This window comes from Variovorax sp. LjRoot175 (assembly GCF_964253805.1).
Classification (GTDB): Bacteria; Pseudomonadota; Gammaproteobacteria; order Burkholderiales; family Burkholderiaceae_C; genus Variovorax.
In genome coordinates this window covers 2,791,574-2,845,839 of the sequence record NZ_CAXURY020000001.1, presented here as the reverse complement: position 1 = coordinate 2,845,839, position 54,266 = coordinate 2,791,574, and the positions used below count along the sequence as shown (strand labels likewise).

The window sequence follows — 54,266 nt, the reverse complement described above, 5'->3', positions numbered from 1 at the left end:
GACGCAGCCATCCGCGGTTCGCCTGTTCCTCGTCGACGACCATCCGCTGGTGCGCGACGGCCTGCGCGCGCGCCTCGATCCGCTGCCGGGCATCGAGATCGTCGGCGAAGCCGGCAGCGCCGCCGAAGCCCTGGTGCTGATCGAGCGACTGCAGCCCGATCTCGTGCTGGCCGATGTCGGCATGAAGGACATGAACGGCATCGAGCTCGCGGCTTTGCTGCAGCAGCGGCAGCCCGCGGTGCGCGTGGTGATGCTCAGCATGTACGACAACCCCGAGTACGTGCAGCAGGCCCTGCAGGCCGGCGCGCGCGGCTATGTGCTGAAGGATGCACCGGCGGCCGAGATCGTCGCCGCCATCGATGCGGTCTCGGCCGGCGGCACTTTCCTGAGCCCGGCTGTTTCGCAGCGGCTGTTCCGCAACCAGGCGCCCAAGCCGTTGCTCACGCCGCGCGAGAGCGAGATCCTGTCGGCGCTGGGCCGCGGCCAGTCGAGCAAGCAGATCGCGCGCGAGCTGGGCTTGAGCGTGCGCACGATCGAGGCGCACCGCCAGAGCATCAAGCGCCGGCTCGGCATCGAGGGGCAGGCCGAGCTGATCAAGTACGCGGTGGAGCACGCACGCATCAAATAGCTCTCCCCAGGCTTGGTGTTCCTGGAACTAGGGTTTCCCATTACGCAATGCCACGTGGGCGATCCGCGCGGTGTGACGGATGCCGGCGCGGCCAAGGCTCGCCAAACTCCCGGGGTTCAAATCAAGGAGACATCCGCATGCACAGCATCCGCCGCCACCTGGTGTGGCTCGTCGTGGCCGTGATCGGCGCATTCGCGCTGGGAACCGTGGCACTGGCCCGCGGCGAGGCGATCAGCGCCTTGTGGGTCGTGATCGCAGCCATCTGCACCTACCTGATCGCGTACCGCTACTACAGCCTCTTCATCGCCGAGCGCGTGCTCCGTCTGGACGGCAATCGCAAGACGCCGGCACATCGCCACAACGACGGGCTCGACTACGTGCCGACCGACAAGAACGTGCTGTTCGGCCACCACTTCGCGGCCATCGCGGGTGCCGGTCCGCTGGTCGGGCCGGTGCTCGCCGCGCAGATGGGCTACCTGCCGGGCCTGCTGTGGATCTTGGCCGGCGTGGTGTTCGCCGGCGCGGTGCAGGACTTCATCGTGCTCTTCATCTCGACGCGGCGCGACGGCCGCTCGCTCGGAGACCTGATCAAGCAGGAGATGGGCACGGTGCCGGGCCTGATCGCGCTCTTCGGCACCTTCATGATCATGATCATCATCCTCGCGGTGCTGGCGCTGATCGTGGTCAAGGCGCTGGCCGAATCGCCGTGGGGCACCTTCACGGTGGCGGCCACGATTCCGGTCGCGGTCTTCATGGGCGTCTACCTGCGCTACATCCGGCCGGGGCGCATCGGCGAGATCTCGGTGATCGGCTTCGTGCTCTTGATGCTGGCGATCTTCGGCGGCCAGGCGGTGGCGCAGAGCGCGACCTGGGCGCCGTTCTTCACCTTCGACGGCAAGGCGCTGACCTGGATGTTGATCGGCTACGGCTTCATCGCCGCCAGCCTGCCGGTGTGGCTGCTGCTGGCGCCGCGCGACTACCTCTCGACCTTCCTGAAGATCGGCACCATCGTCGCGCTGGCGATCGGCATCGTCTTCGTCGCGCCGACGCTGCAGATGCCTGCCATCACGCAGTTCGCTCAAGGCAATGGTCCGGTGTGGTCGGGCAGCCTGTTTCCCTTCCTCTTCATCACCATCGCCTGCGGCGCGGTGTCGGGATTCCATGCGCTGATCTCCTCGGGCACCACGCCGAAGATGCTCGACAACGAGCGCCATGCACGCTTCATCGGCTATGGCGGCATGCTGGCCGAGTCCTTCGTCGCGGTGATGGCGCTGGTGGCCGCCGCCTGCATCGAGCCGGGCGTCTACTTCGCGATGAACAGCCCGGCCGCACTGGTCGGCAACACGCCGGCGGCGGTGGCGCAGACCATTTCGAGCTGGGGCTTCGTGATCACGCCCGAGATGCTGGTCCAGACCGCGAAGGACGTGGGCGAAAGCACCATCCTCGGCCGCGCCGGCGGTGCGCCGACGCTCGCGGTGGGCATGGCGCACATCCTGCACCAGGCCATCGGCGGGCCGGCCATGATGGCCTTCTGGTACCACTTCGCCATCCTGTTCGAGGCGCTGTTCATCCTGACCGCGGTGGATGCGGGCACGCGTGCCGGCCGCTTCATGCTGCAGGACCTGCTGGGCAGCTTCGTGCCGGCGTTGAAGCGCACCGACTCGATGGTCGCCAACCTGATCGCGACCTTCCTCTGCGTCGGCGCCTGGGGCTACTTCCTCTACCAAGGCGTGGTCGATCCGCTGGGCGGCATCAACACGCTGTGGCCGCTGTTCGGTATCTCCAACCAGATGCTGGCCGCGGTGGCGCTGATGCTGGGCGTGGTGGTGCTGTTCCGCATGAAGCGCGAACGCTACGCCTGGGTCGCGATCCTGCCGGCCGCCTGGCTGCTGGTGTGCACGCTGACGGCGGGCTGGCAGAAGATCTTCTCGCCGGACCCCAAGGTCGGCTTCCTGTCCCATGCCGCGAAGTACGCCGACGGGCTGGCGCAGGGCGTGCTGATCGCGCCGGCCAAAACGCCCGAGGCGATGGCGCGCATCGTCTTCAACGACCGGCTCGACGCCGGGCTGTGCGCGCTCTTCATCTTCGTGGTGCTGAGCGTGCTGTTCTACAGCGTGCGTGCCTGTCTTGCGGCGCGCGCGGCCCACAAGCCGACCGCGCGCGAGACGCCCTTCGAGCCGCTGGCGCCGTCGGCCGCCGCATGAGAACGGCGAGCGCGACCTTGCCGGAAGCCGGGCGCTATCTCGCGCGCTCGCTCGGCGCCACGCTGCGCCTGATGGTGGGCTTGCCGGACTACGACGCCTACCTGAGCCACATGGAACGCACGCATCCGGAGCAGGCGCCGATGAGCTATGAGGCCTTCTTCCGCGAACGTCAACAGGCCCGCTACGGCAGCGGCAGGGGGCGCTGCTGCTGACGAGGCCGCGGCCTCAGATGTCTTCGAGCAGCGGGTAGGGCAGGGGCTCGACCGTGAGCGCCGGTCCGTCGGGCGCGCCCGCGCGCAGGCCGCCCGCATCGAGCGCCGCGATCTGGATCGAGATCAGCGCGGCCGACCCGCCGCCCGGCGCCGGCGCGGCTTGCGCCACGGTGCCGACCGGCTGCTCCGGATCGTTGGCGGCAAAGACCTCCTGGCCCGCGGCGATCGGTGCATCGGCCTGCACGAGGTAGGTGCGGCGCTTCAGCGTGCCGCGGAACTGACTGCGCGCCACCACCTCCTGGCCCGGGTAGCAGCCCTTCTTGAAGTTCACGCCGCCGACCGATTCGTAGTTGAGCATCTGCGGCACGAAGGTTTCGACGATCGGCGTGCTCAGGGTGACGATGCCGCTGCGCACTTCGCTCCATTGCCACAGCGCGGGGTCGAGGGCAGCGCCCTCGGGCGCGGCGCTGCCGGCCGGCGCGATCCAGAACGCACGCGGAATGCCGTCGGACGGATAGAGCGAAACCACATTGGCGTCGCCGATCTGACTGCAACGGCCCGGCACCGCGCCGGCATCGACGCCATTGGCGGTCAGCGCAGTCCCGGCCAGGCCGTAGAGCGCAAACTCCTCGCTGGCATCGCTGAGCTTGACCTTGGCGCGCAGCACGAACATCGAAAGCCGCTTCAGGGTGACGGCAAGGATGTCGCGGCTCACGGCCAGCAGCACGCGCTCGGGCTCGGGCCGGATGCCGATGAAGCTCGCGATCATGCGGCCCTTGGCCGTGCAAAGCGCGGCCAGGCGCGCTTCGGAAGCGCCGAGCAGTGCGAAGTCCTGGGTCAGCTGGCCATTGAGGAAGTTGGCGGCTTCGGGGCCCTCGGCGCGAATCACGCCGAGGTGGGAGAGGGCTGTTACGCCATTCAGAACGACTGAGGTCATCGCTGAATTATCATGGTCGGCCCCGTCCCGTTCAGTCCGCAGGGCTACCCCGCGTCTCTTCCTCTCCGTCTTCTCCATCGGACCCGTGCGCCGCTTCTTCCTCACCATTTTTCTACTCGCCGCCTTCATCGTGCTGGGCGCCGGCGCGGCAGGGCTTTGGTGGTTGCAGCAGCCGCTCGAGCTGCCAGCGCCCACGGTCGATCTCTCGGTCGAGCCGGGCACCACGCCGCGCGGCGTCGCGCAGGCAGTGGCCGACACGGGCACGGACGTGTCGCCGCAACTTCTCTATTGGTGGTTCCGCTTCTCGGGGCAGGACCGGCAGATCCGCGCCGGCAGCTACGAACTGGAGCGGGGCATCACGCCGCGCACGCTGCTCAACGTGCTGGTGCGCGGTGAAGAGGCCACGCGCAGCCTGGTGCTGGTCGAGGGATGGAACTTCCGCCAGGTGCGTAGCGCGCTGGCCAAGGCCGAGCAGCTGAAGCCCGAGACCTTCGGCCTGGCGGACGAAGAACTGATGGCCAGGCTCGGCAAGCCGGGCCTGCACCCGGAGGGCCGCTTCTTCCCCGACACCTACACCTATTCCAAGGGCTCCACCGACATCGCGCTGCTGCAGCGGGCGATGCGCGCCATGGACAAGAAACTCGACGCCGCCTGGGCCGCGCGGGCCTCCGATGTACCCCTCAAGACGGCCGATGAGGCGCTTATTCTGGCCAGCATTGTCGAAAAGGAGACAGGAAAGGCCCAGGACCGGACCCAGATCTCGGCGGTGTTCGCCAACCGCCTGCGCGCGGGCATGCCGCTTCAGACCGATCCGACCGTGATCTACGGGATGGGCACGCGCTTCGACGGCAATCTGCGCAAGAAGGATCTGCAGACCGATACGCCCTGGAACACCTACACCCGTCCTGGCCTGCCACCCACCCCGATCGCGATGCCGGGCAAGGCAGCGCTGCTGGCGGCGGTCCAGCCGGCGCAAAGCAAGTCGCTGTACTTCGTTTCCAAGGGCGATGGCTCGAGCCAGTTCAGCAGCTCGCTCGAAGAGCACAACCGCGCGGTGAACCGCTATCAACGGAGCGGGCAATGAAGGGTTTGTTCCTGACGCTCGAAGGCATTGATGGCGCCGGCAAATCGAGCCACATCGATGCGCTCGAAGCGTTGTTCAAGGCCCGGGGCCGGCAGGTCACGCGCACGCGCGAGCCCGGCGGTACGCCGATCGCCGAAACGCTGCGCACGATGATCCTCACGCAACCGATGGATCCGCTGACCGAGTCGCTGCTGGTGTTCGCGGCGCGGCGCGATCACATCGTGCGCGTGATCGAGCCTGCACTGGCGCGCGGCGAAGTCGTCCTGTGCGACCGTTTTACCGATGCCACCTTCGCCTACCAGGGGGCGGGGCACGGCTTCGACACCGCTGTGCTGTCCGCGCTCGAACAATGGGTGCAGGGCCGGCCTGACGATGGCGCGCTGCTGCAGCCCGACATCACCCTGTGGTTCGACCTGTCGCCCGAACTGGCGGCCGAGCGGCTGGCCGGCGCGCGCCTGCCGGACAAGTTCGAGTCGCAGCCGGTCGAGTTCTTCCGTCGCGTCGCCGCAGGCTATGCGCAGCGCGCAGCCGCGGCATCGCGCTTCGTGCGCATCGATGCCGGCCAGTCGCGCGACCAGGTCTGGCAGCAGATCGAGGCGGCCCTGGCCGCGCGCGGCCTGATGGGGTCTCGATGAGCGCGCCCGCGCTGTCGCCCTGGCTGCAGCGGCCGCTGGGCGAACTGCTGCGCCAGCGCGGCCATGCCTGGCTGCTGCAAGGGCCTTCGGGCCTGGGCCAGTACGAGCTCGGTTTGGCACTGGCCGCCGCCTGGCTCTGTGAGCAGCGCGACGAGGCAAAGGGGGAGGGCGCCTGCGGCCACTGCCCGAGCTGCCACGCGATTTCCGTGCGCACCCATGCCGATCTCTGCGTGCTGATGCCCGAGGTGGCGATGCAGGAACTCGGCTGGCCGCTCGACGAAAAAAGCCAGGCCGACATCGACGACAAGAAACGCAAGCCCAGCCGCGAGATCCGTGTCGAGGCGATGCGCGATGCGGTCGGCTTCGCCCAGCGCACCAGCGCGCGCGGGCGCGGCAAGGCGGTGCTGGTCTATCCGGCCGAGCGCATGAACACGATCACGGCCAATGCCTTGCTGAAGACCTTGGAAGAGCCGGTCGGCGACGTGCGCTTCGTGCTGGCGAGCGAAGCCGCCTGGCAACTGCTGCCCACCATCCGCAGCCGCTGCCTCGGCTTCACCTTGCCCTGGCCTGAACACGAGGACGCGCGCAACTGGCTGGTGGAGCAGGGCGTGCCCGCCAACGATGCGCCCGCCCTGCTGCGCGCGGCCGGCGGACGGCCGAGCGATGCGCTGCGGCTCGCCGCCGCGGGCCAGTCGCCCAAGGCCTGGGGATTGCTGCCCAAGGCCATGCTGCGCGGCGACGTTGCCGCGCTGGCCGACCATGCGCCGGCCCAGGCCATCAGCGCGCTGCAGAAGCTGTGTCACGACCTCATGGCCACCGGCAGCGGCGCTGCGCCGCGTTTCTTCGAGGCCGCGGACCTGCCGGCCGTGCCGCCGAAAGTCGCGTTGGCCCGCTGGTCGAAATCGCTCGCGAATGCTGCAAAAACCGCAGAACACCCGTTCAATGCGGGCCTGATGCTCGAAGCGCTTGTGAGCGAGGCGCGAAGCACCCTAAACTCGGCAGGCCGCCGCCCATGAACACACCTGCATCCACCACCCCCTCCGCACCTGCCCGGCCCAGCGTCATCCAGCTGGCCATCAAGGAAAAAGGCGCGCTCTACGCGGCGTACATCCCGCTGTTCGCCGAAGGCGGCATCTTCATTCCGACCTCGCGCGAGTACCGCCTGGGCGACGACGTCTACGTGCTGCTCACGCTGCCCGAAGATCCGCAGCGCTATCCGGTGGCCGGCAAGGTGGCCTGGATCACCCCGGCCCGCGCCGCCGGCAACCGGGCGCCGGGCGTCGGTATCCGCTTCCCGTCCGACGACAAGTCGCGCCAGCTCAAGGCGCGCATCGAAGAGGCGCTCGGCGGCACCATGGCCTCCGACCGGCCAACCCAGACCATTTGAGTCCCCGTTCACGAGACGCGGACCGCAGGCAGTGCGGATGCACAGCCGTTTCTTGAAGCTCCGCGATGTTCACAGACTCCCACTGCCACCTGACATTCCCCGAGTTCGCCGGCCAGATGCCGCAGATTCGCGCGGCGATGGCCGCCGCGCAAGTCGACCGGGCACTCTGCATCTGCACCACGCTGGAAGAATTCGCCGAGGTGCAGGCCCTGGCGGCGCGTTTTGACAACTTTTGGGCCAGCGTAGGCGTCCATCCGGACAACGAGAACATTGCAGAGCCTTCGGTGGAAGACTTGGCGCAGCGTTCCGCTTTGCCCAAGGTCATCGCTATCGGCGAGACCGGCCTCGACTATTACCAGATGGAAGAACGCAAGGGCGGGCGCAGCATCGCCGACATGGAATGGCAGCGCGACCGCTTCCGCGTGCACATCCGTGCCGCACAACAGGTGCGCAAGCCGCTGGTGATCCATACGCGCGAAGCCTCGGCCGACACGCTGGCGATCCTGAAGGAGGAGGGCGAGGACGGCAGGCCCCAAGCCGCGGGCGGCGTGTTCCATTGCTTCACCGAGACCGCCGAGGTCGCACGCGCCGCGCTCGACCTGGGCTTCTACATCTCCTTCTCGGGCATCCTGACCTTCAAGAAGGCGCAGGATCTGCGCGACGTCGCGGCCTTCGTGCCGCTCGACCGCATGCTGATCGAGACCGACAGCCCCTATCTGGCGCCCGTGCCGTACCGCGGCAAGACCAACAATCCCTCGTACGTGCCCTTCGTGGCGCAACAGATCGCGCAGCTGCGCCAGTTGCCGCTGGAGACCATCGCGCAGGTCACCAGCGACAACTTCGAAACCCTTTTCGCTGCCGTGAAAGCATGAAAAACTACTTTAAGAAGATCGTATATCTATCTGTTTTTACAGCAACTTTTTTCGTTCATGCCGGCTCGTTCGAGGATTTCTTCCGGGCCGTGCGCAGCGACAATGCGAGCGTCGTCAATGAGCTGCTGAACCGAGGATTCGACCCCAATACCCCCGACGAGCAAGGCCAGACCGGCTTGCTGATCGCGCTGCGCGAGCCGTCGCCGAAGGTGATCCAGGCCTTGCTGGATTCGCCCAAGACCAATGTCGAGCTGCGCAATGCCAAGGACGAGAGTCCTTTAATGATGGCTGCGCTCAGGGGCCAGCAGGATCTCGTGGCCAAGCTGATTGCGCGCGACGCCGACGTCAACAAGCCGGGCTGGGCGCCGCTGCATTACGCGGCCACCAACGGCCACGTGGCCGTCATAAAGCAGTTGCTGGACAACTACGCCTTCATCGACGCGCAGTCGCCCAACGGCACCACGCCGCTGATGATGGCCGCGATGTACGGCTCGACCGCGGCCGTACAACTGCTGCTTGACGAAGGCGCCGACACCCAGATGAAGAACGAGCAAGGCCTGACGGCGATCGATTTCGCCCAACGAGCCAATCGACCGGATGCGGTCCGGCTGCTGAGCACGGCCGTCCGAGCCAAGAGGCCCAGCGACGGCAAGTGGTGACGGGCTTGGGCCGGCCTGACTCATAGCCTCAAGCAATACAATGTGCATTATGTTAAATTAACAGGAGGGCTCTGCGTAGGAGCCCTGCCGTCGTCCATATCTCGCGGCGACCGCATTGTGTTTACAGAATGACAGTACTTCGGCTGCACTCAGACGGCAGTTTGTTGATTTCGCTCGCCGTGCCGCCATCATTTCGTATACATCTGCCGTTCGGAGTGAAAGCAATACTGAGCCGATGACCTTCGGGGGCTATCCGTCCATGCTCTAAAGTTGTTCGCGTTGAGGAGGCAAAGAGGTTGAATACCGGCCTGTCACGCCGGGGGTCGCGAGGCACCGAGAGTCAGCAGACGACCGTCTAGAAGGAACCTGCCGAATTGGCGGCCGGACCGACTGCCTGAATCGCGAGGCAGCGGGCGGCGTACATGGGGTGGTGCCGCTGTTTCCCGTCCCCGTCCTATCCCCATGAGGGATTCGTGTGCTTTGCGATTGGTTTCCGCGTTTGTAGGCGCCGACCTATAGCATGGAGGTGTCACGAAAAGGCATCCGCGATCAACGCGTGATTGGCAGAGTGGTGCGCAAATACCTACCAAAATTTGAGGTGGCCATGCGTGAAAAAACGGTTTCATACGAGGTCGCCAAACGTCACCTCTTAGATGCGTTGAGAGGGGCGTCTAGAAAACCCGTCAAACGCGCCATCTCTTCGACGGGTATGGCTAAGCCCGCCGCCCCTGCGAAATCAGTCATGAAACGCGCAGCCACGGCGCCCACGCGAAGGGTGGCGCGCTAAGGCCTGAGTTGGAATTCCCACCGAGTTCAGGCGGTCTTGGACAGATGCCGCAGCGGAGCCCAATCGATAGCGTTCAGGCTGCCGCCGCCCTCACCTCTCAGTTCTGAAAATTCCGATTTTCAGAACTGGGATTTTCTGACCTCCCGCCGCTGGTGAAACGGGTGGTGGACGGACTTAATGCGATAGCCGGACCGGCCATCAAGCACTTCGTACGGCCCGCGCCGAAGGCATCGCATGCGCCTCGTACCGTCAATCCCCTTCAGCGAACCGCTCAGCCGACGTGGAATTTGGATGACGCCGCGTCGGTTCCAGATGGAGCATTGTCTGACCTGTCGATCAAAGCGAGGTCACACCATGTCCAAGCACTCGAAATCCAAACAGGCGCTGCGCTATCTCGGAGCACAAGCGGCGATCGCCCTCGGTGTCGTCGTCGGGTACCCGGTCGCGGCCACGGCCGCGGAGCCCATCTTCAAATGCGGCAAGACCTACACGAACGTGCCGCCCAGCGCGCGCCCTGTCCAGCAGCGGTCCGAGGGCTGCGTGCTGGTCGACAACACTGCCACTCAACCCAAGACAAAGACGACGAGCATCGCGGTCGACGGTTCTCGGCAGATCACCGTTCCCGTCGGCCAGGACGGCCGCTTCTGGGTTCCAGGTACCGTCAATGGCTTTCCGGTGCGCTTCGTGATCGACAAGGCCGCCACAGTCAATGCCGGCGTCGCCGTCAGCGAGGACTTCGCCGCACGGGCGAACCTGATCGGCGGCTCGCCTGCGCACATGCAGACGGCTGGGGCCGTCATGGATGCGCGCCGCATCGAGCGGGTGCCCATGACCTTCGGGCCCTTCAGCGTGCCGCAGGCCACCGTGGTCGTGGGCTCACTCGGACGCAAATCGACGGACGCCCTCCTCGGCCAGGAACTGCTATCGCTTTTCGACGTCACTGCAAACGACCGTGAACTGACGATCGTGGGCAGATAGGCTGAACACGCGCTCAGCGCCGTCGAGCCGCGACAGAGTTCAGCGCGTGACGCGAATGCGCGCCGCCTGTCTTCCGATGACTTGGCGGGGGGCCAACTATTTTTGTGAGAAATTTGCAAAGCCGACTTGTGGCTAAGTGAGTTCTTCATCTATCCCAGGGGACACGAATTTCACTGCGAAAGTTGTCCACCGAACATGTGGGCAACTCTGTGGGAAACGTCGTCTGCCACCCGGTTTGGCGTTGTACGACGAGCGCTTCGCACCCGTGCCTCCAAAACAAGCATTCGTAGCTCCAGGGCCACCGGGCCTTTCGACGGCCTCCAGCTTTTTGCGATTCGCACATTGTTCGAAAACCCGGCGAGCGCGTGGCACACAGTGTCATGACGGCGGCGCAGGAGCGGCTCCGGCGAGCCGGCGAACGGCTGGCATGAATTGTGATTACCGAAGTACTACGCCGGTCACCCAGGCCGGTGTCGTACGTTGTGATCGGATTCACCTGAGACCTCTACAGGGAGACTGGAAAACATGGCATACATCGATCGTGTATCGGCGGCGCAAGCGCACGCGGGCGAGAGCAGCGAAGCGAGACATTCCGACCAGACCACAGGCCCGCGCTACGAATTGCGTTTTCGATCCCTGTTTCGGGAAGGCCGGGGCTGGGCCTTCCCCTGCGATGCGGCAGGTCACGTCGACATGGATTCCATGAGCGAGCGGGCGCGCAACAACTACATGTTCGCACGAGCGCTCATCGGGATCGACGTCGCCCCGCCCTGCGTCCAAGCGGCGCATTGAGCTTCAGCGCTCCGCCAGTGCCGCTGGCTTGATTCTGCCCGCCATACCGGCGCTGCCGAAGGCCTGGAAGCGATCGACGCAGAGATTGCGTGCGGCGGCGGTGGCGTCCTTCAGGAATTTCCGCGGGTCGAACTCGCTGCGATCGCGCCCCATGGCACGGCGCATGGCGCCGGTCATGGCCAGCCGGATGTCGGTGTCGATGTTGATCTTGCGCACGCCGTGGCGGATGCCCTCCTGGATCTCCTCGACCGGCACGCCATAGGTCTCCTTGATCTCGCCGCCGAATTCGCGAATGACCGCCAGCCATTCCTGCGGCACCGACGAGGAGCCGTGCATCACCAGGTGCGTCTGCGGAATGCGCGCATGGATGTCCTTGATGCGGTCGATCGCCAGGATGTCGCCGGTCGGCTTGCGGCTGAACTTGTAGGCGCCGTGCGAGGTGCCGATGGCGATCGCGAGGGCATCGACGCCGGTCCTGGCCACGAAGTCCGCCGCCTGCTGCGGGTCGGTCAGCAGCTGGTCGTGCGAGAGCACGCCGTCGGCGCCGCTGCCGTCTTCCTCGCCGGCCATGCCGGACTCCAGCGATCCGAGGCAACCCAGTTCGCCCTCGACCGAGACGCCGACCGCATGCGCCATTTCCACCACCCTGCGCGTCACGCCGACGTTGTAGTCGTAGCTGGCCGGGGTCTTGGCGTCTTCCATCAGCGAACCATCCATCATGACGCTGGTGAAGCCCGAGCGGATGGCCTGCATGCACATCGACGGACTGGCGCCGTGGTCCTGGTGCATCACGGGAATCTCAGGGTACATCTCCACGGCGGCCTCGACCATCTTGCGCAGAAAGGGCTCGCCGGCGTACTTGCGGGCGCCGGCCGAGGCTTGCAGGATGACCGGGCTGTCGGTCTTCCTGGCCGCCTGCATGATGGCCTGGATCTGCTCCAGGTTGTTGACATTGAAGGCCGGAACGCCGTACTGATGCTCAGCAGCGTGGTCCAGCAGTTGGCGCAGTGAAATCATGGCCATGGCAGGCTCCTGTGGAAGTGGGATGGGAATGGGAACGAAGCGTCAACGCGGGGTGTAGCGCCTCATGCGGTCTCCCTCACGCCGGCATGCGAGACACTCGCCAGCAGGCGCCGGGCACGCTCGGCCACCGCCTCGGCAGTAATTCCGAACAGCCTGAAAAGCTCGCCGGCCGGTGCCGACTCGCCGAAGCGGTCGAGCCCGACCACGTCGCCGTGCTCGCCGACGAACTTCCACCACAGGCCGGTGCTGCCGGCCTCCACTGCCAGCCGCGGCAGGTGGCGCGGAATCACCGCGTGGCGCCAGTCCGCATGCTGGCGCTCGAACACATCCATGCACGGCACCGAAACCACGCGGGCCGCAATGCCCTCCTTGTCCAGCAAGGCCGCGGCCGCCAGTGCGACCGCGACCTCCGAGCCGCTCGCCAGCAGGGCCACGCGCTCCGCTTCCGGACGCCACAGGATGTAAGCGCCCCGCGCGATGGATTCGACGCGCTCGCCGCCGCCGGCATGCGGCAAGGCCTGACGCGTCAGCAGCAGACAGCTCGGCCCGTCCATGCGGCGCAATGCCTGCCGCCAGGCCACGGCCGTTTCGGTGGCGTCGGCAGGACGCCAGACATCCACATCCGGGATCAGGCGCAAGCTCGAGGCATGCTCGACCGGTTGGTGCGTCGGGCCATCCTCGCCGAGCCCGATCGAGTCGTGCGTGAAGACGTAGATGACCGGCAGCTTCATCAGCGCCGACATGCGCACGCCGTTGCGCGCGTAGTCGGAGAAGGTCAGGAAGGTACCGCCGAAGGGCCGCAAGCCGCCGTGCAGCGCCAGCCCGTTCATGATCGCCGCCATGCCGAACTCGCGCACGCCGTAGTGCACGTGATTGCCCGTGCCCGCACCCTTGAGCGCGCGGTGCCCTTTCCAGTCGGTCAGGTTCGACCCGGTGAGGTCGGCCGAACCGCCGATCAGTTCCGGCATCGCCGGCCCGAGCTCGTCGAGCACCTGCTGCGAGGCCTTGCGGGTGGCGACGGCCGCCTGCCGCTGCTGCGCAGCCGCTGCCGCCGAGGCCAGCGCTGCCTCGACCTGCGCAGTGAGCGGTGCGTCGGCGCGATGGCGACGCAGCAGCTCGCGCGCGAGCGCCGGATATTCCTGCGCATAGGCGGCGAAGCGCGCCTGCCACGCCGCGTGCAGCGCGGCGCCCGACTCGCGCGCCGACCACGCCTCTGCAACATCCGGCGGCAGCTCGAAGGGCGGCGCACTCCAGCCCAGCGCCTGCCGCGTGAGGGCGACCTCGGCTTCCCCCAGTGCCTCGCCGTGCGCCTTCGCGCTACCCGCTCGATTCGGCGAGCCCTGGCCGATGCGCGTCTTGCAGCACACCAGCACCGGCCGGTCCGCGGCCGCGGCCTTGGCGATGGCCGCGTCGAGGGCCGCCGCGTCATGGCCGTCGACATCGCGCAGCACGGTCCAGCCGTAGGCTTCGAAGCGGCCCGGCGTGTCGTCGCTGAACCAGCCGCAGACCTCACCGTCGATGGAAATGCCGTTGTCGTCGTAGAAGGCCACGAGCTTGTTCAAGCGCCAGGTGCCCGCCAGCGAACAGGCCTCGTGGCTGATGCCTTCCATCAGGCAGCCGTCGCCGAGGAACACATAGGTGCGATGGTCGATCACCGCATGGCCGGGACGGTTGAACTCCTCGGCCAGCAACTTCTCCGCCAGCGCCATGCCGACCGCATTGCCGATGCCCTGCCCCAATGGCCCCGTGGTGGTCTCGACCCCGGGCGTGACGCCGACCTCGGGATGCCCGGGCGTGCGCGAATGCAGTTGGCGAAAGCGCCGGAGTTCCTCCATCGGCAGCGCGTAGCCGCTCAGGTGCAGGAGCGCATACAGCAGCATCGAGCCGTGCCCGTTGGAGACGACGAAGCGATCGCGGTCGATCCACCGCGGGTGGGCCGGGTCGTGCCGCAGGCGATGCCGCCACAAGGCCTCGGCGATGTCGGCCATGCCCATCGGCATGCCTGGATGGCCCGAGTTGGCGGCCTGCACCGCGTCCATGGCCAGCGCCCGGATGGCGTTGGCGCACTGCGTGCGCAAGGCAAGGATTTCAGTTGTCATGACGAAGTTCCTAGATGGCATACGCCTTCTTGCGGCGCTCCATGAGGCGCAGGATCATCGGCGTGAAGATCAGCTGCATGGCCAGTTCCATCTTTCCGCCCGGCACCACCAGCGTGTTGGCGCGCGACATGAAGGAGTCGTGCAGCATGCTCAGCAGATAGGGAAAGTCGAAGCCCGTCGGGTTGGCGAAGCGGATCACCACCAGGCTTTCGTCCGGGCTCGGGATGGTGCGCGCGATGAACGGATCGGAGGTGTCGACCACCGGCACCCGCTGGAAATTGATGTGGGTGCGCGTGAACTGCGGGCAGATGTAGTGCACGTACTCGTGCATGCGGCGCAGAATCACGTCGGTCACGGCCTCGGTGGAGTAGCCGCGGGTGCTCTTGTCGCGGTGCAGTTTCTGGATCCACTCGAGGTTGATCACCGGCACCACGCCGATCAGCAGGTCGACATGGCGCGCGATGTCGACCTTGGCCGTCGTCACGCCGCCATGCAGACCTTCGTAGAACAGCAGTTCGCTCGCCGGCAGCGTTTCCCACGGCGTGAAGGTACCGGGCTCCTGCTCGTAGGGCGCCGCCTCGTGCTCGTCATGCAGATACTTCCGGCTGCGGCCGACGCCCGCTTCGCCGTAGTCGCGAAACAGCGCTTCGAGCTCGGCGAACAGGTTGGCATCCTCGCCGAAATGGCTGAAGTTCCGGTTGCCGGCGGCCTCCTCCTCGGTCATTGCCGCTTTCATGGCGTTGCGGTCGTAGCGGTGAAAGCTGTCGCCCTCGACGATCGCTGCCTTGACGCTCTCGCGGCGGAAGATGTTCTCGAAGGTTCGGGTGACGGAAGTGGTGCCGGCGCCGGAGGAGCCGGTGATGGCAACGATCGGATATTTGGCTGACATGGTGGCCTCGGGAATGAAGAATTCGTGCCTGGTTCAGGCCGCGGTCGCGAACAAGCCACGCTTGCCGAACAGCGGCGCCTGGTAGGTGTCCTGCGGCTCCTCGGCGTGGTACGCCTCCACGCGCGCGACCTCTTCGGACGAGCCGAAGACCAGGCCGATGCGCTGGTGGATCGCCTCGGGCTCGACCGTCATCAGGCGCCGGCGGCCGGTGCTGGCCATGCCGCCGGCCTGCTCGATCAGGAAGGAGATCGGATTGGCCTCGTAGAGCAGGCGCAAGCGCCCCGCCCGGCCCGCCTCCTTGCTGTCGCGCGGGTACATGAACACGCCGCCGCGCATCAGGATGCGGTGCGTCTCGGCCACCAGAGAGGCGATCCAGCGCATGTTGAAGTCGATGCCGCGCGGGCCTTCCCGGCCGGCCAGGCATTCGTCGACATAGCGCTTCACCGCCGGCTCCCAGAACCGGCTGTTCGACGCGTTGATCGCAAACTCGCTGGTCCGCGCAGGAATGCGCAGGTTCGGATGGCTCAGCACCCATTCGCCCAATTGCGGATCGAGCGTGAAGGCATGCGTGCCGTTGCCCAGCGTCAGCACCAGCATCGTCGAAGGGCCGTAGATCGCATAGCCGGCGCCGACCTGCTGCGTGCCGGGCTGCAGAAAGTCCTCCGGCCTGGCGTCGCGCTCGGGCGTCGGCGCGCGCAGGATCGAGAAGATGCTGCCCACCGCCACGTTGACGTCGATGTTGGATGAACCGTCCAGCGGGTCGAACAGCAGCAGATACTTGCCGCGCGGATCCTGCTGCGGCGGCACGTAGGGCGCCTCCATCTCCTCGGACACCATGCCCGCCACGTGGCCACCCCACTCGTTGGCGCGCAGGAACATGTCGTTGCTCAGCACGTCGAGCGTCTTCTGTTCCTCGCCCTGCACGTTGTGGCTGCTGGCGCTGCCGAGCATGTCCGCGAGCGCGCCCAGCGCCACCTTTCGCGATATCGCCTTGCAGGCGAGCGAAACGTCCGTGATGACGGCATTGAGCGCCCCCGTGGCGCCTGGATGGCGGCGGCGTTCCTCGATGATGTACTGGGTCAGCGTGGCCTTGCCTGCGATTGGCATGTCGATCTCCTGGTTCTAGTCATTCGTCGTTTCTTCTTCGCTGCGCATGGCGCGCGACGCGAGTGCGTTCAGCAGCAGTTGCTGCGGCGTCGCCAGGCGCCACGCCGGCACCGATGCGGTCCCGACCGCGCGCCCGCCGTAGCCCCATGCGACCAGGGCGGCCGGACATCCGGCGGCCTTCGCGGCGAGCAGGTCGGGCGGCCCGTCGCCGACCATCAGCAGGCGCGCAGGTGCCACCCCCAGCCGATGCGCCGCGGCCAGCAGCAGGTAGGGCGCAGGCTTGCGCTGGGCTTGCGCATCGGCGCCGTAGACCCCGGTCAGAAAAGGCAGCAGTCCGGCCGCATCCAGCACGGCGCGTGCCAACCGCGTCGGCTTGTTGGTGACCACCACCATCGGCAGCGTCCGGGCCAGGCCGGCGACCAGCTCGGCGATGCCGTGGAAGACGCTGCCCGATCGCAGAGGCGCCGCCAGCGTGTGCGCATCGAAGGCCTTGCGCAGCCGGGCCTGCAGCGCTTCGTCGGCGTCGATGCCGTGCCAGCACAAGGCGTGCGCGATCAGCGCGTCGGGCCCGTCGCCGATCCATGCGCGCACGGTGTCCAGCTCGAAGCCCTCCAGGTCCGCCTCTTCGAGCGCGGCATTCAAGGCATGCCGGATGTCCGGCGCGCTGTCGACCAGCGTGCCGTCGAGGTCGAAGGCGATGGCGTCGATGGCGCGCAGATCCTTCATGCCGCGCACCCCGCCAGCGCCCGAGTGCGGATGGCGTCGATGGCCTCGCGATAGCGGCCGCCGGCAAACACCGCCGAGCCGGCCACGAGCGTGTCGGCGCCCGCGGCGCCGATGCGCTGCGCGTTGTCGGCTTTCACGCCGCCATCGACCTCGAGCCAGATGTCGCGCCCGCTCGCATCGATGCGGCGGCGCGCTGCCTCGATCTTCGGTAGCACGCTCTCGATGAAGCTCTGCCCGCCGAAGCCGGGATTGACCGACATCAGCAACACCAGGTCGAGTTGGTCCAGCACATGGTCGAGCACCTGCAGCGGCGTCGCCGGGTTGAGCACCAGGCCGGCCTTGCAGCCGCTGGCCTTGATCAGACGGATGGTCCGGTCCACGTGCTCGCTGGCCTCGGGGTGGAACGAAATGATCGAGGCGCCGGCCTCGACGAACATCGGGATCAGCGCGTCGACCGGCTTGACCATCAGGTGCACATCGATGGGCACCGTGGCGTAAGCCTTGATGGCCTGGCACACCAGCGGACCGGCGGTCAGATTGGGGACGTAGTGGTTGTCCATCACGTCGAAATGGATCAGATCGGCGCCGGCTTCGATGACCGCCCTCACCTCCTCGCCCAGGCGCGCGAAGTCCGCCGACAACAGGCTGGGCGCGATCCGCATGGTCGAGGCGGACCCGGGCCGCGCGGAGATTTCTTTCTGCTGCATCTCATTCCCCCCGGTAGAGCGCTTGAACCGCATTCAGCGGCGGCACAGCAGTGGCCCTGCGCGTGAGTTCCTCAACGCTGAGCCATGCGTCTGCGAGACTGGGCAGGACCAGCGCGGCGCCGCTGAAGTCGCCGCCTTCGGTCCAGAAGGTGGGCGTGACCAGCGTCCAAAGGCCGGCAGCGACGGCCGAGCGCACTCCGTTGGGCGAGTCCTCGACGGCGATCGCCCGCTCGGGCGCCACGCCCATGGTGTCGAGCGCGAGCCGGTAGATGTCGGGCGCAGGCTTCTTCGCGCGCACCTGGTCGCCGCAGGCGATCACGTCGAACATCGACAAGCCGCCCGGGCCCAGCGTCGCCAGCAGCAAGGCGTCGATGTTGACGGCCGTCGTGGTGCTGGCGATCGCCAGGCGCAAGCCGGCGCCGAGCGCCTCGTCGAGCAGACGCGCCACGCCGGGACGCAGTTCGATGCCGCCCTGCCGCGCGATCTCGGTGTAGTGCCGCGTCTTCGCGGCGTGGAGCTCCGGCACCCGCTCGTGCAGGCGCTTCTTCTCGGAGGCGCTCGAGGCCAGGCCATCGATGTAGGCCCTCAGCCGCTCCTTGCCGCCCGTCACCGCGAGCAGGGCCCGGTACTCGGAGCGCTCCCAGCGCCAGTCCAGGCCGAGCTCTTCGAAGGCCAGGTTGAAGGCGCGGCGATGCACCTCCTCGGTGTCGGCCAGGGTGCCGTCGACGTCGAACACGAGGGCTTCGATGCTCATAAGGCAAGCTCCGTGCTCATGCGTGCGCTCGGGTCGAACACGCGGCTCGCCAGGATGTCCTGCGCTTCCAGCGTGCAGAGCTGTTCGCGCGTCAGGGTCTCTTCGCTGCCGAACAGCCGCGTGGCGTGGCGCAGCCGGATGCGGTCGAGCGCATTGCGCACCGATCGCGCGTTGGCGAAATGCGGCTGCCGCCGGCGCAGGCTCACATAGCGCGCGAAGGTGGATGCCGCGCCGTCGTCGAAGCTGTAGTTCAGCCGCTTGAGCATCAGCTGCGCGATCTGCATCAGTTCGGCCTCGCTGTAGTCCGGGAAATCGATGTGATGCGCGATGCGCGAGGCCATGCCCGGATTGCTGCCGAAGAAGGTCTCCATGCGGTCCTTGTAGCCCGCAAGAATCACCACCAGGTCATCGCGCTGGTTCTCCATCACCTGCAGCAGGATCTCGATCGACTCCTGTCCGTAGTCGCGTTCGTTCTCCGGCCGGTACAGGTAGTACGCCTCGTCGATGAACAGCACGCCGCCCATCGCCTTCTTGATCACTTCCCGGGTCTTGGGCGCCGTATGGCCGATGAACTGGCCCACCAGGTCGTCGCGCGTCACCGCCACCAGATGGCCCTTGCGAACGTAGCCCAGCTGCTTGAGCACCTCGGCCATGCGCATCGCCACCGTGGTCTTGCCGGTGCCGGGATTGCCGGTGAAGGACATGTGCAGCGAGGGCGGCTGCGATTGCAGTCCTTGCGCCTGGCGCAGCCTGTCGATCAGCAGCAGCGCGGCGACGTCGCGGATGCGGCCCTTGACCGGCGCCAGGCCGACCAGCTCGGCATCGAGCTGGTCGAGCAGGGCCTTCACGCCCGAGGACTCGAAGAGCTGCCTCGGCGCGGTGGCGGTGGACTGGGCGGTATCCATGCGGGTGGCTTCGCCTCAGTACCGCGCGCCTTCGGGCCGCGCCTGCACGGCGTAGCTCTCGATGCTGTAGCGGATGGTGCGGCCCGGCTCCTCGGTGCGGATCAGGCGGAAGCCCGGCTCGTTGGCCGGCCGGTTGACGATGAAGGACATCACCACCGACTCGGTCCCGTGGGTCGAGTCGAATGCCATGACGCGGATGTACTGCTGCGCGAAGGTCTTGCGGCAGGCCGCGAGCTCGAGCATGACGCCGGCCGGATCCTGGATGTCGAACATCGGGTTGCCGAACATTTCCCAGAAGGTGTTGCGCGGGTGCGGGTCGTCCGTGTATTCGATGCCGAGTGCCCAGCCCTTGCCGAGGCAATACTCGACCTGCCGGCGGATCTGCTCGTCGCTCAGGTCGGGCAGGAATGAAAAGGTGCCTTGCGTGATTCGCATGTCTGTCTCTCCTCGTGGACCGGTTCAGGCCACCGACGGCGTCGGCACATAGTCGGACGTGTCGGTGGAGGCGTAGTTGAAAGAGATCTCGCCCCAGGTATCGAGCGCCGCCGCCAGCGGTGTGCACCACCGGGCCGCGTCGCGCAGGATCTGCGGCCCCTCGTTGGCGATGTCGCGGCCCTCGTTGCGCGCCAGCACCATGGCTTCCAGCGCCACGCGGTTGGCGGTCGCCCCAGCCTGTATGCCTTGCGGGTGCCCGATGGTGCCGCCGCCGAACTGCAGCACCACGTCGTCGCCGAACAGGTCCAGCAGCTGGTGCATCTGGCCGGCGTGGATGCCGCCCGAGGCCACCGGCATCACCTTGCGCAGCGCGCCCCAGTCCTGGTCGAAATAGATGCCGCGCGGCAGGTCCACCTTGGTGTGCGTATCGCGGCAGACGTTGTAGTAGCCCTGCACCGTCATCGGGTCGCCCTCGAGCTTGCCGACCGCCGTGCCCGCGTGGATGTGGTCCACGCCCGCCAAGCGCATCCACTTGGCGATCACGCGGAAGCTCACGCCGTGGTTCTTCTGCCGCGTGTAGGTGCCGTGGCCGGCACGGTGCAGGTGCAGGATCATGTCGTTCTGCCGGCACCAGTTGCTCATCGACTGGATGGCCGTGTAGCCGATCACCAGGTCCACCATCACGATCACCGAGCCGAGTTCCTTGGCAAACTGCGCGCGGCGGTACATCTCTTCCATCGTCCCGGCCGTGATGTTCAGATAGCTGCCCTTGACCTCGCCCGTCGCCGCGCTCGCCTTGTTCACCGCATCCATCACGAACAGGAAGCGGTCGCGCCAGTGCATGAAGGGTTGCGAGTTGATGTTCTCGTCGTCCTTCATGAAGTCCAGGCCGCCGCGCAGGCCCTCGTACACCACCCGGCCGTAGTTGCGCCCGGACAGGCCCAGCTTCGGCTTGGTCGTGGCGCCCAGCAGGGGACGTCCGAACTTGTCGAGCCGCTCGCGTTCCACCACGATGCCGGTCGGCGGCCCGGCGAAGGTCTTGACGTAGGCGACCGGAAAGCGCATGTCCTCCAGCCGAGCGGCCTTCAGCGGCTTGAAGCTGAAGACGTTGCCGATGATGGAGGCCGTCACGTTGGTGATCGAGCCTTCCTCGAACAGCGACAGGTCGTAGGCCACGTAGCAGAAGTACTGCCCCGGATTGTTGGGCACCGGCTCGACCTTGTAGGCCTTGGCGCGGTACATGTCGCAGGCGGTGAGCCGGTCGGTCCACACCACGGTCCAGGTCGCGGTGGACGATTCGCCGGCCACCGCCGCGGCGGCCTCGATGGCGTCCACGCCTTCCTGCGGCGTGATGCGAAACAGCGCCAGGATGTCCGTGTCCTTCGGCTGGTAGTCGCCGTCCCAGTAGCCCATCTGTGCGTACTTCAGCACACCGGCCGAGTACCGCTTCTTGGCATCGGTGATCTGCGTTGCTTCGTTCATGTTGCCCATGGATTCGCCTCTAGAGATGAATGGATTCGTGCTGTCGGTGAGGAGAATGTAGGACTCGCCAACGATTAGGAAAAATTAAATCTTTTGACATTGACATGTTGCAAATCTAATATCGTCCGATGCCCCTTTCCAAGCACGCAAGCTTTCGCCAGCTCAACACCTTCCACGCGGTGGCCCGGCTCGGCAGCGTGTCGCTGGCGGCCGACGAGATGCACCTGACCCAGCCCGCGGTATCGATCCAGATCGGCACGCTCGAGGAATCGGCCGGCACGCCGCTGCTGCAGCGCACCGGCCGCGGCATCCGGCTGACCGAGGCCGGCGAGCTGCTGGCAGGCTATGCGGGGCGCATCCTCGACCTGTGGCGCGAGGCCGGCGAGGAAATGGCCACGCTGCAGGGCGTCTTCTCGGGAACGCTGCGCGTCGGCGCCATCACCACCGCCGAATACCTGCTGCCGCCCATCCTGGTGAACTTCGCCAAGGAGCACCCGAAGGTGAAGCTCAAGCTGCAGGTCGGCAATCGCGACGAAATCGTGCGCATGCTCGCGGGCCAGGAGATCGACGTCGCGATCATGGGCCGCCCGCCCGCCGAGCTGAAGACCGATTCGAGCGCCTTCGCCAAGCACCCGATGGCCTTTCTCGCGGCGCCCGGCCATCCGCTGATGTCGGCGCCCAAGCCCAGCCTCGCCCTCCTGTCGGACACGCGCATGCTGGTGCGCGAGCGCGGCTCGGGCACGCGCACCACGGTCGAGCGCTTCTTCAAGGACAACGGCCTGCCGCTGCGCATCGGCTCCGAGCTGTCGAGCAACGAGGCCATCAAGCAGATGTGCGCCGCGGGCTTCGGCATCGCCTTCCTGTCGATGCACACCTGCGTGCTCGAGATGAACGCGGGCCTGCTCGGCCTCCTGCCCGTGGCGGGCAATCCGATCGTGCGGGACTGGTACGTCATGCACCTCGCGTCGCGGCAATTGCCGCAGGTCGCGCTCGCCTTCGAGGACTATCTGCGTACGCATGGCCAGGCCCAGATCCAGCAGCAGCTCGGCCATCTGCCGGCGGCGCGCAAGCCGGCGCGCAAACGCAGCGCGCAGCGCGGCTGAGAACGAATCCGCGCTCAGGCGCCAAGCTGCATCCGCACGCCGAGCCACATCGCGCGCGGCGCGCCCGGGGCCACGAATTGCTCGTTACGCCATGCATCGGGCGGCAGCACCGCGCCGCCGGCGTCGAAGCCGTTGCGGCCGAGCTGGCCGGCGCTGGCATAGCGACGGTTGAACACGTTCGCCACCTTGGCGAAGAGTTCGACGCTGCGGCCCAGCATCCAGCTCGTCGTGAGATCGAGCAGCGCATAGCCGCCCACGTAGCCGGTGCCGCTGAATTCGACCCCGTCGGGCGTGTGTGCGCCGTTATCGTTGCCGCGTACGGATCGCCGCGAGTAGGCGCGGTATTGGGCTCCCAGCGTCCAGGCCGGCGTCACCCGCCAGTCGACGTTGAACTTGAGATGGTGGGCGGGCAAACCAGGCAGCCGATCGCCGCGACGCACCGCGATCTCGCCTTCGCCGCCGCACGCGGAGCTGGTTTCGGCGCTGCTGTTGGATTCGGACACCAGGCACGCCGGAGAGTCGTATCTCGCCTGCAGGTAGCTGTAGGACAAGGACCATGTCAGCGGGTCCGTCCGCTGCTCGAGTCCGAGTTCCACGCCCCGGCGCAATGTGCGCCCGAAGTTTGTGAAGTAGCCGCGCGACAGCCCGCTGCTGACGAACAGCAGATCGTCATTGTTCAGGGTGCGAAAGACCGAGGCGTTCCAGCTCAGGCCCGGCGCGAAAGTGCCTCGCAACCCGGCCTCGAGCGTCTGCGACACCACCTGCTTGAGGGGCGGGTCGGACTGCAGCGCATTCGGCAGCACGCAGGCGTTTTGCGGATCGGAGCAGCCCAGCTCGATCGGGCTCGGCGCACGGCTGCCCTGGCTCCAGCCGCCATAGGCCGTGAGCCGCGGTGTGGCCTGCCAGGTGAGGCCGGCCGCCGGATTGAACTTGCGGTAGCGGCCCTCGCCGTCGAGCTGCGTGGGAAGCCCGAGCAAGGCTCGCCCCTCGTCGCGGGTCGTCACAAGGGTGTCGTTGTAGCGGCCCGAGAGGGTGAGCTGCAGGTCGGGCCTGAGCGTCACCAGGTCGTGGAAGTAGATGCTGGCCGTGCGGCTCTTGCCCGCCAGCAGCGCGTCGACCTCGGCTTCTTCCAGCGGCACCACCGAACGCGTCGCGTCGAGGAAGCCTTCGGCCTCGGTCTGCGCGAAGCGCGTGCGCGCCCGGTCGACGGAAGCGCCGAAGGTGAAGCGATGAATGCTCGCGCTGACCGTCGACTGCAGCGCCAGGCCTTCGCCGTGCTGCCGCGTCCTCGTCCGGTTCTCCACGCCCGACTCCTCGACGTCGGGCGGATCGAAGTCGTTGTTCAAGTCGCCATTGAGCGTCGAGTAGCGCGAGCGCCGCGTGTACGCCGTCATCGAGATCGTCTGCACGTCGCTCAGCTGGTAGCTGGCATTGAGCGTCAGCATCGACATCCGGTTGTCGGTGCGGTCCGGCCGCGTGTAGACCTGCTTGCGGTTCTGCATGAGCATGGACTCGGGCAGCAGGCCGTTGCCAACCAGCTGGTTGTCGCCATGGGTGAAGCTCAGGTCCCAGGAAAGCTTTCCGCGGTCCTGCCCCACCTTGGCGAAGAGCTGGCGCACGCGCGAGGGCGAGTGGTCGCGCCAGCCGTCTTCGTTGAGGCCGGCGAGCGCCAGGAACAGATGCCCGTCATCGCCCAGCTTGCGCCCGTGCGTGAGCTCGGTGCTCACCCGGCCGAAGGAGCCGGCCTGCAGCTCGAGCTCGGTGCCGGGATGCGTGTCGCCGCGCTTGGTCTGCAGCGACAGCGCGCCGCCGAGCGTGTTGAGGCCGAACAGGGGGTTGGAGCCCGGCAGCAGCGTGATGCTGGAGATCGCCGCCTTGGGGATCAGATCCCAGTTCACCACGTCGCCGAAGGGTTCGTTGATGCGCACGCCGTCCTGGTACACCGACAGGCCCTGCGGCGTTCCGAGCAAGGGGCCCGCGGTGAAGCCTCGGTAGTTCACGTCCAGCTGGTAGGGATTGCCCTGGATCTCGTTGACGCTGACGCTCGGCAAGCGGGTGGCCATGAAGTCCGGCAGATTCAGGCTCTGGGCGCGGCGCAGCTGCGCGTCGTCGGCGGTTTGCACGTTGGACGGGATCTGGTCCTTGGGCACCTCGATGCCGGGCACGGGCGTGGTGCCCACCACTTCCACGGTGGGCAATGCGGCCACTGGCGCGGCTTGCGCCTGTGCCTGCGATTGCATCGGGCAGGCCGCCGCAGCGACGGCCAGCCCGATCAGCCGGCGGGTGGTCTTCTGGTCCGGTTGGCTCATCGGTGCGATTTCCTGTTCAGCTGCCGGCGCGGGCAAGGCCCAGCTTGTCCACCATGGCGCGCTCCTGCGCGAAGATCTCGCGGCAGGACTGCGCGTAGGCCTCGGGGCCGAGGTAATCGATCTCCTGGTCGTACTTGGCCAGCTCGTCCTTGAAGCGCTGGTCGAACATGGCCTTCTTGAAGGCCTCGTGCAGCACCGTCACCACCCCGGGCGGCAGGCCGCGCGGCCCGGCCAGGCCGAAGGGCGACTTGGCCACGATGTCGAAGCCGAGCTCGCGCAGCACCGGCACCTCGGGCCAGCGCTTCGAGCGCTCGGCGCCGAAGGTCACCAGCAGCCGCAGCGTGCCCGTATCGACCGCCGGCCCGAAGCCGGTGGAATTGACGCCGGCCATCACCTGCCCGCCGGCGATCGCGTTCAACTGTTCGGCCGTGCCCTTGTACGGCACGTGGATGTAGCGCAGGCCGCGGGCAGTGAACAGCTCCTCGAGCACCATGTGCGGCGTGGTGCCGATGCCGTTGGTGGCGATGGTCAGCTCGCCGGGACGCGCGCGTGCGAATGCGAACAGATCGTCGAGCGAACGGATGCGACTGGCGGCCGCAACCAGCACGCCGAAGGTGACGCCGGAAACCTGAATGATCGGCGTCGCGTCGCGAATCGGGTCCCACAACACCTTCTGCGTGTGCGGCACGCGAAAAACCGGCTGCGGCATCTGGGCGACGGTGTAGCCGTCAGGCCGCGCCTGCTGCAGCACAGGCATCGCCAGCGTGCCGCCGGCGCCGCCGCGGTTTTCGGTGAGGACCGGCTGGCCGAGCCAGACCGAGGCCAGTTCGGCGAGCAGCCGCAGCGACACGTCGGTCGCGCCGCCGGCGGGCCAAGGCACCCACAGCGTGACGGGGCGCGAAGGAAAGATTTCGGGGGAAGCCATCGCGCCGCCCAGCGGCAGCGCGCCCAGCGCCAGTGCGGCGGCCCGCCGCAGCCAGCCGCGCCGGTCGATGCGATCGTGCAGGCTCATAAGGCAACCTCCGTGCTCCGCACTGCGGTGCGAGCCCCTTCGGGCGGCCGGGCGGGGCTCATGTGCCCCCTCCCCGCTTGGTCAGGCCGCCGAAGCCGCGCTGCGGGTCGTAGCCCCAGCAAGCCAGGCCGAAGAAGACGATCAGGCAGCCCAACACGACATAGGGCGCGAGGCCCGGGTCCTTGCCGTAGAGCGCGAAGCGGATCCACTCCACCGCGTAGGTGAAGGGATTGAAGCGCGCCAGCTGGTACACCCACTCGGCCCCCGACTCCTGCAACTTCCACAGCGGGTAGAGCGCGGTCGACAGGAAGTACATCGGGAAGATGACGAAGTTCATCGTGCCGGCGAAGTTTTCCAGTTGCTTGATGTGCACCGACAGCAGCAGCCCAAGCGCGCCCAGCATGAGCGCGCCGGCCGCCAGCGCCGCGAGCGCATGCAGGCCGGCGAGCGACAGCAGCGGCACTTCGGTGCCGATCAGGGCGGCCACCACCACGAACGCGAGCGCCTGCAGCACCGACAGCAGCGCGGTGGCGCACAGCTTGGAGAACAGCAGCCAGGGCCGCGGCAGCGGCGCGGTAAGCAGCAGGCGCATCAGGCCCATCTCGCGGTCGTAGACCATCGCGAGCGACGACTGCATGCCGTTGAACAGCAGCACCATGCCGACCAGCCCGGGCACGATGTACACGTCGTAGGGAATGTAGGTGTCGTAGGGCTCGACGATCGCGACGCCGAAGACGTTGCGAAAGCCCGCGGCGAAGACGGCAAGCCACAGCAACGGGCGCACCAGCGCCGACACCAGCCGCCCGGTCTGCTGCGAGAACTTGTACAGCTCGCGCAGCACGATGGCGCGCATCGCCTGCAAGGCGTGGCCCAGCCCGCGCCGCGCCAGTGGCTCGGCACTCGCGCTCTCCGGCGTTTTCAGCGCGCGCTCGGACATAGCTTCTCCGGTGCATCGGCGCCCAGCGTGTCGAGCACGTTGCGCGGATGCAGTACGCCGTCGGCCGGTGCCTGCGCGATCACGCCCTGCCCGTCGCTCAGCAGCATGGGCTGGCGCAGCTGGCCATCCCAGGCGCGGAAGCTCAGGCCGGTGCCCTTGGAACCGTCCAGCGAGCTCTTCGCCACGGCCTGCGCCCAGGCCGCATTCGGCCCCTTGGGCGCGGCGATGGCCGCGGCCGTCAGCGTCTTGCCGGCCATCCACGCGGCCCAGTCGTGCGCCGTCATCGGCCGCTTCGTGGCCTTGGCGAAACGCCGCGCGACCTGCGGCGCGCCGTAGCGCTCGAACTGCGCGTGCCAGGCCAGCGCCACCAGGCCGCCGTCACCCACGACCGGGCGCGGCAGCACGGTGCGATAAGGCAGCGTGCGGGCGAATTCGCCGTCGCTGTCGACCACCCAGACGGCGTCGTAGCTGCTGCCGGCCGTCAGCAGCAGCGGGTTGGCCAGGTCGCGCTCGCGCGGGTCCGCCGACAGCTTGAAGGGTTTGCTGCCCACCAGTTGCAGCCCGTAGCGTTTGATCGACGCCTGCGCGGTCGCCGCACGCGAGGCATCCTGCGGGCTGCCGCCCACCAGCAGGAGCAGCTTGCTCCATTTGCGCGACACCAGCGTCTGGGCCAGCGCATCGCTGCGCATGCGCTCGCTGGGAATCAGATGGAACAGTCGCGCGCGGCAGTCTTGCTGGCGCAACCGGTCGGACGCGTCGCTCAGGTTCAGCACCGGCAGCTTCACGGCATCGGCCACCGCCAGTGTCCATTCGGCAGGTAGGTCGGTCAGCAGCACCGCGGCGCCGTTCTTCTCGGCCGCCACGGCCGCCGCGCGCGCCGCATCGACCGAAGCGGCCGGCACGCTGGCCAGGGCCACCTCCGCGCCCGCGGCTTCCAGCTCGAACCTGGCCTCATCGACGGCCAGCTCGAGGCCCTCTGCGAGCGGGCCGCCCGGATGCCCGAGGTAGGCGCGCTCGACGCGCGAACGCTCCAGGCGCGCATCGTCTGCGGGCGTGATCAGGGTGGCCTTGAGCACCGCCGCGGCCGCCGGCGCAGCGTCGATCAGAACTGCCGCCAGCGACGCGAGCGCAAGCCAGGATACCGGTGTGCGCTTCCTCATTCCACGATCACGAGTCCATAAGGCACGCGTCCAACCGGAACGCTCTTGATCGCCTTGGCGAGCGCCACGTCGACCACCGTCACGTCGTCGCTCAGCCCGTTGACGACGTAAAGCCGCGCCTCTGCCTTGTCGAGCGTGACGTTCCAGGCACGCTTGCCGACCAGCACCAGCGAGCCGACCTTGCGGCTCCCCACGTCGACGAAGGCGACGTGGTTCGCGCGCCCGAGCCCGACGAAGGCCCGCCGGCCGTCCTTCGTGATCTGGATACCCACGGGCGTGATGTCCTCGGCGCGCGCGCCCTTGAGCTCGAACTTCAAGGTGGCGATCACCTCGTGCGTGGCGGTCGAGACGATGCTGACGCTGGCGCCCAACTCGTTGGTGACCCACAGCTCCTTGCCGTCGGGCGTGATCGCCATGCGCCGCGGCCGCTTGCCGACCCGGATGTTCTTGGTGACCTTGCCGCTGGCGGTGTCGATCACGTGCACCAGGCTCGCCACCTCTGAGGTGACGTACAGGGTCTTGCCATCGGCACTCACCTTGACGCCTTCCGGTTCCGCGCCCACCTTCACGGAGCGCAGCTTCTTGCCGCTGGCCGCGTCGATGAAGCTGGCCTCGCCCGCGTCTTCGTTGGAGACATAGATGACCTTGCCGTCGGGCGACAGATCGAAGGCCTCGGGCTCGTCGCCCAGCGGGATGCGCCGCACCGACTTGCCGCTGGCAGGGTCGATCAGGTCGGCCTCGTTCGAGTCGGTGCAGGCGACCATCAGCTGGCGCTCGGGCGTCAGCTGGATGTGGCGCGCGCGCTTGCAGGTGGGGATCGTGCCCTTCACCGCCAGCGTCCCCAGGTCGATCACAGTCAGCGCGCTGTCTTTCTCGCTGGACACGTAGGCGGCGCCCTGCGCCAGCACGGCCTGGCTCGCGGCCGCCAGCGCCAGTGCGCCGGCGGCGGCGCGAAGCCGCGTGCGCAGGATCGGACGAGAAGGTCTCGGCATACATGTCTCCATCTTTTGTTTTCGGGATTTTCAAGTTTCAAGTTGTGCGCGCGATGAAGCCCTCCTCCAGCGTGTCGCCGCCGAGCAGCCGGCTCACCTGCGCCGGCGTGCCGTCCGCCAGCAGCGCTCCCTTGTGCAGCACGAGCACGCGGTCGGCTTCCTCGGCTTCGTCCACCCGATGCGTCGCCCACAACACGCACACCCCGCGCTCGCGCACGTCCGCGCGCAAGGCGGCCAGCAGATCCTGGCGCGATTTCGGATCCAGCCCGACCGTGGCTTCGTCCATCAACAGAACGGCCGGACGATGCAAACCCGCGCGCGCGAGCTCGACCTTGCGCCGGTTGCCGCCCGACAGCTCGCGCACCTTGCGGTCCAGATCTGCGTCGATGTTCAAGCGCTCGCAGGCCGACGCAATGCGCTCCTGCGCCAGCCGCCGCGGAAGGCCATGCAGGTCGGCCTGGAACAACAGGTTGCGCCGGATGCTGAGGTCGAGATCGAGCGACATCTGCTGAAACACGACGCCGATATGCCTGAGCGCAGCGGTCGCGGAATGGCGCAGCGAATGGCCGGCCACTTCGACCTCGCCTTCGTCAGCGGCGAACATGCCGGTCAGGACCTGGAACAGCGTCGACTTGCCGGCGCCGTTGGGCCCCAGCAGCGCCACGAACTGACCCGCAGGCAGACCTAAGGACAACGACTGCAGGGCCGTGCGCGTGCCATAACGCTTGGTTAAGTCAATGGTTCGCAGCATGGAGGCTGAAGGGATTCGTCGAGCTGTCGTAGTTTCAATGATCAAGGGTATTTGCCGTTCACTATCGATCCGCAAATTCTGTGCCTCTGCCCTTCACAGGGTTTTCACTGGAATCCGTCCTACACATTTGCCCGCGCAAGCGCCTTTGCAACCCATCGGCACTCGACATCCGTACTTGGCGCGAGACACTTTGCGTCAAATTTGGATGCGCATGCGGCGCATTGCCGCCGCGACGCGTGACGTGCGGCGCGGCGAAGGCATCCAACGCTGGGGATTTCCCTAGGTCCGATAGTCCTCTTGCAGCCCTCGAAAACCGGCATCCGCCGAAGAGACAGCGCACCCTGCCGATCGAAGCCGCATCGGTGAGCTCGACGACTGCGTGGCGGCATGGTGGGCATGGATGTTGCGGTCCGCAGCCTTCGCCAAACCGATCGAATAGATCCGAAGGCTGCTGCCAATTCGTGTTCGATACCCACTGTCAAATGTGAGGAGACATTTATGAAATTTTCCAGGCAGATCGTCAGCCGTCTCGTGCGGCATGTCGGCGTCGCGATGCTTGCTCTTCCGGCCTTGGCGCTTGCCAATGCCGATGTAGAGAAGAACGTCGCGAACTCGAAGAACTGGGCGATGCAAGCGGGCGATATGTTCAACCAGCGCTACAGCAAGTTGAACCAGATCACCAAGAGCAACGTCGGCAAGATGCAGGTCGCATGGACCTTCTCTACCGGCGTGCTGCGCGGCCACGAGGGCTCGCCCCTGGTGGTCGACGGCACGATGTACCTGCACTCGCCGTTTCCGAACAAGGTGTTCGCGCTCGACGTCGAAACCCAGAAGATCCTGTGGAAGTACGAGCCGAAGCAGGATCAGTCGGTGATCGCGGTCATGTGTTGCGACACGGTGAACCGCGGCCTGGCCTATGCCGAGGGCAAGGTCTTCCTGCAACAGGCCGACACCACCCTGGTCGCACTCGACGCCAAGACCGGCAAGGTGGTGTGGTCGGTGAAGAACGGCGATCCGAAGGTCGGCGCCACCAACACCAACGCGCCCCATGTCTTCAAGGACAAGGTCATCACCGGCATCAGCGGCGGCGAGTTCGGCGTGCGTGGCTTCCTGGCTGCCTACAACATCAAGGATGGCAAGCTGGCCTGGAAAGGCTACAGCACCGGGCCGGACGAAGAGATGCTGATGGACCCCGGCAAGACCATGACCTGGACCGACGGCAAGCTCGCGCCGGTCGGCAAGGACTCTTCGCTGAAAACCTGGAAGGGCGACCAGTGGAAGATAGGCGGCGGCACCACCTGGGGCTGGTACAGCTACGACAAGGCCACCAACGCCGTGTACTACGGCACCGGCAACCCGTCGACCTGGAACCCTTCGCAGCGCCCCGGCGACAACAAGTGGTCGATGAGCATCTGGTCGCGCGACGTGGACACCGGCAAGGTCAACTGGGTGTACCAGATGACGCCGTTCGACGAATGGGACTTCGACGGCATCAATGAAATGATCCTGGCGGACATCAACGTCAAAGGCAAGCCGACCAAGGCGCTGGTGCACTTCGACCGCAACGGCTTCGCCTACACGCTGGACCGCGTGACCGGTGCGCTGCTGGTGGCCGAAAAATTCGACCCCAAGGTGAACTGGGCCTCGCACGTCGACATGAAGACCGGCCGGCCGCAGGTGGTGGCCAAGTACTCGACCGCGCAGAACGGTGCCGATGTCAATACCAAGGGCGTCTGCCCCGCGGCGCTGGGCAGCAAGGACCAGCAACCGGCTTCCTACGACCCCAACACCAAGCTCTTCTACGTGCCGACGAACCACGTCTGCATGGACTACGAGCCGTTCAAGGTCGAATACACGGCTGGCCAGCCCTACGTGGGCGCCACGCTCTCGATGTATCCCACGCCGAGCAGCCATGGCGGCATGGGCAACTACATCACCTGGGACGCCGGCACCGGCAAGATCGTGCAAAGCAAGGCGGAGAAGTTCTCGGTGTGGAGCGGTTCGCTGAACACCGCCGGCGGGATCTCCTGCTACGGCACGCTGGAGGGCTATCTCAAGTGCGTCGATGCCAAGGACATCAAGAAGGAGCTCTTCAAGTTCAAGACCCCGTCGGGCATCATCGGCAACGTGTTCACCTATGAGCACAAGGGCAAGCAGTTCATTGGCGTCCTCTCCGGCATCGGCGGCTGGGCCGGCATCGGCATGGCAGCGGGCATCGATCCAGAGAAGAGCACCGAAGGACTCGGCGCTGTCGGCGGCTACAAGGAGCTGAGCCAGTTCACCGAGCTCGGCGGTTCGCTGACCGTGTTCGCGCTGCCGAGCAACTGAGCCGCAAGCCCCATAAGCCGCGATGTGCGGGCGGGCCGGGAGAGCACTCATGAGAGGGCTCTCCCCTCTACTTTCCCAAAGATATCGGAGACCCAGGAGCCATGAAATTTCGTACGTCAACGTTGCTGCCGTCCCTTCTTCTGCTCGCCGGCGTGGCCTGCACAATGGCCGTCGCAGCGACAGACCCGGCGCCTTACAAAGTAACCGAGGGCTACAAGGTGGACCCGGAAACCATGAAGGGATTTCGCGCCTGGCGCTCCGCCGCCTGCGATCGCTGCCACGGTCCCAACCAGGAAGGCATGGTCGGCCCTTCTCTCATCAACAGCCTGAAGACGCTGAAGAAGGAAGAGTTCATCAAAATCGTGCGAGACGGAAAGCTCGACAAGGGCATGCAGAGCTTCGGCAACAACCCCGCGGTGATGGACAACATCAACCAGCTCTACGCCTACCTCAAGGGCCGATCCGACGGCGCGATCACCCGCGCCAGAGTGGAAGAAAACAAATGACCGTCCGGCAGCCCGCTGGCAGGCCCCGGCCCATCGGCGCCCGCCTGCGCGCGGGCGTCGTGGGCGCGGCATGCTGTTGCGCGCTGATTCCCGCCGTGGCCCAGGACACGCCGGCGCGCAAGGCGCTGCGCGTGTGCCAGGATCCGAACAACATGCCCTTCTCCAACACCAAGGGCGAGGGCATCGAGAACCGCATTGCCGAGCTGTTCGGCAAGGCGCTCGGACTTCCGGTGACCTACTACTCGTTCCCGCAGCGGCTGGCCTTCTTCCGCAACACGCTGCGCTTCAAGCTGCCGGGACAGGACTACCCCTGCGACATCGTGATGGGCGTGCCGGTCGGCCTCGACGAGGTCTCCGTCACCAAGCCCTACTACCGCTCGACCTATGCCCTGGTGTTCCCCAAGGGCAAGGGAATGGACCACGTTGCCTCGGCCGAGGATTTCCTCAAGCTCGATCCGGCCAAGCTGAAGGCGCTGCGCATCGGCATCTACGACCGCTCGCCGGCCTCGCAATGGCTCAACCGGCACGGCCTGCTCGAACAAGGCGTGCCTTACAAGCTCATGAGCGCCGACCCGGCGCAGTATCCGGGCGAGATCGTCGAGCGGGACCTGGCCGAGGGCAAGCTCGACGCCGTCGTCGTCTGGGGTCCGATCGCCGGCTTCTTTGCCCAGCGCGTCAAGACGCCGGCCCTGGTCGTGGTGCCGCTGAAGTCCGAAAAGGGAATCCGGCTCGACTACCAGATGGCCATGGGCGTGCGCTACGGCGAACGCGAATGGAAGCAGCAGGTCGAGGGGCTGATCGAATCCAAAGCGCCCGAGATCCAGGCGATCCTCAAGGAATACGGGGTCCCGCTGGTCGATGCATCGTTCGGGGCGCCCAATAACTAGAGCCTGAACAGGCCCAAGCCGACTTCCATGCGCTTCGCCGTCGCCGCCTCGCTTTGCGCCTTGCTCGTCTCGCCACTGGCCTCCCGGGCCGAGGGCGAGAAGCCCGACTTCTCGGTCGCGGAGCGCCTGCTGTTCATGACCCCGCAGCTGCAGAGCGTGCAGGCGCCGACCCTGCTGCGCTACACCTTCAGCAAGGCAGGCAGTCTCGAAGAGGGTTTTGTCGACAGCGTCACGGTTGGCCTAAGCGCCAAGGCCGACGGCAGCTGCTGCGATGCCAAGGGCGCATTCCTGAGCGGAGAGCGCAAGCTGCAGATGCCCGATGTGCCGGCAGCCGCCGGCAACCCCGTCATCCTCTACTTCCTCGAGCATGACGTGCGCGAGATGAAACGCCTCACCGGGGGCTCCGAGAATCATTTCCGCAAGCGCCTGCGCATGGCGGTCTACCAGGGTGCCGAAGTGCGCGACGCGACGATGCGCTACCAGGGGCGCACGGTCAAGGGCAAGGAGATCGTGTTCAGCCCGTTCCTGGACGATCCGAACCGGCCGAGGTACGAAAAATTCGCGAAGAAGAACTATCGCTTCCTGCTCTCGGCCGCAGTGCCCGGGGGCGTCTATGGCATCCGGACGCAGATCCAGGGCGAAGGCCTGGCCGCCAAGCCCCTCCTCGTCGAGGAACTCCTCATCGAGGGTGCCAAGGCGCCGGCGCGCTAGCGCCACTCTTTCGAAAACCGGCGAACCTCATGAAGAAAACCCTCCGCCTTCTCTGTTTTCTCGGCCTGCCGATGGCCGCGCATGGCGCCGCGCTCGCGAACGATTTCCCCACCGTGGACCGAGTGCTCTACGTGCAGGAATGCATGGCCGCACATCCCGGCACCAGTACCTTCGAGATGATCAACAAGTGCTCGTGCGCGCTCGACGCGCTCGCCAAGGAGGTGAAATACGCGGACTACGTGCAGCTGAGCACCGCGAGCAAGGCCACCACCATCGGCGGCGAGCGCGGCGGCTACATCCGCGATTCGGAAAAGCTGCAGGCCGACATCAAGCGCTACCGCGCGCTCCAGGCCAAGGTGAAAAAGGGCTGCTTCATCGGCCCGGCCAACGGACGCTGAACGGCGCCCGAAAAGCGCACAGCCATGACGGGCACCGCAACACCTGTGCGCCACGGATGGATCGCTGCCTTGATGCTGTGCACTTCGGCCTGGTCCTCGCCCTTCGCCTACATCACCAACCAGGGAAGCCATGACGTGTCCGTCATCGACCTCGCCTCGCAGCAGGTCGTGGCCACCGTCGCCGTCGGCCGGTCGCCGGCCGGCGTGGTGGCGTCCGACCGTGCGGGCCGCGCCTTCGTGTCCAACCCCGACAGCAAGACCATTTCGGTCATCGACATGCGCCAACAGAAGGTCGTGAACACGCTTGCTGCGGGAGACGGCCCGGTGGGCCTCGACATCTCGGGCGATGGCCGGCACCTGTACGTCGCCGACTGGTACGGTGCCCGGCTGCTGGTGTTCGACGCGCGCGGCAGCGGCGCCGCGCCGCCCCTGGCCTCGATTCCAGTGGGCCGGGCGCCCGCCGGCGTGGCCGCGCACACCGACAGCGCCACCGTGTTCGTGGCCGAGCGCGACGACGACAGCGTGGCCGTGATCGACACGGCCAAGCGGCGAGTGCTGGCGCGCGTGCGTGTCGGCAGCCACCCCTTCGCGCTGCTCTACGACGCGCCGCGCGCACGGCTCTACGCGCTCAACGTTCAGAGCGACGACCTCTCCGTGATCGACATGCGCGACACGCGGCGGCCGGCCGTCATCGCGACCGTGAAGGTCGGCAAGTCCCCGTACGGCGCGGCACTGGCGCAAGGCGGTGCGCTGCTGTTCGTGACCAACCAGCGCGACGACACCGTCAGCGTGGTCGACGCCGATTCGCTGCGGGTGCTGCGCACCCTCCCCGGCTTCGCCTATCCCGAGGGCATCGCTGCGCACGCAGACCGCGTCTACGTCGTGAACTGGATGGACGACAACGTGCAGGTGCTGGATGCCGGCAGCGGACGCAAGCTCAAGACCATCGCCACAGGGCAGAACAGCCGCGCGTTCGGCGCCTTCATCGGCGCGCCGATCGATCCCTGAGGATTGTCAGAGCGACCCTTTTCTCAACCCATCGCAGAACATCCATGCTGACACACGCTCCCGGCCGACGGGCTCTCTCGATCCTCGCCGCGTCCCTGCTTCTTGCCGCATCGGCCTCCAGCCTGGCCCACGGCCCGACGCGCCAGAAGGTGACCGAAAAAGTCACCGTCGAGGCGCCGGCCGACGCCGTCTGGGCCAAGATCAAGAACTTCAACGCGCTGAAGGACTGGCATCCGGCCGTGGCGGAAAGCACCGCCGACAAGGGCAACACCGAAGGCTCGGTGAGAACCCTCAAGCTCAAGGATGGCGGCACGCTCGTCGAGGCGCTCGAAAGCTACGACGACGCGCAGAAGAAGTACAGCTACCGCGCCAAGGACGGCGGTGCGCTGCCGGTGACGAACTACACCTCCACGCTCTCCGTCGTCGCCGATGGCGGCAAGTCCGTCGTGGAGTGGCGCGGCGCCTTCTATCGCGGCTTTCCGAACAACAACCCGCCGCCGGAACTCAACGACGAGGCTGCGCTGAAGGCCGTCACCGGCGTCTACCGCAGCGGACTCGGCAACCTGAAGAAGCTGATGGAATCCAAATAGCGGGCCCGCTCGGAACCAGCACCATGGGCTTTCAAGAACAACTCGAAGACTGGCGCCATCTCGCGCTGCGCGTCGAGGACGAGGTCGCGAAGGCGGTGATCGGGCAGACGCAGACGATCCGCCTCATCAACGTCGCGCTGTTCGCGCGCGGCCACGTGCTGCTCGAAGGCGATGTCGGCGTCGGCAAGACCACGGTGCTGCGCGCCTTCTCGCGCGCCATCGGCGGCGATTTCGAGCGCGTCGAGGGCACGGTCGACCTGATGCCGGGCGACCTGGTCTATCACACCTACGTCGATGCCCAAGGACGCCCGCGCATCGATCCGGGACCTCTGCTGCGCCACGGCGAACGGCTGGTCACCTTCTTCTTCAACGAGATCAACCGGGCCCGGCCGCAGGTCCAGTCGCTGCTGCTGCGTGCGATGGCCGAGCGCACCGTCTCCGCCTTCGACCGCGAGTACAGCTTTCCGCACATGACGGTCTTCGCCGATCGCAACAAGGTCGAGCGCGAAGAGACTTTCGAGCTGGCGTCGGCGGCGCGCGACCGCTTCATGTTAGAGCTGAACATGCCCAAGCCCGCCGACCGCGGCATTCGCCAGTCGCTGGTGTTCGACACCGCATTCCACGACACCGAAGGCCTGATCGACAAGGTGGCGCCGGCCATCCTGCCCTGGGACCGGCTCAACGCCATCGGCGCGCAGGTGCAGCGCACGGTGCGCGCCAGCCAGACCATCGAGCGCTATGTGCTCGACCTGTGGGAGGCCAGCGAGACGCCGCAAAAGTTCGGCATCCGGCTCGACGGCGTGGACATGGATCGCCTGATCCTCGCCGGCGCCAGCCCGCGCGGCATGAGTGCGCTGCTGCGCGCGGCGCGCACCGTGGCCTGGCTCGAGGGGCGCGCGCACCTGGAGCCCGCCGATCTGACGGCTGTGCTGCCTTCTGTGCTCGGGCACCGGATCTTCTTCACGCCGGTCTACGAGCTGCGCCGGGCCGAGCTGTCGGAGGCGCTGGTGATGCAGATCATGGACAAGATCGCCGCGCCTTGAAACATCGAGGCAGCGATGGACCGCGTCGACGAATTCCACTATCGGCTGCCGCTTCGCTTCGGCGGTTGGCGCCCGGGTGCGCAGCGCGGCCTGAGCCAGGGCAGCGCACAGGAGTTCGCCGCGCACCGGCGGCTCTTCGACCATCCCGATCCGCGGCGCATCGACCTGCGCGCCAGCGTTCGCGACGGCCGCGGCGACTGGCTGGTGCGCATCCACCGGCTGCGCGTGGCGATCCCCGTGCATCTGGTGGTGGATGTCTCGGCCTCGATGCATTTCGGTGCCGACAGGCGCAAGCTCGACGCGGTGGCCGATCTCGCCGAGGCATTGGGCTACAGCGCATTCCGCACCGGCGACTCGGTGGGCCTGCTGGCTTTCGACCAGCGCGAGCGCGACGATCTGTTCGTGCCCGCGCGCCACAGCCGCGGCAACGGCAGCCTGATGGCGCGCATGCTGCGCGACTGCCGTGCGGCACCGGGCATGGTGCCGCACGGCAGCGCGCTCGACGGCCTGCGGCGCACGACAGAACGCCTGGTCGGCCGCGGCGGCCTGGTGTTTCTCGCCTCCGATTTCCATTGGCCGGTCACTGCCCTCGGTGAGCTGCTCGATCAGCTGGCGCCGGCTTGCGTCGTCCCGGTGGTGGCCTGGGACCCGGCCGAGACCGAGCCACCGCACGAGCGCGCGCTGGTTGCCCTCAGCGATGCCGAAACGGGCGTGCGGCGCAGCCTGTGGATGCGCGAGTCGCTGCGCACGCGATGGCGCGAGGCTGTCGCAACACGGCGCGCCGAACTCAGGACCTTGTTCGACGCGCACGGCATGCCGCCCTTCCATCTGCACGGCCGCTTCGACGCCGAGGCCCTCACACGCTACTTCATGGAGACGGCGGCATGAAGGCCATCCGGGCGGCGGTGATGGCGGTGGCGCTAGGCGCCAGTACCGGTGTTGCGCTGAGTGCCGACCCGGTCGCCGCCACGGTCGAACAGCCGCGCAGCTTCGGCCATGTGCTGGGCGACGTCCTGACGCAGCGCGTGCTGCTCGAGCATGCGGGCCGCCCCCTCCAGCCCGGCGCCCTACCGGCCGCAGCACGGATCGACCTCTGGCTGGAGCGCAGGCCTCCGCGGATCGAAACCGATGCGCAGGGACGGCGCTGGCTGGCCATCGACTACCAGCTCGTCAACGCGCCGCGCGCGCTGAGCGCCATTGCGCTGCCGGCAATGAGCATCGCCACTGCCTCTGGCCCGACGCTCGCGCTGCCCGCGTGGCCAGTCAGCATCGCGCCGCTGACGCCGCCGGACGTGTTCGGCCAGGGCGATCTGCAGCCGCTGCGCCCTGACCGCCCGGTCGCTGCGCTTCCGACCGATGCCATCGAGCGGCAGATGAGGCTTTCGCTCGCCACCTTGCTGGGCGTGCTGCTGGCTTGGTTCGCCTGGTGGGCCTGGCGCAACGCGCGGGAAGCGCGGCACCTTCCTTTCGCGCAGGCCTGGCGCGAACTCAAGCGCATCGGCGACCCGGGGAGCGCGCAAGCCTGGCGCGTCGTGCATCGCGCACTGAACACCAGTGCCGGGCACGTGGTCCACGGCGCCAGCCTGCCGCGGCTGCTGGCCGAGGCGCCCTATCTGCGCCCGCTCCAGGCGCGGCTCGAGGACTTCTACCGCGAATCCACGAGGCGCTTCTTCGCCGGCGACGCTGCCGCAGCAGAGAGCGATTCCCCCTACCCGCTCAGACCGCTGTGCCGGGCCCTGCGCGATGCGGAGAAGCGCCACCGGCGCTAGGCGAACCATGCGCTTCGACTTCGCCCAGCTCTGGATGCTCGTTCTGCTGCCGCTCGCGCTGCTGCCGCTGCTGCGCCGGCGCAGCGATACGCTGGACTTCCCGTACCTGGCCTGGCTGCCGGCCGACCGCATCGGCCGCGTCGCGGGTTTCCTCTGGCGCGGCTTCGCGGTCGCAGCCATCGCGCTGACCGTGCTCGGACTCGCCGGTCCCGGGCAGTCGGGCGCCCAGGTGCTGCGCACCGGTCGAGGCGCCGAGGTGCTGATCCTGATGGACCGCAGCAGCAGCATGGATGCGACGGTTCACACCAACGGCCTGCAAACGGCGGGCCGCATGTCGCAGGAGCCCAAAGCCAAGGTCGTGCGTGACCTGCTGAGCGACTTCGTCGCGAAGCGGCCCGACAACCGCTTCGCCTTCATGACCTTCAGCACGGTGCCGATCGCCGTCGTGCCCTTCACGCAGAAGACGGACACGGTACAGGCCGCGCTCGCCGCCAGCGCCATCGGGCGCGGCCTGCCCGAAACCCGCATGGGTGTCGCGCTCCTGGCCGCCATCGAGGAATTCGAAAACCGCAGCTACTCGGGAAGCCGCGTGATCCTGATCGTCTCCGACGGCGGCGCCCAGCTCGACGAGGCCACGCGCCAACGCGTCCAGGCAGGCCTCGCGCGCGAGAAGATCGGCCTGTACTGGATCTACGTGCGCAGCGGCCCGAACTCTCCCAACCTCAACACCGGGACGGCATCGGCCTACGGCCTCGGCGAAGAACTGGCGCTGCACCAATTCTTCAAGACGCTGAGCACGCCCTACCGGCTGTACCAGGTGGACGACTCCAACGCCATGGCCGCGGCGATGGCCGAGATCGACCGGCAGCAGAACTTCCCGCTGACCATCCACGAGCGGGTACCGCGGCGCGACCACGGTGGCGCCTTCTACCTTGCAGCGATGCTGTGCTGCGCCGGCCTGCTCGCCTGCCGCGCGCTGCAGCTTCAAAGCTGGCGGGCAAGCCCATGAAGCGACGCACGGTTCATCTGGTCTTCGGCGTTCTGAGCCTGTGCTGCGCGGGCGCGGCGCTGGAGCGGGGCTTGCGTTTGCGACAGACGACGGGCCTCAATGCCGAGATCGCCCGCATCGCCGATGCGCCTGCCGGCAAGGATGCGACGGGGATTCCTCTCCGGTCTGCGCGCGAGCTGCAGCTGGCGCAGGCGCTGGCCCTCTCGAAGGCCGGCAATCACGACGCCGCGCTCAAAGGCTATGCGGGCCTGCTCCAGAATGGCGAACGCGACCTCATCGCGCAGCAGGCGCTCTTCAATCTCGGCAACATGTACCTGCGGCAAGGCCTTGCGCAGCAGACTGGCGCCGAGCCGCTGTTCGAACTGGGCAAGCAGCGATTGCGCGACCTGCTGCGCGCGGCGCCGCAGGACTGGGATGCGCGCTACAACCTGGAGCGCGCGCTGCGCCTGGCGCCGGAAGAGCAGGAAGCCTTCTCCGCCGAGCAACAGCAGTCGGTCGAGCAGCGCCGGGTCCGGGTTCCCGGATTCGTCGCCGGGGACTTGCCGTGAACGCCGCCTGGCGGCGCATCGGCAGCAGCGGCAGCTGGCCGCTGTTGGCGGCCTTGCTGTTGCTCGCACTGGCGGTCTGGCCGCCGCGTGTGAAGCTGCAGCGCCCGGTGTTCGAGTGGCAGGTCAGCTTCGACATCACGCAGAGCATGAACGTCGAGGACGTCGAACTCAACCATGCTGCGGTCAGTCGGCTGACGCTGGCGCGCGCAGCCATGCGCGATGTGCTGGGTGCGTTGCCGTGCGGTTCCAAGGTGGGCTGGAGCGTCTTCGCGGACTACCGCTCGCTGGTGATCCTCGCGCCGATCGACGTCTGCAGCCACTACGAAGAGCTGCTGGCCTCGCTCGAACGCATCGATGCCCGCATGCGCTGGGCCAACGCCAGCAACGTCGGCAAGGGGGTGACCTGGGCCGTGCGCGGCGCCAGGAGCATCGGCCCGCACACCAGCTTCGTCTTCATCAGCGACGGGCAGGAGTCGCCGCCGCTGCGGGCCAACGAAACACCGCCGATGGTCGACGTCACGCCCGGCGAAGTGCAGGGCTGGCTCGTCGGCGTCGGCGGCGACGTGCCGGTGCCGATTCCAAAGACCGGCAGCAGCGGCGAGCCCGCCGGCTACTGGAAGCCGGAGGACGTGGTGCAGGGCTCCGCCATCGGCGGCACGCAGAACCACGAGCATCTTTCCGAGCTGCGCCAGGACCATCTGCAAGCGCTGGCCAAGCTCGTCGGCGTGAACTACCTGCGCCTCAATACGCCGGACGCGCTGAGGACGGCTATGCTGGACCGCCGCTTCGCACAGAGCCAGGCGGCAGACATTGACCTTCGCTGGATCCCGGCCGTGCTCGCCTTGCTGCTGCTGGCCTGGCGATTCGCGCCGGATCTCGGGCTGCTGCGTGGCTGGCAGCCAATGCGGCTACGCGTCCGCCAAGATCATTCAGTTCGAACGAGAGCTGCGGGCTCGGCATGAAATGGAACTCACGTTGACCCTCGTTGGCGAAGGAGGTCCGCTGCTTAGTCCCTGCTGCACGCTCCGCCGCAAGGCGTTCCACCGGGCGCCCTCAGTGTTGTCACCTACCGGGATGGAGCCTGTTGCGTGTGAGCGGTTCAGTGTCATCTGCGGTCACAGCCTTGGTGTTTGTGAATGCCTTGCTGTGGCGCACGTTGCTCGCCATGGCGTTCTCGCACCGGAAAATTCAGGTGGCTTACATCCGAAACCGCCGCTTGCTGAATCGGGTCGCCGGTGCGCTCGCGGTGCTCTTGCCTCTGGGCTCGAATCTTCGCCCTGCCCTCGGGCAACTTGGCGATGTCGCTGGGCCGCGCCGCGATGTGCCATTGCAGGTCGTCGCGTTTGACGCGGCCTTGCGCTCCGCGATAGCCGGAGTCGGCCCATTCAGCTTCTTCCTTACCGTGCAGCAGATCGGCTACCTGCTCAACGTCTGCCTCATTGGCTGGCGGGCGAACTGGCCTCTGCTTCGGCGAAAGGGAAATCGCCGTCCGGGTTGAACGGGGGTTTGGCAGAAGTCAAACAAATTAGCATTGACTTATCAATTAGCATTCGCTAATATAAATCCCATGATGCAAACCGCCCCCCTCGACACCGTCATGCGCACGCTTGCCGACCCCACCCGGCGGGCCGTCTTCGAGCGGATCGCGCACGCGCACGAAATCAGCGTGGTGGAGTTGACCCAGGGCAGCGGCGTGACGCAGTCCGCCATTTCGCAGCACCTGGGCTCGCTCAAGCGGGCGGGCCTGGTGGTGGACCGCGCGCAGGGCCGCAACGTCTTCTATCGCGCCGACCCCAAAGGTCTGGCGCCGCTTGCCGACTGGATGGGCCACTACGGCGTGTTCTGGCGCAAGCGCTTTGCCGACCTCCGAACCCTCTTGAAAGAAATCGACCCATGAACGACGCCGCCTTGAAATCCGCCACGCAAGACATCGTGGTCGACGAAGTGTTTCCCCACGCGCCCGAGACCATCTGGAAGATCTTGACCACAGGCACGCTGATCGCACGCTGGCTGATGGAGCCGCGCGGCTTCGCGCCCGTGCAGGGCACGCGCTTCACATACCAGACCAAGCCGGCCGGCGCGTGGGACGGCACCATCCACTGCGAAGTGCTGGAGGTCGTCCCGAACGAGCGCTTCGTCTACGCCTGGAAGGGCGGCCATGAGAGCAACAACGGCTACGGTTCGCGGCTGGACACGCTCGTCACCTTCACGCTGGCCAAGGTCCCGGAAGGCACGCGATTGAAGCTCGTGCATTCAGGCTTCGTGACGCCCACCAACGACACCGCGTTCCAGAACTTGCGCGATGGCTGGCGCAAGGTCGTCCCCAACCTGAGCAACTTCGCCAACGGGCCGCACTGACGCGCGACCGCAAACACCACCTTAAGACAGGAGAAAGAACATGAGTGACGCCTATACCGGCGGATGCGCCTGCGGCGCGATCCGCTACGAGATCTCCGGCGACCCGCTGGTGATGATCCACTGCCAGTGCCGCGACTGCCAGCGCATGAGCGGCAGCGGCCACGGCTCTTATCTGACCTTCGCCGGCGCCGGCGTGAAACTCACGGGCGATGCAACGCAATGGGACATGGTTGCCGACAGCGGCAACTTGAAGACCCGCGGCTTCTGCCCCCGATGCGGCTCACCGGTCTACCTGGGGTTCTCGGCCATGCCGCAGATCTTCACCGTGCACGCGGCGAGCCTGGACGACCCGAGCCGCTACAAGCCGCAGCTGGTGGCCTACCGCATGCGCGCCCTGGCGTGGGACCACCTCGACCCCGAACTGCTGGCATTCGACAAGATGCCGCCGGGATGAGCGAAGTCGGCGGGACTCGCCAGCATTCGGCGCTCGGGCATGTCGGTCCGATGCAGCTCGAGAACTATCAAGAAACTTAGGCCGGCGTGCACAGAACGGGCGGCAGCGCGCGCTGGCTCTGGTCGGTGAACTACACGTTTTGCCTGTCCCTGGTGAGGTCGTCCCAGCTACCCTTCAAAGACGTTGACGTTGCAATCAACAGCGTCATAGCATCTGGCAGGCACTGCGTCCAGCCGTGCGAAGGAACTGCCGATGAACACCACTTCTTCGAGCTTCGTCGCCGCCGAAGGCGATGGCTACGAACAGCTGATGGGCCGTTGGAGCCGGCGCCTCGCGCTGCCTTTCCTGGACTTCGTCGGAACCGCGGACGGCGACCGCGTACTCGATGTCGGCTGCGGCACAGGCCATCTGGCCTTTGCGGTGGCCCGCCGCACCGGCGCTGGCGAAGTGCGGGGCGTGGACATCGCTGAGCCCTATGTCGAACATGCCAGGCGCCACAACCAAGATGCGCGCATCGTCTTCAATGTGGCCGACGCCTGTGCGCTGCCCTTCCCGGAGCAGAGCTTCGACCGCGTTCTCTCGCTCCTGGTCTTGCACTTCGTTCCGGAGGCGGGTAAGGCCATTGCCGAGATGCGGCGCGTCGCCAAGCCTGGAAGTATCGTCGGTGCGGCTGTATGGGACGCGCGTGGCGGCTGGGTCGCCAACCGCTTGTTCTTCGACACGGCCGCTGCACTCGACCTGGAAGCGAGGGCGCGCCGCGCCCGCAACTACACACGGCCGATGACGCGGCCCGGCGAACTGGCCCGGGCGTGGAGCGACGCCGGCTTCAAGAATGTGGTTGAGACGACACTCTCCATCCGAATGGAGTTCGCTTCGTTCGCGGACTACTGGGCGCCCTTCGAGGGCAAGGACGGTCCTGGCGCAGAATACGTCGCCACGCTTGGCCAGGTCGAGCGCGCTCGGCTGCGCGACGCTGTCGAGGCAGCCTATCTCGACGGCGAAGCGGATGGCCGACGCTCCTACGCAGCGCTCGCTTGGGCCGTCAAGGGCACGGCTCCTGCATAGAGCGCGTCTCTTCGATGGCAGACCCTGCCAATGGACAAAAGCGGAGGCCTGCTATCAACTTGCAGGACCCATGCACGGAAGCGTACGCGAAAGAGGCATTGAGACAGTCCTTTCGTCACCTCTTCGCGTCGTCGTAGCAGTCAAGTTCGCATATTCAAACTGCGCTGCGCAGCCAGTTCAAAGTGGCCTGGCAGATCTGCGCATAAGCCTGGGCCGGCAGCGACGCCCCTGCCCCCTCCAACGTTGGTCGCGGGTCGACAGCGGCGAAAGAAGGCGGCCCGCGACATGCCGCACGCCCTCACGCACCCAGCGTGACGGGTGCGGCGAGGCGGCGCGAATTGGCGGGATCGCGAAACACCAGCGGATGTTCGACCGGGCCGGCCGGGTCGCGCGCGGCCGCGCGCTGCACCGCCTCCACCACCCGGTGGTGGTCGGGGCTCTTCGCGCACACCGGATCGGCGGCGGCCGCGTCGTTGGCCAGCAGGTAGGCCTGGCAGCGGCAGCCGCCCAGGTCCTGTTCGCGCATATCGCAGCTCGCGCAGGGCTCCTTCATCCAGCCGGTGCCGCGGTAGCGGTTGAAGCCCTCCGAATCGAACCAGATCTCGCGCAGGCTGTGCGCCTTCACGTTCGGAAACTCGAGGCCCGGCAGCATCTTGGCGGTGTGGCATGGCAGCGCCGTGCCGTCCGGTGCCACGGTGAGGAACATGCTGCCCCAGCCGTTGACGCACTTCTTGGCGCGCCCCTCGTGGTAGTCGGGCGCGACGAAGAAGATGCGCATGCGCTCGCCCAGCCGGGCGCGCCAGGCATCGGTCACCTCTTCGGCGTGGCGCAGTTGTTCATGCGTGGGCAGCAGCTGGTCGCGGTTCAAGAAGGCCCACGAGTAGTACTGGGTGTTCGCGAGTTCGAGGTACTCGGCGCCCATCTCGTGCGCCATCTCGATGATGCGGTCGATATGGTCGATGTTCATGCGGTGGATCACCACGTTCAGCACCATCGGCCAGCCCTGGTCCTTGATGATCTTCGCCACCCGGTTCTTCAACTCGAAGGTCTTGGTGTGCGAGAGGAAGTCGTTCATCTCGCGCGTGGAATCCTGGAACGACAACTGCACGTGGTCGAGCCCCGCGGCCTTCAACGCGGCGGCGCGATCCGCGCTCAGGCCCACGCCGGAGGTCAGCAGATTGGTGTAGTAGCCCAGCCGCTTGGCCTCGGCGACGATGATCTCCAGGTCGTCGCGCAAGAGCGGCTCGCCGCCCGAGAGGCCGCACTGCACGGCGCCGAGCTCCCGGCCCTCGCGCAGCACCCGCAGCCAGTCCTCGGTGCCGAGCTCGCTGTCCTGCTGCGCGAAATCGACCGGGTTGAAGCAGAACACGCAATGCAGCGGGCAGCGGTAGGTCAGCTCGGCCAGCAGCCAGAGCGGCGGCCCGGGGCGTGGCGGCTGCGTCATGCGTCCCACCGCAGCCAGTTCTGCTGCGCCGCCATCTCGACGAAGCCCCGCACTTCGGGCTCGAGCCCGGTGGTGTCGAAGGCCTGCTCCAGGTCGGCCACGATCGCGGCGATGCTGCTTTCGCCGTCGCAGCGCTTCATGATTTCGCCCGCGCTGCCGTTGAGCCGCACCATGCCCTCGGGATAGAGCAGCACGTGGCAGTCCTGCACCGGCTCCCATTGCAGGCGAAAGCCGGGACCGACGCGGGGCCTGCTCTCGGGGGTCAACACTTTCTTGTTCTCGCTCATGCGCTGTTCACGCCGTAGCGCGTCGCCATCGCATCGTTCATGGCCCACAGGATGTCGAGCTTGAACTGCAGCACCTCCAGCGCGCGCTCCTGCAGCGCCCGGGTGTCGAAGTGATCGAGCGTGATCGCCAGGCCCTGCTCGACGTCGCGCCGCGCCTGGCTCACGCGGTTGCGGAAGTAGTCCAGCCCGGCCGGCTCGATCCATGCATAGTGCGCCGGCCAGGTGGCCAGGCGCTGCTTGTGAATCTCGGGCGCGAAGAGTTCGGTGAGCGAGGAGCACACCGCCTCCTGCCACGGCGCGCGGCGCGCGAAGTTCACGTAAGCATCCACCGCAAAGCGCACGGCGGGCACCACGTGGCGCAGGTCGCGCACCTCCTCGCGTGCCAGTCCGACGGCCTCCGCGAGCCGCAGCCAGGCCTCGATGCCGCCCTCATCCTTCACGCCGCCGAGTTCGAAGCCATCATGGTCGAGGATGCGCTGCACCCAGCCGCGGCGCACTTCCTGGTCGGGGCAGTTCGAGAGCACCGCCGCGTCCTTGATCGGGATCGCGATCTGGTAGTAGAAGCGGTTCGCCACCCAGCCGCGGACCTGCTCGGGCGTGGCCCGGCCGCTGTTGAGCATCACGTTGAACGGATGATGGATGTGGTAGCTGCGGCCGCGCTCGCGCAGCCGGACTTCGAATTCCTCGCGACTCCATGCCGGCGCGCTTTTCTCGCTGTCGGGGGCCGGACGAACCGGGTCTTGAATCCTGTCGGCATGCATGGTGTGTGTGGGGCTCCGCGCTCTCAGAGCTGGATCGTCATCCCGTCCTCGCAGGCCTCGATGCCCGCGCGCCGCAGCGCGGCATGCTCATCGGAGTCCTCATCGAGGATGGGATTGGTGTTGTTGATGTGGATCAGCATGCGCCGCGTGGTCGCGGGCAGCCGCGCGAGCCATTCGATCATGCCGCCCTCGCCCGACTGCGGAAGATGGCCGATCTCGCGCGCCCGCTTGGCGCCGACGCCCAGGCGGATCATCTCGTCGTCGGTCCAGAAGGTGCCGTCCACCATGACGACGTCGGCATTCGCCATGGCGTCGAACACCGGCGGCGTGATGGCGCCCAGGCCCGGCGCGTAGAACACGCTCCTGCCGCTCTTGCGGTCGCGAATCGTGACGCCGATGTTGTCGCCGGCAACCGGATGCTCGCGGTGCGGCGAATACGGCGCCGCCTTGCCGCTCAGCGCCAGCGCGCGAAAGACCAGATCGGGCACGCCGGGCACCTCGAAGGCGCCGCCGTCGATCGCGATCGGGTTTCGCGCCACGCCGCAGTAGTGCGACAGCACGCGCAGCACCGGATTGCCCTGGCTCAGGTCTTCCACCACCGGGTCGGTGCACCACAGCGGCAGCGGCGTGCCGCGCTCGCGCAGCATGAAAAGTCCCGTGGCATGGTCGACCTGCCCGTCGATCAGCACCACGCCGGCGATGGCGCTGTCGCGCAGCTTGCGCGCCGGCTGCAGCACCGGGTTGCTGCGGATCTGCTCCAGGATATCGGGCGAGGCATTGAACAGGACGCCGTCGTCGCCCTCGTCGGGCCGCACGAAGATCGAGGACTGCGTGCGCGGCTTGGCGCGCACCGTGCCTGCGCGCACGCCTGCGCAATTGGGGCAGTTGCAGTTCCATTGAGGAAAGCCACCGCCGGCGGCCGAGCCCAGAACAGTGATGCGCATCGAAGAAGAGAAAAAAAGGGGGCGAAACAACCCGCCCCGGGAGTGCCGGGGCGGGTTGTCACGAGGCGCGCAACTCAGCGGGCGCTGACGTACATCGTGATCTCGAAGCCGAAGCGAAGATCAGTGGCCGTCGGGGTTTCCCATTTCATGTGTGTGTCTCCTGGAAGCGTTGCACGGCGCCGGTCGGCCGCCGCGGGGATCCGTGGTGTCCCTTGCGCATCTTGGACTGCGGGGCCGCCGCGCTCCAGCCATGAAATCATGAATCGCACTTCATGATTTTCATGAATAGCGGCGAAGGGGCCGGCGCTTACCATGGCCCCGTGCTCCCTTCTGGCCTGTACCCCGAATCGCCGCCCCTGCGCACCCATGCACTGGCGGTGCCGCACGGCCATGTGCTGCATGTGGAGGAAAGCGGCGATCCGGCGGGCATTTGCGCGCTCGTGCTGCACGGCGGGCCCGGTTCGGGCAGCTCGCCGCTCTTGCGCCGCTTCTTCGATCCGTCGCGCTTTCGCGTGATCAGCGTCGACCAGCGCGGCGCCGGGATGAGCCGTCCGCGCGGCGCGACCGCGCACAACCGCACGGCCGAGCTGCTGCAAGACCTGCGCATGGTGCGCGAGCAGCTCGAGGTGCCGCGCTGGCTGGTGGCCGGCGGCTCCTGGGGAGCCACGCTGGCGCTCGCCTATGCGGGCTTCGAGCCGCAGGCGGTGGCGGCCCTGCTGCTGCGCTCGGTGTTCCTCCCCACGACCGAGGAGATCGAGGCCTTCTTCCAGGACACGCCGGGCCGCGCGCCCGCCGCCTGGGCGCGGTTCGCGGCGGTGGCGCCGGCCGATCAACGCCACGACATGCTGGGTTTTCTGGCCCGCGCCCTGCAGCAGGCGCCGACCGTCGACAACGCGGACCTGCACCGGCGACTCGCCCTCGCGTGGTGGCGCTGGGAGCAAACGCTGGCCGGCGGCGCGGCCGCGCCATCCGACGGGATCGAACCCGAGCTAGAAATGCTGGACGCGCTGGTGGACCGCTACCGCGTGCAGAGCCACTACCTGATCCACCGCTGCTGGCTCGACGCGCCCCCGCTGCTCGATCGCCTCGGCGCGCTGCCGCAGGTGCCTACCTTGCTGCTGCATTCCCGCGACGACCGCGTCTGCCGGGCGGACGCCGCGCAGGCCGTGCATGAGCGCCTCGTGCACGGCCAGCTTCGATGGGTCGACGGTGCGGGCCACGATCCGGCGCATCCGGCGATGGCCTCTGCGATGGTCGCCGCACTCGACAGCTACGCGCTGCACGGCCGCTTCGGCGCTAGAAGGGCCTGTTAACGACATGACGCTGCGCCTGAAGATCAACCTGATCGTGAGCCTGCTGACCCTGCTGTTCGTCGCCGCCATGCTCGCCCTGCAGCTGCGCGCCATGCGCGAATCGGTGCAGGAGGAAGTGGTGGCGGCCAATCGCGTGGCTGCGCAGCTGCTGAACCGGACGGCGTGGCTCTACGCGGCCCAAGGCACGCCGGCAATGCTGGCTTTCCTGCAGGGCGTCGGCCGCGTGCGCTCCAACGACATCACGCTGCTCGATGACGAGGAGCAAGTGCTGTACAGCTCGCCGACCTCGGTCTACAAGGCCGGCCGCGATGCGCCGCACTGGTTCGCCGGCCTCGTCTCGCCCGCGCCGACGCAAATGTCCATCGCCTTTCCCGGCGGCAAGCTGATCGTGCGTTCCAACGCCTCGCGCGCGGTGCTCGATGCCTGGGACAGTGCCGCGCTACTGATGCTCAGCGCGCTCGGCCTGCTGCTGATCGTCAATGCGCTCGTGTTCTGGCTCGTGGGACGCGCCACACGCCCGTTCGCGGACATCGTGGACGCGCTGAACCAGCTCGAGAGCGGGCGTTTCGATGTCGCGCTGCGCGCCCTGCCCGGGACCGAGGCGGCGGCCATCGGCGCCGCCTTCAACCGCATGGTCGGCATGCTGCAGCAGCACATCGAGACCGAGCGGCGGGCGGTGCGGGCGGAGAGCCGCTTGTCCGAAAGCCGCGAACTCGGCCGCTGGGTCGACCAGAAGATCGAACAGGAACGACGGCTGATCGCGCGCGAACTGCACGATGAGCTCGGGCAGTCGGTCACTGCGATGCGCAGCATGGCCTTGTCGATCGCCAAGCGCATGCAGGCACTCGATCCACAGGCAGAGCAGGCGGCGCGGGTGATCGCCGACGAATCGGCGCGTCTCTACACCGCGATGCACGGCATGATTCCGCGCCTGACCCCGCTGGTGCTCGACAAGTTCGGACTGGTGGCCGCGCTCGAGGATCTGGTCGAACGCACGCGAACGAGCCACAGCGAAGTACAGATCGAATGGCAGCTCGGGCTCGAACTCGACCGCGTGCCGATGGACACCGACGCGGCGCTCGTGCTGTACCGCGCCGCGCAGGAGGGCATCACCAACGCGCTGCGGCACGGACAGGCGCGCCGGATCGTGCTTGCCTTGCATCGCGACGAAGAAGCGGTGAAGCTCTCGCTCACCGACGACGGGCGCGGCCTGCCGGGCCCTGAAGCCACCCGGGAAACGGGCGCGGGCCACTATGGCCTGCGCTGGCTCGCCGAGCGCATCGAAAGCCTGGGTGGCGAATTGCACCTGGAACCCGCCGCGCCGAACGGTGCCCAACTGACGGTGCGCCTGCCCTTGCCGGCGGCCGTCGCGGAGAACCCATGACCCAAGCGACCCAAGCAATCCGAGTGATGCTCGTCGACGACCATGCGCTGGTGCGCATGGGCTTTCGCATGCTGCTGGCCGACGCGCAGATCGACGTCGTGACCGAAGCCGACACCGGCGAGCAGGCCTGCCAGGACTATCCGCAGGTGCGGCCCGACGTGGTGGTGATGGACCTGTCGATGCCCGGCATGGGCGGCCTTGAAGCCCTGCGGCGCCTGCTCGCCCACGATCCGAAGGCGCGCGTGCTCGCGCTGTCGGCGCACGAGGACACCGCTCACCCGCGCCGCGTGCTGCGCGCGGGTGCCCTCGGCTACCTGGCCAAACGCAGCGCGCCCGAGGCGCTGATCGCCGCGGTGAAAGCGGTGGCGCGCGGCGAACGCTACATCGACGCCCATACTGCGCAGGCGCTGGCGACAGCGCAGATCGAGGGCGACGCCAATCCAGCCGAATTGCTCAGCGAGCGCGAGTTCTCGGTCTTCATCCAGCTCGCGCGCGGCATGACCGTGGCGCAGATCGCCGCCACGCTGAACCTCTCGATCAGCACGGTCGGCTCGCACCTCTATCGCGTTAAGCAGAAGCTGGGCGCGAGCAACCAGGCGGAGCTGACCTGGGTCGCGCTGCGCTGGGGACTGATCCAGGTCTAGATAGCGCGCGGACGCCGCGCGTTCAAACCTCAGAAGGCGCTCGTGCTCTGCCCGAACCAGCATGTTCATTTTCTGATTGCCCGACGACGATGTCACGCCATGACCGTTTTCATCGATAGGCGGAATACCAGCCTTGAGGCTCGAAGGTGAGCGTCGCGGATGCGGCTAGGGTAGGACGGCCTAGGGCCCAAAGCCGAAGTTCAGGTGGCCGCTTGACCAAGCTCGACAGGCCCTTCGGACATGCGAGACCACTCGGCCAGGTAGGCGTCCACCCATCAGCTCACGCGATCGGTCATGTGCCTATGGATTGAAGCTGACGCGCGTGGCGATCAGCACGCCGTCGACGACCTGCGCGCCCTCGACGCTCACGGGCACGCCGTTGCCCAGGTTCGACGCGGTGCCGTTGACGAACGCGACGCCTGGACCGCCGGCATTCACGGGTTGTCCGCGTACCCGGAAGCTCGAGGCGGAGCTGAAGTTGCCGATGGCCCCGATCAGGGTGAACGACGCCGGCCCGCCGGTGCCAGGGATATGCCTGATCTTGAGCTTGGTGGCCTTGAGGATGCCGTTGGACATCGTGCCGGCAACGTCCACCTTCACGCCATTGCCGACCGAGCCGGCCGGCCCGCCGGTGATCTGCGCGGAAGAGGCGTCCACCGGCGTGCCCAGCACCCGCAGCGAACCCAGTCCCGCGTAGTCAGTGACGATGCCCGCGAGCTGGACCGGCGTGGTGTTCGCCGTCGGCACCGGGTACCACCACTGCACGAGGGTGGCAGGCAGGCGGCCGGGCTGCGCGAAGTTCGCACGCACGCGCACGAGGGTGCCGTTGGCGGGCGGGCGCCCGTCGGAGCTGCCGCTCAGGGCCGCGACGCTGTAGTCGACAACGAAGCTGCCGAGCGTGAAGGTGCGTCGTGCTCCATCGAGGTTCTGGACCGTGCCGGTGAGAATCGGTGCAGAGGGGGCGCGCTGCTCGACGCGCGTCGCACGCAGCACGCCGGGTGCCGCCGGCAAGCCCCAGACCTGCAGCGTCGTGTTGGGTGCGATGGCAGCAAGTCCGGCCGCATCGGCCCAGACGGTGGCGTTGTCGGTGGTCACCGTGGTGCCCATGACGACGAAGCTGCCCTGCGCCAGATCGACCGACGAAAGCGGGCCGCGAATATCGGCAGCCGAATCGACCCGGCGGGCCGTGCCGCTCGTGAAGTCGACGTTGACCGGCCCGCTGACCTTCACGCTCATTCCCAGCTGCAGGGATGCGGCATCCTCGAGGTTGATGACGGCGGTGTCCGTGTCGTAGCGCAGTCCGCTGACGATGATGCTGCCCGCGCCATCGACCCCGCCGATGCCGGCCGCATCGGCGGTGCTCACGCCGGTGCCGCCGGAGCCCACGCCCGAGCCACTGTCGCCGCTGGAGGCCGTCGAGGTGCCGTTCGAGCCGCCGCCGGCGCCGGAGCTGCCCGAGCTGCCGCCGCCCTGGCCGTCGCCTGCTCCGCCGGCGGGGCTGCCCTCGCCACTGGGAATCAGTCCGCCAGTGAATCCCGCGCTGCCGGCACTCCCGAAAGCTGCGCCGCCGCCACCGCCTCCACCGCCGCCGCAAGAAAGCAGCAAGCCGATCAGCAGTGCCAAAAAGCCGTTGCGCAGCAAGGTGCTCGTCATGCCTTTCTTCGCGATCGTTTGGGGGGAGCGGGGGCCGATTTTTTAGCGTACTCGGTTGTGCCGTTTTCGTAGTAGGTGTAGATGCCGATCCTGATGCGACCCGAAGCTGTCTTTTCGGCCTCGTCGAAGGCGCGCGTCATCTCCCGGGTCAATTCGTGATGAAGTTGGCTCCACCGCTCGCGCACGAGCTCGTGGATGCGTTCGCAGTCCTCCAGCGCAATCCCGGTTGCGAATACCGATCGTTCGAGCAAGGGCGGCTCTGCGCCGAGCGTGTTGGCCACGCTCGCGAGCAGGTGGTCGCGCGTGTTGTCGCCCAGGAAGGCGAGCATCGTCTTCAAGTCCTTCGCCGGAACGAAGGCGGTGGCGTTGAGCTCGGCGCGGCCCTCGTGCTCGATCGCCATGTTCAAACGCACCAGCTCGTCGAGGATGGCGCGGTGGTGCACGTTGCCATGGCTGGCGCGCCGGGCGACGGTTTCGAACGATGACGCCGGGGCTTCGGCCACGATGGGCAGGGACCGGTGCGCAGGGTCCTCGTCGATCATGTGCAGCCACAAGGTCAGGGTCTTGGCCGCGGCCGACATCCCGGTGTGCGGCAACGGATCTTCCGCTTCACGCACCATGGCAGTCACCGCCTTGCGGTTCAAGCCTGTCGTCACCGACAGCTGACTGATGTTCGGCTCGGCGCCCTTGGATTTGAGCCAAGCGCTGCGCGCTTCGTCGACCAGCACGTCGCGCAGCAGTTCCTCCAGGTGGGCATGCTTGACACCGAAGGCCAGCGCGAGCCTGACCAGCGGCCGCATGACGCGTGCGCAAGCCGAGAGGACCCAGGAGAGTTGGCCTTCTGTCGTCTGCGTCATCTGTCGCAGATCGATCGACGCCTGGCTTGATCACGCTTGGCGTCTTTCGATCCAGTGGGTTTCGTGGCCATGAAGTCTGTCTCCCAGCGCTGCAGCCTGTTGAAGCCTCTCTCTATTGCGAGGCGTGTCAGGAACCCACAAGCCGCCGTTGACCTGGGTAGGAGCTTCCTGCAGCACCTTGTCAGTCCAGCGCAGCCTGATCTCGAACAGCGCGCGCAGGGTTTGGTGCGACACGTGGATCCTTGGACGGGGTGAGATGGGCGCTAACACCCAGTTACCAACTGGACCAGCGACATCCGCCGAAGTCTTACAAAAGTCCTCGCCACTATAAGACAAGAGTAGTACAAATGTGAAGCCTTCACATTTGCCGCGCCGTCGAAGGAGAGCGAGATGTCAAAGTCTGTCACACGCAGAAGGGGCCCGCTAGCGAGGAAGAGGCGCCGTCTTGCTGCACTGCGGCACCGCGGCGCGCGGGCACGAAGGTCCATCGAACCTTGCGAGCGGAGTGCCCGCAGGGCAAGGGCTGCGGCGGTGCGGGTCCGCAAGGCAGTTCAGGGCCGCATCGTTCGAGCGTTCCGAAAGCAGATCGAAGGTTCGGGCGCCGGTCCCGACGACACCGACCTACTGATGTTTGCAAGGATCGCCGTCGCCGAACACCGATTGGGGCGAAGCCTGGCTCAAGCCAAAGCGCAACGCTACCGCGGCGCGCGGGCGCACACCGAACCCGCAACCGTCCTTC

The 54,266-nt window shown here is 67.2% G+C and carries 59 protein-coding genes (2 of these 59 running past the window's edge); 34 read left to right on the top strand and 25 right to left on the bottom strand.

The genetic code is table 11. From position 1 onward, the window contains the following. A protein-coding gene (locus ACSQ89_RS14255; RefSeq protein WP_436290351.1) for a cache domain-containing protein crosses the window boundary here: on the top strand, positions 1-2 show a 2-nt sliver of it. It extends 1,360 nt beyond the left edge of the window; a 2-nt sliver of its 1,362-nt coding sequence is all that appears in the window; the start codon falls outside the window, past its left edge; only part of the stop codon is in view: it crosses the left edge, with 2 bases visible at positions 1-2. Next, a protein-coding gene (locus ACSQ89_RS14250) for a response regulator transcription factor (RefSeq protein ID WP_093110104.1) crosses the window boundary here: on the top strand, positions 1-628 show its 3' portion. It extends 2 nt beyond the left edge of the window; only the last 628 of its 630 coding nucleotides appear in the window; the start codon is cut by the window's left edge — 1 of its three bases falls inside, at position 1; its stop codon occupies positions 626-628. The genes ACSQ89_RS14255 and ACSQ89_RS14250 overlap by 4 nt, the downstream gene beginning before the upstream one ends. A gap of 137 nt (positions 629-765) precedes the next feature. Next, positions 766-2,832, top strand: coding sequence for a carbon starvation CstA family protein (locus ACSQ89_RS14245; RefSeq protein ID WP_436290352.1), 2,067 nt, complete (start codon positions 766-768; stop codon positions 2,830-2,832). Next, complete coding sequence (locus ACSQ89_RS14240) at positions 2,829-3,044, top strand: YbdD/YjiX family protein (RefSeq protein WP_093110106.1); 216 nt, start codon at positions 2,829-2,831, stop codon at positions 3,042-3,044. The genes ACSQ89_RS14245 and ACSQ89_RS14240 overlap by 4 nt, the downstream gene beginning before the upstream one ends. A gap of 13 nt (positions 3,045-3,057) precedes the next feature. On the opposite strand, the gene ygfZ is transcribed toward ACSQ89_RS14240, so the two are convergent. Further along, complete coding sequence (gene ygfZ, locus ACSQ89_RS14235) at positions 3,058-3,981, bottom strand: CAF17-like 4Fe-4S cluster assembly/insertion protein YgfZ (RefSeq protein ID WP_436290353.1); 924 nt, start codon at positions 3,979-3,981, stop codon at positions 3,058-3,060. Positions 3,982-4,066: 85 nt separating this feature from the next. Here ygfZ and mltG point away from each other — a divergent pair, with 85 nt between their 5' ends. The 8 genes from mltG to ACSQ89_RS14195 all read left to right on the top strand — a co-directional run bounded on the left by mltG (position 4,067) and on the right by ACSQ89_RS14195 (position 11,175). After that, complete coding sequence (gene mltG, locus ACSQ89_RS14230; protein WP_093110108.1) at positions 4,067-5,065, top strand: endolytic transglycosylase MltG; 999 nt, start codon at positions 4,067-4,069, stop codon at positions 5,063-5,065. After that, a complete protein-coding gene (tmk, locus tag ACSQ89_RS14225) occupies positions 5,062-5,700 on the top strand; it encodes a dTMP kinase (protein ID WP_436290354.1) in 639 nt (212 codons plus the stop codon). Before mltG ends, tmk begins: the two co-directional genes overlap by 4 nt. Continuing rightward, complete coding sequence (locus ACSQ89_RS14220; RefSeq protein ID WP_093110110.1) at positions 5,697-6,716, top strand: DNA polymerase III subunit delta'; 1,020 nt, start codon at positions 5,697-5,699, stop codon at positions 6,714-6,716. The genes tmk and ACSQ89_RS14220 overlap by 4 nt, the downstream gene beginning before the upstream one ends. Continuing rightward, complete coding sequence (locus ACSQ89_RS14215) at positions 6,713-7,087, top strand: PilZ domain-containing protein (RefSeq protein ID WP_093110111.1); 375 nt, start codon at positions 6,713-6,715, stop codon at positions 7,085-7,087. Before ACSQ89_RS14220 ends, ACSQ89_RS14215 begins: the two co-directional genes overlap by 4 nt. Before the next feature lie 65 nt (positions 7,088-7,152). Continuing rightward, positions 7,153-7,959, top strand: a complete 807-nt coding sequence (locus ACSQ89_RS14210; RefSeq protein WP_093110112.1) for a TatD family hydrolase — start codon at positions 7,153-7,155, stop codon at positions 7,957-7,959. After that, on the top strand, positions 7,956-8,618 hold the full coding sequence (locus ACSQ89_RS14205) for an ankyrin repeat domain-containing protein (protein ID WP_436290355.1): 663 nt from the start codon (positions 7,956-7,958) through the stop codon (positions 8,616-8,618). Before ACSQ89_RS14210 ends, ACSQ89_RS14205 begins: the two co-directional genes overlap by 4 nt. Positions 8,619-9,759: 1,141 nt before the next feature. Then, a complete protein-coding gene (locus tag ACSQ89_RS14200) occupies positions 9,760-10,383 on the top strand; it encodes a retropepsin-like aspartic protease family protein (protein WP_436290356.1) in 624 nt (207 codons plus the stop codon). Between the two features lie 525 nt (positions 10,384-10,908). Next, positions 10,909-11,175 carry a hypothetical protein gene (locus ACSQ89_RS14195; RefSeq protein WP_093110117.1) on the top strand — a complete coding sequence of 89 codons (267 nt, stop codon included), beginning with the start codon at positions 10,909-10,911 and terminating at the stop codon, positions 11,173-11,175. A 3-nt stretch (positions 11,176-11,178) separates the two neighbouring features. Here the strand turns inward: ACSQ89_RS14195 and fba are convergent, their stop codons facing one another. The 10 genes from fba to ACSQ89_RS14145 form a co-directional block, all read right to left on the bottom strand. After that, positions 11,179-12,198 carry a class II fructose-bisphosphate aldolase gene (gene fba / locus ACSQ89_RS14190; protein ID WP_436296204.1) on the bottom strand — a complete coding sequence of 340 codons (1,020 nt, stop codon included), beginning with the start codon at positions 12,196-12,198 and terminating at the stop codon, positions 11,179-11,181. A gap of 62 nt (positions 12,199-12,260) precedes the next feature. Further along, positions 12,261-14,297, bottom strand: coding sequence for a transketolase (gene tkt / locus ACSQ89_RS14185; protein ID WP_093110119.1), 2,037 nt, complete (start codon positions 14,295-14,297; stop codon positions 12,261-12,263). 10 nt (positions 14,298-14,307) lie between these two features. Next, on the bottom strand, positions 14,308-15,186 hold the full coding sequence (locus ACSQ89_RS14180; RefSeq protein WP_093110120.1) for a phosphoribulokinase: 879 nt from the start codon (positions 15,184-15,186) through the stop codon (positions 14,308-14,310). Between the two features lie 33 nt (positions 15,187-15,219). Next, positions 15,220-16,293 carry a class 1 fructose-bisphosphatase gene (locus ACSQ89_RS14175; RefSeq protein WP_093110121.1) on the bottom strand — a complete coding sequence of 358 codons (1,074 nt, stop codon included), beginning with the start codon at positions 16,291-16,293 and terminating at the stop codon, positions 15,220-15,222. A gap of 15 nt (positions 16,294-16,308) precedes the next feature. Continuing rightward, positions 16,309-17,019: an HAD family hydrolase gene (locus tag ACSQ89_RS14170; RefSeq protein WP_093110158.1), complete on the bottom strand. Its 711-nt coding sequence runs from the start codon at positions 17,017-17,019 to the stop codon at positions 16,309-16,311. Further along, positions 17,016-17,726 carry a ribulose-phosphate 3-epimerase gene (rpe, locus tag ACSQ89_RS14165; protein ID WP_436290357.1) on the bottom strand — a complete coding sequence of 237 codons (711 nt, stop codon included), beginning with the start codon at positions 17,724-17,726 and terminating at the stop codon, positions 17,016-17,018. Before rpe ends, ACSQ89_RS14170 begins: the two co-directional genes overlap by 4 nt. A 1-nt stretch (position 17,727) precedes the next feature. Further along, positions 17,728-18,480: an HAD-IA family hydrolase gene (locus ACSQ89_RS14160; RefSeq protein WP_436290358.1), complete on the bottom strand. Its 753-nt coding sequence runs from the start codon at positions 18,478-18,480 to the stop codon at positions 17,728-17,730. Next, positions 18,477-19,385 carry a CbbX protein gene (gene cbbX, locus ACSQ89_RS14155; RefSeq protein ID WP_436290359.1) on the bottom strand — a complete coding sequence of 303 codons (909 nt, stop codon included), beginning with the start codon at positions 19,383-19,385 and terminating at the stop codon, positions 18,477-18,479. Before cbbX ends, ACSQ89_RS14160 begins: the two co-directional genes overlap by 4 nt. 15 nt (positions 19,386-19,400) lie before the next feature. Next, entirely contained in the window at positions 19,401-19,820 is a 420-nt protein-coding gene (locus ACSQ89_RS14150; RefSeq protein ID WP_093110125.1) for a ribulose bisphosphate carboxylase small subunit, read from the bottom strand. A 24-nt stretch (positions 19,821-19,844) separates the two neighbouring features. Beyond that, on the bottom strand, positions 19,845-21,311 hold the full coding sequence (locus ACSQ89_RS14145; RefSeq protein ID WP_093110126.1) for a form I ribulose bisphosphate carboxylase large subunit: 1,467 nt from the start codon (positions 21,309-21,311) through the stop codon (positions 19,845-19,847). A gap of 119 nt (positions 21,312-21,430) precedes the next feature. On the opposite strand from ACSQ89_RS14145, the gene ACSQ89_RS14140 reads away from it, so the two are divergent. After that, positions 21,431-22,405 (top strand): LysR family transcriptional regulator, encoded by a 975-nt coding sequence (locus ACSQ89_RS14140; RefSeq protein WP_436290360.1) that lies wholly within the window; start codon positions 21,431-21,433, stop codon positions 22,403-22,405. Between the two features lie 14 nt (positions 22,406-22,419). On the opposite strand, the gene ACSQ89_RS14135 is transcribed toward ACSQ89_RS14140, so the two are convergent. Genes ACSQ89_RS14135 through ACSQ89_RS14110 form a run of 6 tightly spaced genes read right to left on the bottom strand, consistent with a single transcriptional unit; the run spans position 22,420 to position 29,566 of the window. Next, positions 22,420-24,714 carry a TonB-dependent receptor gene (locus ACSQ89_RS14135; protein WP_436290361.1) on the bottom strand — a complete coding sequence of 765 codons (2,295 nt, stop codon included), beginning with the start codon at positions 24,712-24,714 and terminating at the stop codon, positions 22,420-22,422. A gap of 16 nt (positions 24,715-24,730) precedes the next feature. Beyond that, entirely contained in the window at positions 24,731-25,726 is a 996-nt protein-coding gene (locus ACSQ89_RS14130; protein WP_436290362.1) for a tripartite tricarboxylate transporter substrate binding protein, read from the bottom strand. A gap of 58 nt (positions 25,727-25,784) precedes the next feature. Beyond that, positions 25,785-26,663, bottom strand: a complete 879-nt coding sequence (locus ACSQ89_RS14125) for an ABC transporter permease (protein ID WP_093110129.1) — start codon at positions 26,661-26,663, stop codon at positions 25,785-25,787. Next, positions 26,645-27,823 carry a branched-chain amino acid ABC transporter substrate-binding protein gene (locus ACSQ89_RS14120; protein WP_436290363.1) on the bottom strand — a complete coding sequence of 393 codons (1,179 nt, stop codon included), beginning with the start codon at positions 27,821-27,823 and terminating at the stop codon, positions 26,645-26,647. Before ACSQ89_RS14120 ends, ACSQ89_RS14125 begins: the two co-directional genes overlap by 19 nt. Then, entirely contained in the window at positions 27,820-28,815 is a 996-nt protein-coding gene (locus ACSQ89_RS14115; protein ID WP_436290364.1) for a PQQ-dependent catabolism-associated beta-propeller protein, read from the bottom strand. Before ACSQ89_RS14115 ends, ACSQ89_RS14120 begins: the two co-directional genes overlap by 4 nt. A gap of 37 nt (positions 28,816-28,852) precedes the next feature. Next, positions 28,853-29,566 (bottom strand): ABC transporter ATP-binding protein, encoded by a 714-nt coding sequence (locus tag ACSQ89_RS14110; RefSeq protein ID WP_093110132.1) that lies wholly within the window; start codon positions 29,564-29,566, stop codon positions 28,853-28,855. A 552-nt stretch (positions 29,567-30,118) separates the two neighbouring features. On the opposite strand from ACSQ89_RS14110, the gene ACSQ89_RS14105 reads away from it, so the two are divergent. The 18 genes from ACSQ89_RS14105 to ACSQ89_RS14020 all read left to right on the top strand — a co-directional run bounded on the left by ACSQ89_RS14105 (position 30,119) and on the right by ACSQ89_RS14020 (position 44,240). Next, the gene (locus ACSQ89_RS14105) at positions 30,119-31,894 is read left to right on the top strand and encodes a methanol/ethanol family PQQ-dependent dehydrogenase (RefSeq protein WP_436290548.1); all 1,776 of its coding nucleotides are present in this window, start codon (positions 30,119-30,121) and stop codon (positions 31,892-31,894) included. Positions 31,895-31,995: 101 nt separating this feature from the next. After that, entirely contained in the window at positions 31,996-32,400 is a 405-nt protein-coding gene (locus ACSQ89_RS14100; RefSeq protein WP_093110134.1) for a c-type cytochrome, read from the top strand. Further along, positions 32,397-33,287, top strand: a complete 891-nt coding sequence (locus ACSQ89_RS14095) for a substrate-binding domain-containing protein (RefSeq protein ID WP_093110135.1) — start codon at positions 32,397-32,399, stop codon at positions 33,285-33,287. The genes ACSQ89_RS14100 and ACSQ89_RS14095 overlap by 4 nt, the downstream gene beginning before the upstream one ends. A gap of 27 nt (positions 33,288-33,314) precedes the next feature. Next, positions 33,315-33,998: a hypothetical protein gene (locus ACSQ89_RS14090; RefSeq protein ID WP_436290365.1), complete on the top strand. Its 684-nt coding sequence runs from the start codon at positions 33,315-33,317 to the stop codon at positions 33,996-33,998. A 29-nt stretch (positions 33,999-34,027) separates the two neighbouring features. Then, complete coding sequence (locus tag ACSQ89_RS14085) at positions 34,028-34,396, top strand: hypothetical protein (protein ID WP_244504004.1); 369 nt, start codon at positions 34,028-34,030, stop codon at positions 34,394-34,396. Between the two features lie 24 nt (positions 34,397-34,420). After that, entirely contained in the window at positions 34,421-35,404 is a 984-nt protein-coding gene (locus ACSQ89_RS14080; protein ID WP_093110137.1) for a cytochrome D1 domain-containing protein, read from the top strand. Between the two features lie 44 nt (positions 35,405-35,448). Then, positions 35,449-35,994 (top strand): SRPBCC family protein, encoded by a 546-nt coding sequence (locus ACSQ89_RS14075; protein ID WP_093110138.1) that lies wholly within the window; start codon positions 35,449-35,451, stop codon positions 35,992-35,994. Between the two features lie 23 nt (positions 35,995-36,017). Next, on the top strand, positions 36,018-37,037 hold the full coding sequence (locus ACSQ89_RS14070) for an AAA family ATPase (protein ID WP_436290366.1): 1,020 nt from the start codon (positions 36,018-36,020) through the stop codon (positions 37,035-37,037). 15 nt (positions 37,038-37,052) lie between these two features. Continuing rightward, positions 37,053-37,925, top strand: coding sequence for a DUF58 domain-containing protein (locus ACSQ89_RS14065; RefSeq protein ID WP_436290367.1), 873 nt, complete (start codon positions 37,053-37,055; stop codon positions 37,923-37,925). Then, positions 37,922-38,806: a calcium incorporation protein MxaA gene (locus ACSQ89_RS14060; protein ID WP_436290368.1), complete on the top strand. Its 885-nt coding sequence runs from the start codon at positions 37,922-37,924 to the stop codon at positions 38,804-38,806. Before ACSQ89_RS14065 ends, ACSQ89_RS14060 begins: the two co-directional genes overlap by 4 nt. A gap of 7 nt (positions 38,807-38,813) precedes the next feature. Next, positions 38,814-39,815, top strand: coding sequence for a vWA domain-containing protein (locus tag ACSQ89_RS14055; protein ID WP_436290369.1), 1,002 nt, complete (start codon positions 38,814-38,816; stop codon positions 39,813-39,815). Further along, positions 39,812-40,363, top strand: coding sequence for an MxaK protein (locus ACSQ89_RS14050; RefSeq protein WP_436290370.1), 552 nt, complete (start codon positions 39,812-39,814; stop codon positions 40,361-40,363). The genes ACSQ89_RS14055 and ACSQ89_RS14050 overlap by 4 nt, the downstream gene beginning before the upstream one ends. After that, the gene (locus ACSQ89_RS14045; RefSeq protein ID WP_436290371.1) at positions 40,360-41,325 is read left to right on the top strand and encodes an MxaL protein; all 966 of its coding nucleotides are present in this window, start codon (positions 40,360-40,362) and stop codon (positions 41,323-41,325) included. The genes ACSQ89_RS14050 and ACSQ89_RS14045 overlap by 4 nt, the downstream gene beginning before the upstream one ends. A gap of 161 nt (positions 41,326-41,486) precedes the next feature. Further along, on the top strand, positions 41,487-41,861 hold the full coding sequence (locus ACSQ89_RS14040; RefSeq protein WP_436296203.1) for a hypothetical protein: 375 nt from the start codon (positions 41,487-41,489) through the stop codon (positions 41,859-41,861). A 72-nt stretch (positions 41,862-41,933) separates the two neighbouring features. After that, positions 41,934-42,260 carry an ArsR/SmtB family transcription factor gene (locus tag ACSQ89_RS14035; protein ID WP_212733699.1) on the top strand — a complete coding sequence of 109 codons (327 nt, stop codon included), beginning with the start codon at positions 41,934-41,936 and terminating at the stop codon, positions 42,258-42,260. Then, entirely contained in the window at positions 42,257-42,721 is a 465-nt protein-coding gene (locus ACSQ89_RS14030) for an SRPBCC family protein (RefSeq protein WP_436290373.1), read from the top strand. The genes ACSQ89_RS14035 and ACSQ89_RS14030 overlap by 4 nt, the downstream gene beginning before the upstream one ends. A gap of 40 nt (positions 42,722-42,761) precedes the next feature. Continuing rightward, on the top strand, positions 42,762-43,175 hold the full coding sequence (locus ACSQ89_RS14025; protein ID WP_436290374.1) for a GFA family protein: 414 nt from the start codon (positions 42,762-42,764) through the stop codon (positions 43,173-43,175). A gap of 252 nt (positions 43,176-43,427) precedes the next feature. Beyond that, positions 43,428-44,240, top strand: coding sequence for a class I SAM-dependent methyltransferase (locus ACSQ89_RS14020; protein ID WP_436290375.1), 813 nt, complete (start codon positions 43,428-43,430; stop codon positions 44,238-44,240). Between the two features lie 298 nt (positions 44,241-44,538). Here ACSQ89_RS14020 and pqqE read toward each other — a convergent pair whose 3' ends face one another. The 5 genes from pqqE to pqqA all read right to left on the bottom strand — a co-directional run bounded on the left by pqqE (position 44,539) and on the right by pqqA (position 47,825). After that, a complete protein-coding gene (pqqE, locus tag ACSQ89_RS14015; RefSeq protein ID WP_093110148.1) occupies positions 44,539-45,684 on the bottom strand; it encodes a pyrroloquinoline quinone biosynthesis protein PqqE in 1,146 nt (381 codons plus the stop codon). Next, positions 45,681-45,971, bottom strand: a complete 291-nt coding sequence (gene pqqD / locus ACSQ89_RS14010) for a pyrroloquinoline quinone biosynthesis peptide chaperone PqqD (protein ID WP_093110149.1) — start codon at positions 45,969-45,971, stop codon at positions 45,681-45,683. Before pqqD ends, pqqE begins: the two co-directional genes overlap by 4 nt. Beyond that, positions 45,968-46,732, bottom strand: a complete 765-nt coding sequence (gene pqqC / locus ACSQ89_RS14005; protein ID WP_093110150.1) for a pyrroloquinoline-quinone synthase PqqC — start codon at positions 46,730-46,732, stop codon at positions 45,968-45,970. The genes pqqD and pqqC overlap by 4 nt, the downstream gene beginning before the upstream one ends. Positions 46,733-46,755: 23 nt before the next feature. Then, positions 46,756-47,676: a pyrroloquinoline quinone biosynthesis protein PqqB gene (pqqB, locus tag ACSQ89_RS14000; protein ID WP_093110151.1), complete on the bottom strand. Its 921-nt coding sequence runs from the start codon at positions 47,674-47,676 to the stop codon at positions 46,756-46,758. Positions 47,677-47,750: 74 nt separating this feature from the next. Further along, positions 47,751-47,825 (bottom strand): pyrroloquinoline quinone precursor peptide PqqA, encoded by a 75-nt coding sequence (gene pqqA / locus ACSQ89_RS13995; protein WP_010100094.1) that lies wholly within the window; start codon positions 47,823-47,825, stop codon positions 47,751-47,753. Positions 47,826-47,996: 171 nt separating this feature from the next. On the opposite strand from pqqA, the gene ACSQ89_RS13990 reads away from it, so the two are divergent. The 3 genes from ACSQ89_RS13990 to ACSQ89_RS13980 are packed head-to-tail and all read left to right on the top strand — an operon-like array spanning position 47,997 to position 51,017. After that, positions 47,997-48,989, top strand: coding sequence for an alpha/beta fold hydrolase (locus ACSQ89_RS13990; RefSeq protein WP_436290376.1), 993 nt, complete (start codon positions 47,997-47,999; stop codon positions 48,987-48,989). Positions 48,990-48,993: 4 nt separating this feature from the next. After that, positions 48,994-50,373, top strand: coding sequence for an ATP-binding protein (locus ACSQ89_RS13985; protein ID WP_093110153.1), 1,380 nt, complete (start codon positions 48,994-48,996; stop codon positions 50,371-50,373). Further along, complete coding sequence (locus tag ACSQ89_RS13980; protein ID WP_093110154.1) at positions 50,370-51,017, top strand: response regulator; 648 nt, start codon at positions 50,370-50,372, stop codon at positions 51,015-51,017. Before ACSQ89_RS13985 ends, ACSQ89_RS13980 begins: the two co-directional genes overlap by 4 nt. A 300-nt stretch (positions 51,018-51,317) precedes the next feature. Here the strand turns inward: ACSQ89_RS13980 and ACSQ89_RS13975 are convergent, their stop codons facing one another. Genes ACSQ89_RS13975 through ACSQ89_RS13965 form a run of 3 tightly spaced genes read right to left on the bottom strand, consistent with a single transcriptional unit; the run spans position 51,318 to position 53,761 of the window. Continuing rightward, positions 51,318-52,670: a DUF5666 domain-containing protein gene (locus ACSQ89_RS13975; RefSeq protein ID WP_436290377.1), complete on the bottom strand. Its 1,353-nt coding sequence runs from the start codon at positions 52,668-52,670 to the stop codon at positions 51,318-51,320. Further along, complete coding sequence (locus tag ACSQ89_RS13970) at positions 52,667-53,527, bottom strand: DUF6502 family protein (protein ID WP_436290378.1); 861 nt, start codon at positions 53,525-53,527, stop codon at positions 52,667-52,669. Before ACSQ89_RS13970 ends, ACSQ89_RS13975 begins: the two co-directional genes overlap by 4 nt. Positions 53,528-53,557: 30 nt before the next feature. Then, on the bottom strand, positions 53,558-53,761 hold the full coding sequence (locus ACSQ89_RS13965; RefSeq protein ID WP_139191799.1) for a hypothetical protein: 204 nt from the start codon (positions 53,759-53,761) through the stop codon (positions 53,558-53,560). Between the last annotated feature and the right edge of the window lie 505 nt (positions 53,762-54,266).

Bases quoted from the DNA above. Each gene is read 5' to 3' on its own strand.
- ACSQ89_RS14245 (WP_436290352.1), top strand. From the start codon at position 766: ATGCACAGCATCCGCCGCCACCTGGTGTGGCTCGTCGTGGCCGTGATC.
- ACSQ89_RS14240 (WP_093110106.1), top strand. From the start codon at position 2,829: ATGAGAACGGCGAGCGCGACCTTGCCGGAAGCCGGGCGCTATCTCGCG.
- ygfZ (WP_436290353.1), bottom strand. From the start codon at position 3,981: ATGACCTCAGTCGTTCTGAATGGCGTAACAGCCCTCTCCCACCTCGGC.
- tmk (WP_436290354.1), top strand. From the start codon at position 5,062: ATGAAGGGTTTGTTCCTGACGCTCGAAGGCATTGATGGCGCCGGCAAA.
- ACSQ89_RS14220 (WP_093110110.1), top strand. From the start codon at position 5,697: ATGAGCGCGCCCGCGCTGTCGCCCTGGCTGCAGCGGCCGCTGGGCGAA.
- ACSQ89_RS14215 (WP_093110111.1), top strand. From the start codon at position 6,713: ATGAACACACCTGCATCCACCACCCCCTCCGCACCTGCCCGGCCCAGC.
- ACSQ89_RS14210 (WP_093110112.1), top strand. From the start codon at position 7,153: ATGTTCACAGACTCCCACTGCCACCTGACATTCCCCGAGTTCGCCGGC.
- ACSQ89_RS14205 (WP_436290355.1), top strand. From the start codon at position 7,956: ATGAAAAACTACTTTAAGAAGATCGTATATCTATCTGTTTTTACAGCA.
- ACSQ89_RS14200 (WP_436290356.1), top strand. From the start codon at position 9,760: ATGTCCAAGCACTCGAAATCCAAACAGGCGCTGCGCTATCTCGGAGCA.
- ACSQ89_RS14195 (WP_093110117.1), top strand. From the start codon at position 10,909: ATGGCATACATCGATCGTGTATCGGCGGCGCAAGCGCACGCGGGCGAG.
- fba (WP_436296204.1), bottom strand. From the start codon at position 12,198: ATGGCCATGATTTCACTGCGCCAACTGCTGGACCACGCTGCTGAGCAT.
- tkt (WP_093110119.1), bottom strand. From the start codon at position 14,297: ATGACAACTGAAATCCTTGCCTTGCGCACGCAGTGCGCCAACGCCATC.
- ACSQ89_RS14180 (WP_093110120.1), bottom strand. From the start codon at position 15,186: ATGTCAGCCAAATATCCGATCGTTGCCATCACCGGCTCCTCCGGCGCC.
- ACSQ89_RS14175 (WP_093110121.1), bottom strand. From the start codon at position 16,293: ATGCCAATCGCAGGCAAGGCCACGCTGACCCAGTACATCATCGAGGAA.
- ACSQ89_RS14170 (WP_093110158.1), bottom strand. From the start codon at position 17,019: ATGAAGGATCTGCGCGCCATCGACGCCATCGCCTTCGACCTCGACGGC.
- rpe (WP_436290357.1), bottom strand. From the start codon at position 17,726: ATGCAGCAGAAAGAAATCTCCGCGCGGCCCGGGTCCGCCTCGACCATG.
- ACSQ89_RS14160 (WP_436290358.1), bottom strand. From the start codon at position 18,480: ATGAGCATCGAAGCCCTCGTGTTCGACGTCGACGGCACCCTGGCCGAC.
- cbbX (WP_436290359.1), bottom strand. From the start codon at position 19,385: ATGGATACCGCCCAGTCCACCGCCACCGCGCCGAGGCAGCTCTTCGAG.
- ACSQ89_RS14150 (WP_093110125.1), bottom strand. From the start codon at position 19,820: ATGCGAATCACGCAAGGCACCTTTTCATTCCTGCCCGACCTGAGCGAC.
- ACSQ89_RS14145 (WP_093110126.1), bottom strand. From the start codon at position 21,311: ATGGGCAACATGAACGAAGCAACGCAGATCACCGATGCCAAGAAGCGG.
- ACSQ89_RS14140 (WP_436290360.1), top strand. From the start codon at position 21,431: ATGCCCCTTTCCAAGCACGCAAGCTTTCGCCAGCTCAACACCTTCCAC.
- ACSQ89_RS14135 (WP_436290361.1), bottom strand. From the start codon at position 24,714: ATGAGCCAACCGGACCAGAAGACCACCCGCCGGCTGATCGGGCTGGCC.
- ACSQ89_RS14130 (WP_436290362.1), bottom strand. From the start codon at position 25,726: ATGAGCCTGCACGATCGCATCGACCGGCGCGGCTGGCTGCGGCGGGCC.
- ACSQ89_RS14125 (WP_093110129.1), bottom strand. From the start codon at position 26,663: ATGTCCGAGCGCGCGCTGAAAACGCCGGAGAGCGCGAGTGCCGAGCCA.
- ACSQ89_RS14120 (WP_436290363.1), bottom strand. From the start codon at position 27,823: ATGAGGAAGCGCACACCGGTATCCTGGCTTGCGCTCGCGTCGCTGGCG.
- ACSQ89_RS14115 (WP_436290364.1), bottom strand. From the start codon at position 28,815: ATGCCGAGACCTTCTCGTCCGATCCTGCGCACGCGGCTTCGCGCCGCC.
- ACSQ89_RS14110 (WP_093110132.1), bottom strand. From the start codon at position 29,566: ATGCTGCGAACCATTGACTTAACCAAGCGTTATGGCACGCGCACGGCC.
- ACSQ89_RS14105 (WP_436290548.1), top strand. From the start codon at position 30,119: ATGCTTGCTCTTCCGGCCTTGGCGCTTGCCAATGCCGATGTAGAGAAG.
- ACSQ89_RS14100 (WP_093110134.1), top strand. From the start codon at position 31,996: ATGAAATTTCGTACGTCAACGTTGCTGCCGTCCCTTCTTCTGCTCGCC.
- ACSQ89_RS14095 (WP_093110135.1), top strand. From the start codon at position 32,397: ATGACCGTCCGGCAGCCCGCTGGCAGGCCCCGGCCCATCGGCGCCCGC.
- ACSQ89_RS14090 (WP_436290365.1), top strand. From the start codon at position 33,315: ATGCGCTTCGCCGTCGCCGCCTCGCTTTGCGCCTTGCTCGTCTCGCCA.
- ACSQ89_RS14085 (WP_244504004.1), top strand. From the start codon at position 34,028: ATGAAGAAAACCCTCCGCCTTCTCTGTTTTCTCGGCCTGCCGATGGCC.
- ACSQ89_RS14080 (WP_093110137.1), top strand. From the start codon at position 34,421: ATGACGGGCACCGCAACACCTGTGCGCCACGGATGGATCGCTGCCTTG.
- ACSQ89_RS14075 (WP_093110138.1), top strand. From the start codon at position 35,449: ATGCTGACACACGCTCCCGGCCGACGGGCTCTCTCGATCCTCGCCGCG.
- ACSQ89_RS14070 (WP_436290366.1), top strand. From the start codon at position 36,018: ATGGGCTTTCAAGAACAACTCGAAGACTGGCGCCATCTCGCGCTGCGC.
- ACSQ89_RS14065 (WP_436290367.1), top strand. From the start codon at position 37,053: ATGGACCGCGTCGACGAATTCCACTATCGGCTGCCGCTTCGCTTCGGC.
- ACSQ89_RS14060 (WP_436290368.1), top strand. From the start codon at position 37,922: ATGAAGGCCATCCGGGCGGCGGTGATGGCGGTGGCGCTAGGCGCCAGT.
- ACSQ89_RS14055 (WP_436290369.1), top strand. From the start codon at position 38,814: ATGCGCTTCGACTTCGCCCAGCTCTGGATGCTCGTTCTGCTGCCGCTC.
- ACSQ89_RS14050 (WP_436290370.1), top strand. From the start codon at position 39,812: ATGAAGCGACGCACGGTTCATCTGGTCTTCGGCGTTCTGAGCCTGTGC.
- ACSQ89_RS14035 (WP_212733699.1), top strand. From the start codon at position 41,934: ATGCAAACCGCCCCCCTCGACACCGTCATGCGCACGCTTGCCGACCCC.
- ACSQ89_RS14030 (WP_436290373.1), top strand. From the start codon at position 42,257: ATGAACGACGCCGCCTTGAAATCCGCCACGCAAGACATCGTGGTCGAC.
- ACSQ89_RS14025 (WP_436290374.1), top strand. From the start codon at position 42,762: ATGAGTGACGCCTATACCGGCGGATGCGCCTGCGGCGCGATCCGCTAC.
- ACSQ89_RS14020 (WP_436290375.1), top strand. From the start codon at position 43,428: ATGAACACCACTTCTTCGAGCTTCGTCGCCGCCGAAGGCGATGGCTAC.
- pqqE (WP_093110148.1), bottom strand. From the start codon at position 45,684: ATGACGCAGCCGCCACGCCCCGGGCCGCCGCTCTGGCTGCTGGCCGAG.
- pqqD (WP_093110149.1), bottom strand. From the start codon at position 45,971: ATGAGCGAGAACAAGAAAGTGTTGACCCCCGAGAGCAGGCCCCGCGTC.
- pqqC (WP_093110150.1), bottom strand. From the start codon at position 46,732: ATGCATGCCGACAGGATTCAAGACCCGGTTCGTCCGGCCCCCGACAGC.
- pqqB (WP_093110151.1), bottom strand. From the start codon at position 47,676: ATGCGCATCACTGTTCTGGGCTCGGCCGCCGGCGGTGGCTTTCCTCAA.
- ACSQ89_RS13985 (WP_093110153.1), top strand. From the start codon at position 48,994: ATGACGCTGCGCCTGAAGATCAACCTGATCGTGAGCCTGCTGACCCTG.
- ACSQ89_RS13980 (WP_093110154.1), top strand. From the start codon at position 50,370: ATGACCCAAGCGACCCAAGCAATCCGAGTGATGCTCGTCGACGACCAT.
- ACSQ89_RS13975 (WP_436290377.1), bottom strand. From the start codon at position 52,670: ATGACGAGCACCTTGCTGCGCAACGGCTTTTTGGCACTGCTGATCGGC.
- ACSQ89_RS13970 (WP_436290378.1), bottom strand. From the start codon at position 53,527: ATGACGCAGACGACAGAAGGCCAACTCTCCTGGGTCCTCTCGGCTTGC.